This window comes from Terrabacter sp. R4-6, from assembly GCF_057529065.1.
The window spans coordinates 57,672-115,224 of sequence record NZ_CP197224.1 but is presented as its reverse complement, the minus strand read 5'-3'; the positions used below and the strand labels follow the sequence as shown (position 1 = coordinate 115,224).

General features: G+C 71.8%; 48 protein-coding genes and 2 tRNA genes (1 of these 50 running past the window's edge). 33 read left to right on the top strand and 17 right to left on the bottom strand.

The window, feature by feature from the left end; all coding sequences use genetic code 11:
• Positions 1-776 carry the 5' portion of a M1 family metallopeptidase gene (locus ACSSS0_RS00525; protein WP_487229648.1) on the bottom strand. Its footprint begins 586 nt before the window's first position, so only the first 776 of its 1,362 coding nucleotides appear in the window; it begins with the start codon at positions 774-776; its stop codon lies off the left edge, out of view.
• The gene (locus ACSSS0_RS00520) at positions 773-4,774 is read right to left on the bottom strand and encodes a Pls/PosA family non-ribosomal peptide synthetase (protein ID WP_487229647.1); all 4,002 of its coding nucleotides are present in this window, start codon (positions 4,772-4,774) and stop codon (positions 773-775) included. Before ACSSS0_RS00520 ends, ACSSS0_RS00525 begins: the two co-directional genes overlap by 4 nt.
• A 200-nt stretch (positions 4,775-4,974) precedes the next feature.
• On the opposite strand from ACSSS0_RS00520, the gene ACSSS0_RS00515 reads away from it, so the two are divergent.
• The 4 genes from ACSSS0_RS00515 (at position 4,975) to ACSSS0_RS00500 (ending at position 9,559) form a co-directional block, all read left to right on the top strand.
• On the top strand, positions 4,975-6,111 hold the full coding sequence (locus ACSSS0_RS00515) for an aminopeptidase P family protein (protein WP_487229646.1): 1,137 nt from the start codon (positions 4,975-4,977) through the stop codon (positions 6,109-6,111).
• Positions 6,112-6,311: 200 nt separating this feature from the next.
• A complete protein-coding gene (gadC, locus tag ACSSS0_RS00510; RefSeq protein WP_487229645.1) occupies positions 6,312-7,775 on the top strand; it encodes a glutamate/gamma-aminobutyrate antiporter GadC in 1,464 nt (487 codons plus the stop codon).
• Entirely contained in the window at positions 7,772-8,215 is a 444-nt protein-coding gene (locus ACSSS0_RS00505; protein ID WP_487229644.1) for a hypothetical protein, read from the top strand. Before gadC ends, ACSSS0_RS00505 begins: the two co-directional genes overlap by 4 nt.
• Before the next feature lie 6 nt (positions 8,216-8,221).
• Positions 8,222-9,559: a M20/M25/M40 family metallo-hydrolase gene (locus tag ACSSS0_RS00500; RefSeq protein ID WP_487229643.1), complete on the top strand. Its 1,338-nt coding sequence runs from the start codon at positions 8,222-8,224 to the stop codon at positions 9,557-9,559.
• A 21-nt stretch (positions 9,560-9,580) separates the two neighbouring features.
• Here ACSSS0_RS00500 and ACSSS0_RS00495 read toward each other — a convergent pair whose 3' ends face one another.
• Entirely contained in the window at positions 9,581-11,134 is a 1,554-nt protein-coding gene (locus ACSSS0_RS00495; protein ID WP_487229642.1) for an MFS transporter, read from the bottom strand.
• A 124-nt stretch (positions 11,135-11,258) separates the two neighbouring features.
• Here ACSSS0_RS00495 and ACSSS0_RS00490 point away from each other — a divergent pair, with 124 nt between their 5' ends.
• Positions 11,259-12,647, top strand: a complete 1,389-nt coding sequence (locus tag ACSSS0_RS00490; protein ID WP_487229641.1) for a threonine/serine exporter family protein — start codon at positions 11,259-11,261, stop codon at positions 12,645-12,647.
• A gap of 26 nt (positions 12,648-12,673) precedes the next feature.
• On the opposite strand, the gene ACSSS0_RS00485 is transcribed toward ACSSS0_RS00490, so the two are convergent.
• The 8 genes from ACSSS0_RS00485 to ACSSS0_RS00450 all read right to left on the bottom strand — a co-directional run bounded on the left by ACSSS0_RS00485 (position 12,674) and on the right by ACSSS0_RS00450 (position 21,788).
• Positions 12,674-13,975 (bottom strand): cation:proton antiporter, encoded by a 1,302-nt coding sequence (locus ACSSS0_RS00485; RefSeq protein WP_487229640.1) that lies wholly within the window; start codon positions 13,973-13,975, stop codon positions 12,674-12,676.
• Positions 13,976-13,991: 16 nt separating this feature from the next.
• Positions 13,992-15,353: a M20/M25/M40 family metallo-hydrolase gene (locus tag ACSSS0_RS00480; RefSeq protein WP_487229639.1), complete on the bottom strand. Its 1,362-nt coding sequence runs from the start codon at positions 15,351-15,353 to the stop codon at positions 13,992-13,994.
• A gap of 42 nt (positions 15,354-15,395) precedes the next feature.
• Entirely contained in the window at positions 15,396-16,751 is a 1,356-nt protein-coding gene (locus tag ACSSS0_RS00475; protein ID WP_487229638.1) for an anaerobic C4-dicarboxylate transporter family protein, read from the bottom strand.
• Between the two features lie 32 nt (positions 16,752-16,783).
• Positions 16,784-17,206 carry a hypothetical protein gene (locus ACSSS0_RS00470; protein ID WP_487229637.1) on the bottom strand — a complete coding sequence of 141 codons (423 nt, stop codon included), beginning with the start codon at positions 17,204-17,206 and terminating at the stop codon, positions 16,784-16,786.
• A gap of 5 nt (positions 17,207-17,211) precedes the next feature.
• Positions 17,212-18,348: a M20/M25/M40 family metallo-hydrolase gene (locus ACSSS0_RS00465; RefSeq protein ID WP_487229636.1), complete on the bottom strand. Its 1,137-nt coding sequence runs from the start codon at positions 18,346-18,348 to the stop codon at positions 17,212-17,214.
• A complete protein-coding gene (locus ACSSS0_RS00460) occupies positions 18,345-18,776 on the bottom strand; it encodes an SHOCT domain-containing protein (protein ID WP_487229635.1) in 432 nt (143 codons plus the stop codon). The genes ACSSS0_RS00465 and ACSSS0_RS00460 overlap by 4 nt, the downstream gene beginning before the upstream one ends.
• A 77-nt stretch (positions 18,777-18,853) precedes the next feature.
• On the bottom strand, positions 18,854-19,081 hold the full coding sequence (locus ACSSS0_RS00455; RefSeq protein WP_487229634.1) for a hypothetical protein: 228 nt from the start codon (positions 19,079-19,081) through the stop codon (positions 18,854-18,856).
• Positions 19,082-19,202: 121 nt separating this feature from the next.
• Positions 19,203-21,788: a winged helix-turn-helix domain-containing protein gene (locus ACSSS0_RS00450; protein WP_487229633.1), complete on the bottom strand. Its 2,586-nt coding sequence runs from the start codon at positions 21,786-21,788 to the stop codon at positions 19,203-19,205.
• Between the two features lie 160 nt (positions 21,789-21,948).
• On the opposite strand from ACSSS0_RS00450, the gene ACSSS0_RS00445 reads away from it, so the two are divergent.
• The 3 genes from ACSSS0_RS00445 to ACSSS0_RS00435 all read left to right on the top strand — a co-directional run bounded on the left by ACSSS0_RS00445 (position 21,949) and on the right by ACSSS0_RS00435 (position 23,143).
• Positions 21,949-22,179 (top strand): hypothetical protein, encoded by a 231-nt coding sequence (locus ACSSS0_RS00445; protein ID WP_487229632.1) that lies wholly within the window; start codon positions 21,949-21,951, stop codon positions 22,177-22,179.
• Positions 22,180-22,288: 109 nt separating this feature from the next.
• On the top strand, positions 22,289-22,750 hold the full coding sequence (locus ACSSS0_RS00440) for a DUF6325 family protein (RefSeq protein WP_487229631.1): 462 nt from the start codon (positions 22,289-22,291) through the stop codon (positions 22,748-22,750).
• Positions 22,751-22,828: 78 nt separating this feature from the next.
• Positions 22,829-23,143, top strand: a complete 315-nt coding sequence (locus ACSSS0_RS00435; protein ID WP_487229630.1) for an SHOCT domain-containing protein — start codon at positions 22,829-22,831, stop codon at positions 23,141-23,143.
• 121 nt (positions 23,144-23,264) lie between these two features.
• On the opposite strand, the gene ACSSS0_RS00430 is transcribed toward ACSSS0_RS00435, so the two are convergent.
• Positions 23,265-24,095, bottom strand: coding sequence for a class II glutamine amidotransferase (locus ACSSS0_RS00430; RefSeq protein WP_487229629.1), 831 nt, complete (start codon positions 24,093-24,095; stop codon positions 23,265-23,267).
• A 171-nt stretch (positions 24,096-24,266) separates the two neighbouring features.
• Between ACSSS0_RS00430 and ACSSS0_RS00425 the strand changes: the two genes are divergently transcribed.
• From ACSSS0_RS00425 to ligD, 3 genes are all read left to right on the top strand, one after another.
• Complete coding sequence (locus ACSSS0_RS00425; protein ID WP_487229628.1) at positions 24,267-24,593, top strand: putative quinol monooxygenase; 327 nt, start codon at positions 24,267-24,269, stop codon at positions 24,591-24,593.
• Positions 24,594-24,700: 107 nt separating this feature from the next.
• Positions 24,701-24,773, top strand: a tRNA-Gly gene (locus ACSSS0_RS00420).
• A 192-nt stretch (positions 24,774-24,965) separates the two neighbouring features.
• Positions 24,966-25,946 (top strand): non-homologous end-joining DNA ligase, encoded by a 981-nt coding sequence (ligD, locus tag ACSSS0_RS00415; protein WP_487229627.1) that lies wholly within the window; start codon positions 24,966-24,968, stop codon positions 25,944-25,946.
• A gap of 13 nt (positions 25,947-25,959) precedes the next feature.
• On the opposite strand, the gene ACSSS0_RS00410 is transcribed toward ligD, so the two are convergent.
• On the bottom strand, positions 25,960-28,557 hold the full coding sequence (locus ACSSS0_RS00410; RefSeq protein WP_487229626.1) for a CHAT domain-containing protein: 2,598 nt from the start codon (positions 28,555-28,557) through the stop codon (positions 25,960-25,962).
• 261 nt (positions 28,558-28,818) lie between these two features.
• Here ACSSS0_RS00410 and ACSSS0_RS00405 point away from each other — a divergent pair, with 261 nt between their 5' ends.
• From ACSSS0_RS00405 to ACSSS0_RS00370, 8 genes are all read left to right on the top strand, one after another.
• Positions 28,819-29,301, top strand: coding sequence for a glutathione peroxidase (locus ACSSS0_RS00405; protein WP_487229625.1), 483 nt, complete (start codon positions 28,819-28,821; stop codon positions 29,299-29,301).
• A 16-nt stretch (positions 29,302-29,317) separates the two neighbouring features.
• Positions 29,318-30,382: a chorismate-binding protein gene (locus ACSSS0_RS00400; RefSeq protein WP_487229624.1), complete on the top strand. Its 1,065-nt coding sequence runs from the start codon at positions 29,318-29,320 to the stop codon at positions 30,380-30,382.
• A gap of 52 nt (positions 30,383-30,434) precedes the next feature.
• The gene (locus ACSSS0_RS00395; protein ID WP_487229623.1) at positions 30,435-31,280 is read left to right on the top strand and encodes an aminotransferase class IV; all 846 of its coding nucleotides are present in this window, start codon (positions 30,435-30,437) and stop codon (positions 31,278-31,280) included.
• Positions 31,277-31,756: a TIGR02611 family protein gene (locus ACSSS0_RS00390; protein WP_487229622.1), complete on the top strand. Its 480-nt coding sequence runs from the start codon at positions 31,277-31,279 to the stop codon at positions 31,754-31,756. The genes ACSSS0_RS00395 and ACSSS0_RS00390 overlap by 4 nt, the downstream gene beginning before the upstream one ends.
• Before the next feature lie 124 nt (positions 31,757-31,880).
• Positions 31,881-31,954: transfer RNA gene (locus ACSSS0_RS00385), tRNA-Val, on the top strand.
• Between the two features lie 74 nt (positions 31,955-32,028).
• Positions 32,029-33,654, top strand: coding sequence for a SulP family inorganic anion transporter (locus ACSSS0_RS00380; protein WP_487229621.1), 1,626 nt, complete (start codon positions 32,029-32,031; stop codon positions 33,652-33,654).
• A gap of 84 nt (positions 33,655-33,738) precedes the next feature.
• A complete protein-coding gene (locus tag ACSSS0_RS00375) occupies positions 33,739-34,089 on the top strand; it encodes a hypothetical protein (protein WP_435985919.1) in 351 nt (116 codons plus the stop codon).
• A 49-nt stretch (positions 34,090-34,138) separates the two neighbouring features.
• Positions 34,139-34,660 (top strand): flavin reductase family protein, encoded by a 522-nt coding sequence (locus ACSSS0_RS00370; RefSeq protein WP_487229620.1) that lies wholly within the window; start codon positions 34,139-34,141, stop codon positions 34,658-34,660.
• 43 nt (positions 34,661-34,703) lie between these two features.
• Here ACSSS0_RS00370 and ACSSS0_RS00365 read toward each other — a convergent pair whose 3' ends face one another.
• Positions 34,704-36,695, bottom strand: a complete 1,992-nt coding sequence (locus tag ACSSS0_RS00365) for an acyl-CoA dehydrogenase family protein (protein ID WP_487229619.1) — start codon at positions 36,693-36,695, stop codon at positions 34,704-34,706.
• A 23-nt stretch (positions 36,696-36,718) separates the two neighbouring features.
• Positions 36,719-37,453, bottom strand: a complete 735-nt coding sequence (locus ACSSS0_RS00360) for a TetR/AcrR family transcriptional regulator (RefSeq protein ID WP_487229618.1) — start codon at positions 37,451-37,453, stop codon at positions 36,719-36,721.
• Between the two features lie 98 nt (positions 37,454-37,551).
• Between ACSSS0_RS00360 and ACSSS0_RS00355 the strand changes: the two genes are divergently transcribed.
• Genes ACSSS0_RS00355 through ACSSS0_RS00345 form a run of 3 tightly spaced genes read left to right on the top strand, consistent with a single transcriptional unit; the run spans position 37,552 to position 41,034 of the window.
• Positions 37,552-38,847 (top strand): acetyl-CoA C-acetyltransferase, encoded by a 1,296-nt coding sequence (locus ACSSS0_RS00355; RefSeq protein WP_435985923.1) that lies wholly within the window; start codon positions 37,552-37,554, stop codon positions 38,845-38,847.
• A gap of 2 nt (positions 38,848-38,849) precedes the next feature.
• Positions 38,850-40,169 carry a 3-oxoacyl-ACP reductase gene (locus tag ACSSS0_RS00350; protein ID WP_487231169.1) on the top strand — a complete coding sequence of 440 codons (1,320 nt, stop codon included), beginning with the start codon at positions 38,850-38,852 and terminating at the stop codon, positions 40,167-40,169.
• Between the two features lie 7 nt (positions 40,170-40,176).
• On the top strand, positions 40,177-41,034 hold the full coding sequence (locus ACSSS0_RS00345; RefSeq protein ID WP_487229617.1) for a MaoC/PaaZ C-terminal domain-containing protein: 858 nt from the start codon (positions 40,177-40,179) through the stop codon (positions 41,032-41,034).
• Positions 41,035-41,079: 45 nt separating this feature from the next.
• Here the strand turns inward: ACSSS0_RS00345 and ACSSS0_RS00340 are convergent, their stop codons facing one another.
• The gene (locus tag ACSSS0_RS00340) at positions 41,080-42,045 is read right to left on the bottom strand and encodes a hypothetical protein (protein WP_487229616.1); all 966 of its coding nucleotides are present in this window, start codon (positions 42,043-42,045) and stop codon (positions 41,080-41,082) included.
• Positions 42,046-42,285: 240 nt separating this feature from the next.
• Between ACSSS0_RS00340 and thrS the strand changes: the two genes are divergently transcribed.
• The 9 genes from thrS (at position 42,286) to ACSSS0_RS00295 (ending at position 54,492) form a co-directional block, all read left to right on the top strand.
• On the top strand, positions 42,286-44,271 hold the full coding sequence (gene thrS / locus ACSSS0_RS00335) for a threonine--tRNA ligase (protein ID WP_487229615.1): 1,986 nt from the start codon (positions 42,286-42,288) through the stop codon (positions 44,269-44,271).
• 213 nt (positions 44,272-44,484) lie between these two features.
• Positions 44,485-47,769, top strand: a complete 3,285-nt coding sequence (locus ACSSS0_RS00330) for a GH92 family glycosyl hydrolase (protein WP_487229614.1) — start codon at positions 44,485-44,487, stop codon at positions 47,767-47,769.
• Positions 47,770-48,249: 480 nt separating this feature from the next.
• Positions 48,250-48,891 (top strand): HIT family protein, encoded by a 642-nt coding sequence (locus tag ACSSS0_RS00325; RefSeq protein ID WP_487229613.1) that lies wholly within the window; start codon positions 48,250-48,252, stop codon positions 48,889-48,891.
• Positions 48,892-48,985: 94 nt separating this feature from the next.
• Positions 48,986-49,609: a phosphatidylinositol phosphate synthase gene (gene pgsA / locus ACSSS0_RS00320; protein WP_487229612.1), complete on the top strand. Its 624-nt coding sequence runs from the start codon at positions 48,986-48,988 to the stop codon at positions 49,607-49,609.
• Positions 49,606-50,616 (top strand): phosphatidylinositol mannoside acyltransferase, encoded by a 1,011-nt coding sequence (locus ACSSS0_RS00315; RefSeq protein WP_487229611.1) that lies wholly within the window; start codon positions 49,606-49,608, stop codon positions 50,614-50,616. The genes pgsA and ACSSS0_RS00315 overlap by 4 nt, the downstream gene beginning before the upstream one ends.
• A complete protein-coding gene (locus ACSSS0_RS00310) occupies positions 50,613-51,785 on the top strand; it encodes a glycosyltransferase family 4 protein (RefSeq protein ID WP_487229610.1) in 1,173 nt (390 codons plus the stop codon). The genes ACSSS0_RS00315 and ACSSS0_RS00310 overlap by 4 nt, the downstream gene beginning before the upstream one ends.
• Positions 51,782-52,333: a LemA family protein gene (locus ACSSS0_RS00305; protein WP_435985932.1), complete on the top strand. Its 552-nt coding sequence runs from the start codon at positions 51,782-51,784 to the stop codon at positions 52,331-52,333. The genes ACSSS0_RS00310 and ACSSS0_RS00305 overlap by 4 nt, the downstream gene beginning before the upstream one ends.
• Before the next feature lie 101 nt (positions 52,334-52,434).
• The gene (gene pdxS / locus ACSSS0_RS00300; protein WP_435985933.1) at positions 52,435-53,373 is read left to right on the top strand and encodes a pyridoxal 5'-phosphate synthase lyase subunit PdxS; all 939 of its coding nucleotides are present in this window, start codon (positions 52,435-52,437) and stop codon (positions 53,371-53,373) included.
• 99 nt (positions 53,374-53,472) lie between these two features.
• Entirely contained in the window at positions 53,473-54,492 is a 1,020-nt protein-coding gene (locus tag ACSSS0_RS00295) for a DUF4037 domain-containing protein (protein ID WP_487229609.1), read from the top strand.
• 97 nt (positions 54,493-54,589) lie between these two features.
• On the opposite strand, the gene kynU is transcribed toward ACSSS0_RS00295, so the two are convergent.
• Positions 54,590-55,843, bottom strand: a complete 1,254-nt coding sequence (gene kynU, locus ACSSS0_RS00290) for a kynureninase (RefSeq protein WP_487229608.1) — start codon at positions 55,841-55,843, stop codon at positions 54,590-54,592.
• A gap of 127 nt (positions 55,844-55,970) precedes the next feature.
• On the opposite strand from kynU, the gene pdxT reads away from it, so the two are divergent.
• Together pdxT and ACSSS0_RS00280 are read left to right on the top strand one after the other, a co-directional pair.
• Positions 55,971-56,747, top strand: coding sequence for a pyridoxal 5'-phosphate synthase glutaminase subunit PdxT (pdxT, locus tag ACSSS0_RS00285; RefSeq protein WP_487229607.1), 777 nt, complete (start codon positions 55,971-55,973; stop codon positions 56,745-56,747).
• Positions 56,744-57,505, top strand: coding sequence for a YebC/PmpR family DNA-binding transcriptional regulator (locus ACSSS0_RS00280; protein ID WP_435985936.1), 762 nt, complete (start codon positions 56,744-56,746; stop codon positions 57,503-57,505). The genes pdxT and ACSSS0_RS00280 overlap by 4 nt, the downstream gene beginning before the upstream one ends.
• The last annotated feature ends 48 nt before the right edge of the window (positions 57,506-57,553 follow it).

The window sequence follows — 57,553 nt, the reverse complement described above, 5'->3', positions numbered from 1 at the left end:
ACGACGGTGTAGTCGTCGAAGGGGTAGGGCCCGAAGAGCGCCTCGTAGAGGCTGGTCATGGCGGGGAGCCGCTCGAGGTCGTGCATGACGTCGCGCTCGCGGGTCGCCGGCAGCACGACGACGATCGGCACGTCCGCCGGTGCCAGGGCGCGTCGCACGTAGCGGCCGACGTGGACCGAGGCGAGGTAGGTCGCCATCGGGACGTCCTGCTCGAAGACCCGACGCGTCCGGCTGCCACGCGCCCGGGCAGCCACGAGGGCACCGGTCGCCACGACGTCGTAGGGGGTGTCGCACTCGAACGCCAGGCGGTACGTCGCCTTCGACCGCGGATGGTCGTTGCACGGGAACCACGTCGCGGCTCCGTTGGGCTGCGCGGCCACGAGCACGCCCTCGGTGAGCTCCTCCCAGCCGACGTCGCCCCAGCGCGTCGCCACGGGACCGGGCGTGCCGGCATACGTGATCGCGACCTGCGTGCGTTCGCCGCGCGACAGCGGCACCGACGGGGTGACGACCACCCGGGGGCCACGGTGGACCCACTTGGCGGCGCGACCGCCCACCGACACCTTGAGGACGCGCAGGCCCACGAGGTCGACGACGAGCCGCCGCACGTCGTGGAGCGCGGTGACGTGGAGGACCGCGCGACCGGCGAGGCGGTTGGTCGACACCTTGTAGTCGAGGTCGAGGTCGTAGTGGGTGACCTCGTAGGCCGGGTCGCCGCGGTCGGGCGTGTAGGCGTCGGTGAGGGCAGGGACCTGGTGGGCGAGCCCGCCCGTCATCGGACGCCGCTCGCGACGTCTCCGGACGACTCGGCCGGCGCGTGCCCGGAGGCGTGGGCCACCGGGTCGGAGCCGCTCCACGGCGCGATGGGGTTGCCCGTCCACCGGGTCCCGCGGGGCACCGCCTCGCCCCGGAGCACGAGCGAGCCCGGGCCGACCGTCGCGGCGACGCCGATGCTCGCCGCGGGCAGGATCACGCCGTTGGGGCCGAGGGTGGCTCCGTCCTCGAGGGTCACCGTGTCCATGCTCATGATTCGATCATGGAACAGGTGGGTCTGGAGGACGCAGCCCCGGTTGACGGTCACGCCGTCGCCGAGGGTCACGAGGTCCGCCTCGGGCAGCCAGTAGGTCTCACACCACACCCCATGCCCGATCCGGGCCCCGAGGCTTCGCAGCCAGACGTTGATGGCAGGAGTTCCCGTCGCCGTCCACGCGAACCACGGCCCGGCGACCATCTCGACGAACGTGTCGACCACCTCGTTGCGCCAGACGAAGGAGCTCCACAGCGGGTGCTCGACCGCACCGATGCGCCCGACGACGACCCACTTCGCGAGGGTCGTCACGGCAGCGGCGACGGCCCCGGCAGCCGCGAGGACCACACCACCCAAAACGGCCGCCCCGGCGAGGCCGACGAGCTCGATGAGCCACTGGAGCGACACGAGGACGCTGACGCCGATCGCGACCGTCACCATGACAGGCACGATCCGGCACAGCTCGACGAGGCCTCTCACCACCTTGAGCCGCAACGGGGGAGCGAACGTCCGCTCGTCGTCGGACCCCTGCGGTGGCCGGCGCAGCCGCACCGGTGGGCTGCCGAGCCAGCTCGACCCGGCCTTCGACTTCTGCGGCGCGGCCGAGAGCACCGCGACGAGGCCGTGCTTGGGCACGCGTCGGCCCGGCGCCGTCATGCCGCTGTTGCCGAGGAAGGCGCGCTTGCCGATCTTGGCGGGGGCGATGTGCACCCACCCGTGGGCCAGCTCGTAACCGGCGACCATCGTGTCGTCGGCGAGGAAGGCCCCGTCGGCGACGGACGTCATCGACGGCAGCAGGAGCACCGTCGAGGCCTCGACGTCACGACCGACCCGGGCCCCCAGCGCGCGCAGCCAGATCGGGGTCACGAGACTCGCGTAGACGGGGAAGAGCAGGGTGCGTGCCTGGTCGAGCAGCCGCTCGGTCGCCCACACCTGCCAGCCGACCCTGCCGCGCACCGGGTGGTAGCCCTCGCGCAGCCCGATCGCCAGCAGGCGCACCAGCACGATCGTGATGGCGGCCAGCGAGGCGAGGCCCAGCACCGTCAGGACGGGCACCGCCGCGTATGCCGTCCCGACCGCCTCGCGCGACCCCGTGGCCCGGGCGACCGCGCCGCCGACGACGAGTGCGCCGGGGACGAGGGCGAGGAAGGGCAGGACCGACAGGAGGATGCCGGACAGCCCGTAGACCACGAGCCACGCCGGTGCGTTCGGGGGACGGGTCGAGGGCCAGCCGGAGCGGCTCGGGGCGGAGACCCGCTGGGCGGGGGAGCCGGCGACGACCCGTCCCGGCCGCACGGACCGGAGGACGGTCGAGCCGGCCTCGACGACAACGCCGCGACCTACGTGCACGTCGGGACCGATGGTGCTCCGGGCCCCGATGACGGCCTCCCGTCCGATGTGGACGAGGCCGACGTGGACGACGTCGCCGTCGATCCAGTAGCCCGAGAGGTCGACCTCGGGCTCGATGCTGGCACCGGAGCCGATCGTCAGCATGCCCGTGACCGGCGGCACGGAGTGCAGGTCGACGCCGACTCCGACGGAGGCGCCGAGCATCCGCGCGTAGTAGATGATCCACGGCGCCCCCGCCATCGTGATGGCACCCATGGCGTCGGCGAAGCGTTCGGCGGCCCAGAGCCGCATCTGCACGCTCCCGCCGCGGGGGTAGCTGCCGGGTCGCACGCCCGCGAGCAGGAGCCGGGCGGCCAACGCGGACAGGCCCATCCGGCCGAGCGGGCTGATGAAGAGGAGCCAGCCGACCCCGAGCGCCCACCACGACACGGGCTGGGACCAGTCGGCCAGACCAGCGAGGCGCAGCAGCTCGGTGAGGGTCACGAGGCCCACGAGCCACTGGAGCCCCTTGACCGTGAGCAGGACCATCGACACGGCCGTCTGCACGAGCTGGGTGCGCCGCGGGATGCGGCGCACCGTGCGCTCGGTCCGTGACCCGTCGGCGGTGTCCATCGTCTCGAGCAGGTCGGCCTGCGCGCCGAGGCGGGGATGGGCGTGGACGTCGGCCACGGTGACCGTGGGGTAGCGCTCACGCAGCAGCGACACGAGCCGGGCCGACGACAGGCTGCCGCCGCCGTGGTCGAAGAAGTCGGCCTCGACCGAGCGCACCTCGGTGCCGAGGACCGCGGTCCAGTGACCGGCGAGCCAGGCGGCCGTGCCGGAGAGGTCGGTCGGCTCGTCGTCGGTGGCGCCGGACAGCGGCCACGGCAGGGCCGCACGGTCGACCTTGCCCGACGTGCGGGTCGGCAGCGCCTCGACGACGGCAAGCACCGGCACGAGGGCAGCCGGCAGCTCCTCGTGCAGCCGCGCGAGGGCCGCGGTGCGGTCGAAGGCGGTGCCCGGCGCCGTCGGGTCGGCTGCGCCGTCGACCTCGGGCACGACGTAGCCGACGAGCACCTGGCTCCCCGCACGCGTCGTCTTGACCGCCGCGGCGGCGCCGGCGACCCCGGGGAGGGACTGCAGCGCGGCGTCGACCTCGCCGAGCTCGATCCGGCGACCGCCGAGCTTCACCTGCTCGTCGGCGCGGCCGACGAACACGAGGCCCTCCGGGTCGTTGACGACGAGGTCTCCCGAGCGGTATGCCCGGTCCCAGCCGAGGGTCGGCATGGGGGCGTACTTCTCGGCGTCCTTGGCGGGGTCGAGATAGCGGGCGAGCCCGACCCCGCCGATGATGAGCTGGCCCGTCTCGCCCCGGGGGACCGGTCGGTCGTCGGGGCCGACGACGGCGAGGTCCCAGCCGTCGAGGGGCAGGCCGATCCGGATCGGGGTCGTCCCGTCGAGCCGAGCGCCGCACGCGACGACCGTCGCCTCGGTCGGACCGTACGTGTTCCAGACCTCGCGGTCGGGAGCGACGAGCCGCTCGGCGAGCTCGGGCGGGCACGCCTCGCCCCCGAAGACGAGCAGTCGCACCGGCTCGAGGGCCTCAGCCGGCCACAGCGCGGCCAGCGTCGGGACCGTGGAGACGACCGTGACGTCCTGGGCCACGAGCCACGGTCCGAGATCCATGCCGGTGCGCACGAGGCTCCGGGGCGCCGGGACGAGGCAGGCTCCGTGTCCCCACGCGAGCCACATCTCCTCGCACGAGGCGTCGAACGCGACCGAGAGACCGGCGAGCACCCGGTCGCCCGGGCCGATCGGACTGTCCTGCAGGAACATCCGAGCCTCTGCGTCGACGAAGGCTGCCGCGGACCGGTGGGAGACGGCCACGCCCTTGGGCACGCCGGTCGACCCGGACGTGAAGATGACCCAGGCGTCGTCGTCCACACGAACGTCCGGCAGGGCAGCCCGCGCATGGCGACCCTCCCGGGCGGGGCGCGGGGTGGGACGTCGTGTGGGCCGCACGAAAGAGGAACCGGACGGCACCAAGACCTGGCGACGGGTCCCGACGACCGCAGCGACCGCGGCCTCGGAGAAGACGAGGTCGGCCCGCTCCTGCGGGTCGTCGACGTCCACGGGGACGTACGCCGCCCCGGCGTGGAGCACGCCGAGGACGGCGACGTAGAGGTCAGTGGTCCCCGAGGGCACGCGCACGCCCACCCGGTCGCCACGGCGTACGCCCACGGCGACGAGCTCTGCGGCGAGCCGTCTCGCCTGCTCGGTCAGCGCGGCGTACGTCAGGACGGTGACCGTGTCGTCGAGGGCCGGCGCATCGGGGTGGCGCGACGTGACGTCGGCAAGGACGTCGACGAGCGTCCGCGGCTCGGCGGCGCGCTCACCGGCCAGCAGGGGGTCCACCACGCGTACTCCTCGTCAGGACCGACGCGGACGCGTCGACCACCATGCCGAACCTAACGCTGCCGGGTGAACGAATGGTGCTGGTTCGACGACGTCGGCCGTGTCCTCCGGTGGCACGCATCGGCTCGGATGTCATCCCGATCGTGTGAGCAACCCCGGGGAGGGGCAGACCTAGCATGGGCGCGACCCCAAGGGAGACAGCCATGAGCCCCGTCGACGTGCAGCCACCATCGCCGTTCACCGTGGACGACTACCTCGCGCGCGGAAGACGCGTCGTCGCAGCCGCTTCCGAGGCCGGCCTCGCGGGAGTGCTCGTGACCCCCGGACCCGACCTCGTCTGGCTCACCGGTTACCAGCCCACGGCGATCACGGAGAGGCTGACGGTGCTCGTGCTCGCGCCCGACGAGGAGCCGACGCTGCTGGTGCCGGCCCTCGAGCGGCCCGACGCCGAGGCGGCAGTGGGGGTGCGCGGCATGAGGGTCCTCGACTGGGCCGACGCCACCGACCCCTACCGGGCTGCCGCTCCGCTGCTGCGACCCGAAGGCACGTACGGCATCTCCGACTCGGCGTGGGCCCTGCACCTGCTCGGCCTGCAGGCAGCGCTGCCCCGCACGGCCTACCGGTCACTCACCGAAGGCCTGCCGATGATGCGGGCGGTCAAGGGACCCGACGAGCTGGCGCGTCTGGCGGCCGCTGGCGCTGCGGCCGACGCCGCCTACGGCGAGATCGTCAAGGTCCGCTTCGCCGGACGCCGTGAGACCGAGGTGGCGGCGGACCTCGCCGGGCTGCTGCGTCACTTCGGGCACGAGCAGGTCGACTTCACGGTGGTGGGGTCCGGCCCGAACGGCGCCAACCCGCACCACGAGGCCGGTGAACGGGTGATCCAGGAGGGTGACGCGATCGTCCTGGACTTCGGCGGCCTGATGTTCGGCTACGGGTCCGACACCACCCGCACGGTATGCGTGGGGGAGCCCACCCAGCAGATCCGTGAGGTCCACGAGATCGTGCGGCTCGCGCAGGAGGCGGGTGTCGCCGCCGCCCGGACGGGTGCGACGTGCCAGGACGTCGACCGCGCGGCGCGAGCCGTCATCACGGACGCGGGCCACGGCGAGGAGTTCATCCACCGGACGGGTCACGGCATCGGCGTGACGACCCACGAGCCCCCGTACATGGTCGAGGGCGAGGAACGACCCCTGGTCCCCGGGATGTGCTTCTCGGTCGAGCCGGGCATCTACCTCGCCGGACGCTTCGGCGTGCGCATCGAGGACATCGTCACCGTGACCGACGACGGCCCGGTGCGGCTCAACACCACCGACCACGGGCTCGCCGTCGTCGAGTGAGTCCTGTCCGGTATCACCCCGAAGGGGTGACGCCCCTGGATGAGACGCGCAGGAATCTTGAGGAACGCGCAGGGATCTCAGGAGTGGACGGTGGTCGGCATGCAGGCAGGCGTGAGGGCATACGAGCAGCACAGGCGGTCGACGCGCGGGCGCGGTTCCACCGGGCGCCCGTTCACCACGACGGTGGCGGGGAGGCCGGCATGAGCGCCATGGACGCATCGGCCGACGAGCCGGTCGCGGCCACGCGGAGGCGCACCAGGGCGCCCGCCGCGGCCTACATCTCGTGGATCGCCCTGGCCATGATGACGACCAGCTCCGTGGCCAGCCTCCGGGCCGCCCCCACCATGGCGGTGTACGGCCTGGCCTGCGTCTTCCTCTACATCGTCCCGGCGATCGTCTTCCTCATCCCGACCTCCCTGGTCTCGGCGGAGCTCGCCTCCGGCTGGGACGGCGGCGTCTACAACTGGGTGTCCCGCGGCATCTCCAAGCCGATGGGCTTCCTCGCCGTGTGGTGCCAGTTCGCCATGACGATCTTCTACTACCCCAGCCTGCTGGGCTTCGTCGCGAGCACACTCGCCTACGTCATCAACCCGGCTCTCGCGTCCAACGGGGTGTGGACGGCCCTCGTCATCGTCGTCGTGTACTGGTCAGGCGTCTGGGTCTCCTCCCGAGGAGCGAAGGGCGTATCGGGGCTGGCGAGTGCGGGGCTCATCATCGGCACCCTGATCCCCGGCGTCGTCCTCGTCTTCCTGGGCGCCGTCTTCCTGGGTCAGGGCAACCCCTCGGCCGCCCCGATGACGGCGGACAACCTGCTGCCCGTGTGGGCGGGTCTGTCGAGCCTCGTGCTCATCGTCAACAACTTCCTGTCGTACTCCGGCATGGAGATGAACGCGGTGCACGTCGGCTCGTTGAAGAACCCCGCCAAGGAGTTCCCGAAGTCGATGTTCCTCGCGATGGGGCTGGTGCTGACGATCTTCATCCTCCCGGCCCTCGCGATCAGCTGGATCGTGCCGGCCGAGGAGCTGTCGCTCACGGCCGGGGTCATGCAGGCGTTCGACGCGGTCTTCGCCAACTTCGGCGCGCAGTGGCTGACCCCGATCGTCGGCATCATGCTGGTGACCGCGTCGCTCGGCGGCATGCTCACCTGGCTCGCCGGCCCGTCGAAGGGACTGCTGCTCATCTCGCGCCAGGAGGGCTACCTGCCACCGGTGCTGCAGAAGCTCAACAAGAACGGCGTCCAGCAGAACATCCTCGTCGCCCAGGGCGTCATCACGACGATCATCGGACTCGGCTACGCGCTGATCCCGAACGTATCCAGCGCCTACTGGATCTTCTCCGTCATCACGACGCAGGTCTACCTCATCATGTACCTGCTGATGTTCGTGGCGGCGGTGCGCCTGAGGCGCAACGACCCCGACCACGCCCGCGGATACCGGGCGCCGATGCTCGGGGCGCTCTGCGGCATCGGATTCGCAGCCTCGCTGGCCGCCCTGCTCATCGGTTTCGTTCCGCCGTCCCAGTTCGGATCGGGCAGTCCCGCAACGTATCTCGTGATCGTCGCGGCGGGCGCGCTCGGCCTCGGACTGCTCGTCCCGTTCCTCTTCTACAAGCTACGCAAGCCGTCGTGGAAGCAGCCTGAGGCGTCAGAGGTGGCCGCGTCATGAACATCACGGAGAACGAGACGTACCAGCGGAACCGGACGACGTACATCGTGGCGGGCATCGCGGTCGTGGCCCTGACGGTCATCGCGCTGCTCACCTTCCACTCGGGCAAGACGTCGCAGCAAGCAGACCAGAAGGCCACCGCGCTCATCGCGGCCATCACGGCCGCCGGCGCCCGCGCGCCGAGCAAGGAGCAGGTCGTGCGGCTCCTCGGGGACGACGGTGGCCCGGTCTGCGACGACCCGAACGGGTCCTTGCGCAAGGGCATCCTCCTCGGCCAGCTCATGAACGGCGCGGCCGGGCCGGGTATGCGCCCGGTCATCGCGGACAACCGAGTGGTCAAGGGACAGCTCCTCGTCCTCAAGATCTACTGCCCCGACGAGGTGCCGAGCTTCCAGGAGCTCGTCGACGAGCTCAACCTCTCCGACACGGCGAGGGGCTGACGACTCGTGGAGCTGCGTGAGCGTGTCGCCGACCTGATGGGTCAGGCCCGATCCGACCTCGCCGAGCTGGTGGCGATCCCGTCGGTCGCCGACCCGCGACAGTACCCACCGGAGGAGTGCGCCCGTGCCGCCCGGTGGGTCCTCGACGCCTTCGTGGCGGTCGGCTTCGCCGATGCTCATCTGGCCGAGACCGCGGACGGGAGCCAGGCGGTCGTGGGGTCACGACCCTGCGGCGACCCCGACGCCGTCACGGTCCTGCTGTACGCCCACTACGACGTGCAGCCGCCGCTGGACGACGACGCGTGGCGCACCCCGCCGTTCGAGCTGACCGAAGTGGACGGCCGGTGGTACGGCCGCGGTACGGCCGACTGCAAGGGCAACATCGTCATGCACCTCACCGCCCTCCGGGCGCTCGGTGACGATGTGCCGGTGAACCTCAAGCTCGTCGTCGAGGGCTCGGAGGAGCAGGGGACCGGCGGCCTCGAGGACTTCGTGCCGAAGCACGCCGACCTGCTGCGCGCGGACGCCGTCCTCGTCTGTGACACGGGCAACGCAGCCGTCGGACGACCTGCTGCCACCGTGAGCCTGCGCGGCATGGTCAACGTGGTCGTCACCGTCGACGCGCTTGTCTCGGAGATCCACTCGGGCATGTTCGGTGGGGCTGCTCCGGACGCCCTCGCGGCGCTCGTCGCGATGCTCGCCGGACTGCGTGACGCCGAGGGCAACACGACGGTCTCCGGTCTCGAGAACAGCCAGGAGTGGTCTGGGGCCGTCTACCCCGAGGACCAGTTCCGCAGCGACGCCGGCGTCGTCGAGGGCGCGTCGCTCCTGGGCAACGGCAGCGTGTCCGACATGCTCTGGGCGCGGCCGTCGCTGACGGTCCTGGGCATCGACTGCCCGCCCGTCGTCGGGTCTGCAGCGGCCATCGTGCCCCGGGCCCGGGCCCGACTCAACCTGCGCATCCCTCCGGGAACGGACCCTGCCGTGGCCGAGAGGGCGTTGACGGACCACCTCGTCGCCGCTGCTCCCTGGGGCGTGCACGTGTCCGTCGAGACGGAGGCGACGGGCTCGCCCTTCTCGGCCCGGACCGACGGGCCCGCCTACCGCGCCATCGCCTCGGCCATGGAGGAGGCCTTCGGTACCCCGATGGTGAGCCTGGGCCAGGGCGGCTCGATCCCGCTGTGCAACGTCTTCGCCGAGACCTACCCCGAGGCCGAGCTCATCCTCATGGGGGTCGAAGAGCCACTCGCGCTCATCCACGCTCCGAACGAGAGCGTGCACCCGCAGGAGATCGCGGACATGGCCCTGGCCGAGGCCCTCTTCCTCCAACGCCTGACGCGCTGAACCGCGCGCGACGACGTCGCCTCAGGCGCTCTTCGTGGCTGCATCCACCGCCACGGCTCCGGTCGCCGTGGTGCGCAGTGTCATCGCGGTGGAGGCAGCAGCGGCCGCCGAGTCGTGGATTGTGCCCGTGGCGGCTTGGTGGCGTCCCATGAGGACAGCCATGAGCACCCCGGCGAGGCTGAAACCGGCCATCACCCAGGAGGTGGTCGCCAGACCCGAGGCCAGGGCATCGGCTGGAGGACGTCCCTCGGTGGTGCGGTCCGCGATGACGGCTCCGTAGATCGTCGCCGCCAGCGCGGTGGCAACCGCCGCCCCGACGTAGCGCGCCATGTTGGAGACACCGGATGCCGATCCGACCTGCTTCTCCGGGACGCACGCCGTCGATGCCGACGACGCGGGCCCGTTGGACAGGCCCATCCCCACGGCGACGGCGATGAGGGGGAGCAGGAAGGCGCGGTAGGCCCAGTCCGCGTCCACGAACCCGATCGCCGCGAACCCGATGGCCGTGAGGAGGAAGCCCACGGCGACCACCTGGCGGCCGCCGAGGCGTGCCGTGAGCTTCGGCACGGCAGCGGCGATGGCGACGAGCCCGATGGTCGCCGGCAGGGTCGCGAGACCCGCCTGCAAGGTGCTGAATCCCAACGCGTGCGGGTCCTGGAAATAGAGGCTGAGGAGGTACATCAGGGCATTGATCGTGCCGGCACCGATCAGGATGGCGATCGTGGACCCGACGAGGACGCGGTTGCGGAGCAGGCCGAGGTCGAGCATCGGGACGGACACGCGCCGCTCGACAGCGACGAACGCGAAGCCGGCCACCACGCCGACGGCGACGCAGGCCAGCGTCGCCACGGACCCCCAACCCCAGTCGCCGCCCTTGCTCAGCGCGAGGATCAGCGGGGCGAGGGTCAGTGCGATGAGCAGCGACCCGGCGTAGTCGATCGACCGCGACCGGGTCGTGTCACGCGACTCCGAGACCTTGCGCGCCGTGATGAGGATGCAGACGACGGCGATCACGGCGTCGACCCAGAAGAGTCCCTGCCAGCCCATGACCGAGACGAGCACCCCACCCATGAGCGGGCCGGCCGCGGCGCCCACGGCCGCGGCGGCGCCCCAGAGGGAGACGGCACGCAGCTGGGCCTGTCCGTCGTTCGCCACGGACAGGAGGCTGAGACCGCAGGCGAGGATGGTGGCACCGGCGGCACCCTGGACGACGCGGCCGGCGATGACGGCGCCTCCGGACGACGAGAGGGCGATGAGGATGCAGGAGACCACGAAGAGCATCAGGCCCAGCTGGAAGACGCGCTTGCGGCCGAAGACGTCGCCGAGCGAGCCGGACGTCACGATGACGGCGGCACCGACGAGCGAGTAGCCGGTGACAGCCCACTGCAGTGTCGTCACGTCCATGCCGGTGTCGGCGCTGATGGCCGGCAGGAGGATGCTGACGGCCGAGGTGTTGGCGTTCACCACGAAGGTCGACAGGCAGGTGGCGGCCAGCACCCCACCCGCGCGCGCCGCGGTCTGTGCTGCCGCCTGCCCCGAACTCCCGGACCCAGCCGGCGAACTCGCTCCGGTCATGGTTGCGCTCCCTCCGCCACGCACACGCGCCTCTCGCGCCCCTCGAATCTAGGACGCGAACCGCGTGGGAGAGTCACCCGTAGAGGATGACTCTGACGACCGTCGCCGCTGCCACGCTGGTGACGTGACCAGCGATGCGGACCCCGCGGCCGCGGGCCCAGCCACACCCGCTGCGCGCGTGCGGTCGGTGCGCCGCCGCTGGTGGTCGCGCGTCGCGGAGATCGCCCAGAGCCACCTCGCGCCGCTCGGTCCCGCGGTGGACCCCGAGCCCGAGGACTTCGACGCGCCACCCCCCGAGGCCGTCCTCGACCTGCTCCGCCATCTCGGCGTCGTCATGTCCCGTGCCGGCGACGCGACGGAGCGTGTGACCCAGATCCTCGAGGAGGTGGCGGAGGTGTACGCCGCCACGGGTGTGACGTTCTTCGTCGTGCCCACAGGTGTGTTCGTGCGCATCGACACGGGTGACTCCAGCCGGATGGACTTCGAGGCCGGCAGCAGCGTGCCGCTCCGGCTCGACCAGGTCGACGCGCTGTACCGGCTCATCGACGACATCCGCCACGGCTCCGTGGACGCCGGGGTCGCGCGCGATCGCCTCGACGCGCTGGTGGCCTCGCGGCCACGCTTCGGCGGGGGTGTGTCGATCCTCGCCAGCGGCGTCCTCACGGTCGGCCTCGGTCTCATGCTCAACCCCACGGCCAGCGCCCTGCCGGCGTTCCTGGTCATCGGCTTCCTCGTCGGTGGCCTTCGCTGGTGGGCCGACCGCGAGCCGATGCTCTCGCTCGTCCTTCCCGTCGTGACGGCGACGGTGGTCACGGCCATCGTGTTCCAGTGGGTGGCTCCGGCCCTCGACTCGCCGCCCCTCGAGATCGTCATCCCCGCACTCGTGACCTTCCTCCCCGGTGCGGCCCTCACGATGGCGACCGTCGAGCTGTCGACGGGAGACATGCTGGCCGGCTCCGCCCGCCTGGTCTACGGGCTCGAGCGGCTGCTCGTGCTGACTTTCGGTATCGCGATGGGGGCCGAGCTCGCCGGCCTCCCGCCCACCGTGGGCCACGCGCCGGAGTCCCTCGGGGCATGGGCGCCCTGGGTGGGTGTGCTCGTCTTCGGGGCCGGACAGTTCGTCGCCTCGTCCGCGCCGCGCCGCACCCTCGGATGGCTGCTCGTGGTGCTCTACGTCGCCTACGGGGTCCAGGCGCTGTCGGGGCGTGCCCTCGGGACCCTCGGCGCGAGCTTCCTGGCCGCGGCCGTCGTGCTGCCCGTGTGCTATGCCATCCAGAGCCGGCGAAGCGGTCCTCCGGTGCCGGTGACCTTCCTGCCCACGTTCTGGATGCTCGTGCCCGGGGCGCTCGGCCTCCAGGGGGTGGCGCGCATCGTCGGGGTCGACCAGGCCGCCGGGCTCGGCGACTTCGTCAACGCCCTGCTGAGCATCGTGGCCATCGCCGTCGGGGTGGTCGTCGGCTCCGGCCTCTCGGAGCGGATCGGTCGCGCCACGTCCACCTGGCGCGGGATCTAGGCCGACACGTCCCGTGACACGGAGCGTCACCGGCGAGGCGCCGGTGCCCCGCCCGGAGACCCGTACGTGGTCTGCCCGCCGACCGACCGGCGCACCGCCAGGGGCTCGGCCGCGGGCTGGGTCTCGACCGTCGGACCAGTGCGCTGTGCCCAGTCCCCGTACCGCTGCGCCCAGGGACCCGCGGTCAGGCCGTGCAGCACGACGCTGAGGAGCACGGTCGTGGCGACGGCGCCGATGACGGTCTGGACCCCGGGGTCGGCTGCGCCCAGGGTCTCGTAGGTGATGAGCGCGAAGACGACGGAAGCGAGCCCACGCGGACCGAACCAGCCCAGGAAGAGCACGGTGCGTCCTCGCAGCCCCGTGCCCACGAGGCACAAGGCGACGGGAAGCATCCGCAGGGCGGTCAGTGAGAGCGCCGCGTAGAGCAGGCTCTGCCACCGCACCATCCAGTCGAGGTGCTGGGCGACCGTGATCCCGAAGAGCAGCCACACGGCGAACCCGAGGAGCGCGGAGAGCCGGTCGGTCATCTCGAGGCCGGCGTGCGTGTGCCTCGAGTCCGTCTGGGCGGCCGCGTATGCCGTCCCGGCCACGAAAGCTGCGACGAACCCGTTGCCGCCGACCTCGACGGCGCTGTAGTACGCGAGCACGGGCACCGAGAGCGTCGCGACGGGCAGCAGCGCCGACTCCGCCCACCCGGCCCTGCGCGAGCGCTCGATGAGCCGTCCGGACGCATACCCCGCCGCGATGCCGAGCAGAGCCCCGACCGCGAGCTCGCGCAGGGCATCGACGAGGGCGTCCTCGGGTGTCGCTCCGGCGGCGGCCGCGACGGCGAAGAGGACCACCGGAGTGGCCATCCCGTCGTTGAGCCCGCTCTCCACGTTGAGGATGCGGCGCACCCGCACCGGCACGACCGGGTTGAGCACGGTGGCGGCGCCGAGTCCGGCGTCCGTGGGTGCGAGCGTCGCCGCCAGCAGCAGCGCCAGCCAGGCGCTGGACCCGGGGAAGACTCCCCGGGCCAGCAGGTAGCCGACCCCGATCGTGAGCGGGAGTCCGATGAGGAGCAGCCGGCCGGTGAAGACCGAGTCACCACGCACCTCGCGCGGCTGAAGCTGAGCGGCGTCGTGGAAGAGGGTGAGCGCCAGCGTCACCTCGGCAATCGTGCGACTCGTCTCGGCTTCCGCCTCGGTCGCGCCCGTCAGGAGGAGGCCGACGCCGATGCCGGACGCGACGAAGACGATGGGACCCGTCAGGTGCGCCCGGCCGACGCGGGCCGACTGGGTCACGAAGACGACGACCAGCAGGGCGAAGACCGCGACGACCCCCGTCATTGCCGGCCGCCGTGGCCTACCCGGACCCGGCCCCGGCGCCCTCGGCGAGGCGCTCGAGCAGCAGGGCCTGGGCCACGATCATCTTCTCGATCTCGCCCGGGTCGACGCTCTCGTCCGAGGCGTGGATCCGCGCGGCCGCCACGTCCTCCGGTCCCCACAGCACGAACTCCGCGCCGGGAGCGGCCCCCTCGAGCGTGCGGAGAAGTGGGATGGACCCGCCGCACCCCGCTTCTCCGGCAGGCCGGCCGAACGCCTCGGCCAAGGCGTCGCGCGCCGCGGCATACCCCGGCCCGTCCGTCTTGCAGAGGAAGGGGGGCGCCGCCTTGGTGCGCTGCACCTCGACCTTGGCGCCCCAGGGGGCGTGCGTCTCGAGGTGAGCCACGAGGGCGTCGAGCTCGGCCTCCGGCTCGGACCCCGGCACGATGCGCATCGAGATCTTGGCCCGGGCCTCTGGGATCAGCACGTTGGACGAGGTCGCGATGTTCGTCATGTCGACACCGATGGCGTTGACGGACGGGCGAGCCCACAGCCGCCCACCGATGGGGCCGCTGCCCGTCAGCTCGACTCCCTCGAGCACGTCGGCGCTCGACCGCAGGTCGTCCTCGGTGAGGTCGGCCCCGTCCCAGACCGTCTCCGAGACGCCGTCGATCGCGACGTTCCCCTCGTCGTCGTGCAGCGTCGAGAGGAGCCGGGCGAGCGCCATCATGGCGTCGGGGGCCGGCCCACCGAACACCCCGGAGTGCAGAGGGTGTTCGAGGGTGCGCACCGTGACGACGCAGGCGACGTCTCCGCGCAGCGCCGTGGTCAGGGCCGGTTCGCCGACACGGAGGTTGCCCATGTCGCAGATGACGAAGAGGTCGCAGGCGAAGAGCTCCGGGTGGGCCTCGACGAAGGCCTCGAGGTTGCTCTCCGTCTCCTCCATGCCCTCGAGGATCAGCTTGACCGTGCACGGTGGCTTCCCGTCGAAGACCCGAAGCGTGCCGAGGTGGCTGACGAGCCCGCTGATGTCGTCGGCGGCACCCCGGCCGTAGATGCGGCCGTCGTCCTTGTGGGTCGCGGTCCACGGGTCGCTCGTCCACCCCTGCTCGGGCGGGGCGGGCTGGACGTCGTAGTGGGCGTAGAGCACCACGACCGGCGAGCCCTCCGGCCCCTCGATCTCGGCATAGATCGGCGGGTACCCGGATGGCACCTCCATGAGCTCGGCGTTGGTGAAGCCGACGTCACGGAACATCTGCAACGTGGTGGCCCCCATCTGCTCCATGGGCTCCGAGGGGTACCCGGGGAAGGCGATCGACGGGATCGCCACCAGCTTCTCGAGGTCCTCGATGACCCCGGGCATGAGCGCCCGGGCCTTGTCGGCAATCTCGTTGGCCTGCATGGTCTCTCCTTCGTGGTGGTCAGTGGGCGCCGTCAGGCCGGGTCAGAAGAAGACCCCGCCGATCAGCGCGCCGACGGCGATCGTGACCACGGACATGACGAGCATCGGGACGAAGAAGCTGTGGTCGAGCAGCTTCGTGCCGAGCTTGGTCGTGCCCGTGAGGTCGAAGTTGGCGGCGGCGATCTGCGTGCCGTTCGCGGGCAGCGTGTAGACGCCGCTCAGGGCGCCGGCCCACATGCCCGTGACGACACCCGCCGGAAGACCCGCGGCGAGGCCGATGGGGACGATGGTCCGCGTCGCCGTCGACTGGCTCGTCGTCAGTGCAGCGACGAGGAAGACGGCGAGGGCGAAGATGAACTGCCAGCTCGTGACCCAGCCGCCGATGGTGCTGACGATGTAGTCCTCGTGGGCCGAGATGAAGGTGGCGGTGAGCCAGGCGATCCCGAACAGGGCGATCGCCGAGATCATGCCGGCCTTGAACACCGACTGGTCGGGGACGGTCTTCACCTCGGGGCGGCCGAGGAAGAGGATCGCGACCCCCACCACGAACATCACCATGACGATGGTCGTCGTCATGTCGATGGGGACGGCTGCCTCGCCCTCGGCGGCGAACGCCGGCCGCAGCTGCGGGAAGAGGCCGAAGACGACGATGAGGATGACGCCGGCGAGGAACGCGAGTGCGGAGTTGCGACCCTCCTTGGTGTAGGTCAACCTCGAGGAGGCCGACTCGCCCTCGACGGCCTGCTGGGGCGCGGCGAGCTCGCCGGAGGCGATCTTGGCCTGGACCTCGGGGTCGTCGTCGAGGTTCTTCCACATGCGGTTCACGACGAGCGAGGTGACGACGATCCCGATGACGCACGACGGGATGGTGATCGCGAGGATCTGGGTCAGCCCGAGGTTGTAGGGCGCCACCTCCGTGAGCGTCAGCATCGCGGCCATCGCCGCAGAGACGGGTGACGCGGCCAGGGCCATGCCCGACTGGACCACGGTCACCGTCAGTGGTCGCGCGGGTCGGATGTGGTTCTTGTAGGACACGTCGTAGATGACGGGCAGCAGCGGGTAGATGATGTTGCTCGTGCCGGCGCCGATGGAGAAGAGGAAGGCCGTGAGCGGGGCGATGAGGGTGATCTGCTTGGGTCGCTTCTCGATGACGCCGGCCGCGACGTAGACCATCCAGTCGATGCCGCCGGCGGCCTGCATCATCGCGGCTGAGGTGACCACGGCGAGGATGATCGCGAGGGCCGCTGCTGGCGGCTCGCCGGGCGGCTCGCGGAAGACGAAGACGAGCACGAAGGTGCCGAGGCCGCCCCAGAGGCCGACCCCCACGCCGCCTGCACGGGTTCCCATGACGATCGCCCCGAGCACCACGAGTGCCTCGAGCACGAAGCTGACGCTCATGTCGTTTCCTTCCTAGCGAGCGGCCCGGCCGGTCAACCGGTCGGGCACTGGGTGGCGAGGGACTCGTTGAGCTCCGCGTAGGCCGAGCTCACGTCCTTGAGCGACGACGTGAGCTGCGGTGCGGCGGCGGTGAACGCATCGTTGCCGGCAGCGGCGAGTGCCTGCCGGAAGGACTCCAGGTTCGCGCGCAGGGTGGAGACGGCGGAGTCGAACCGTCCCTCGGTCACGGCCTGGAACTGGGCGAGCCTCGCCAGAGCGGCATCGACCTTCGCGGAGAGGGCGTCGAGCTTCGCACCGTCGGGCTTGAGGCCGCGCATCTCCTCGACCGCCGACGTGAGGTTCTTGGCGTTGCTGCACAGGTCCTGCGTCGCCGGGGCGGTGGCGCACCCTCCCAGGACGAGGGTCGCCGACACGGCCACGGTTGCTGCCGTCCGGCCGAGGGTTCGGTGTCTCATGGCGCTCACTCCTTCGCTGGTCGGGTGACGATCGCAACGAGGATCTGGCACGCGAGCACCATGTCGTCGATGGCGATGTGCTCGGTCGTGGCGTGCTCGTCGACCATTCCGGTCGGCAGCGCCACACAGGGAATCCCCTTGGCGTTGAAGTAGTTTCCGTCGGTGCCGCCGCCGGACTTGCGGGGGGATACCTCGAGCCCGAGGGACCTGATCGCGGCGGCGGCCTCCCGGTAGGGGACGGCGTCCTCGGCGATCCGGTAGGTCTTGTAGATCTCCTCGGCGTCGAAGTCCACGGTGGCGCCGGCTGCCTCGGCCGCCCGCTCGCACGCGGTGCGCATCGCCGCCAGCTGTTCGTCGAGCTTGGCCTGGTCGTGGCTGCGCGCCATCCCCTCGAGCACGACGGTGTCGGGGATGATGTTGCGGGCTTCCCCGCCCTTGATGGTGCCGATGTTGGCGACGGTCTCCTCGTCGATGCGACCGAGCGGCATCGACGCGATGGCCTCCGCGGCCACGCGCACGGCACTGATCCCCTTCTCGGGCTCGACGCCGGCGTGCGCCTTGCGTCCGTGGAAGCTGATCGTCAGGTAGACCGAGGTGGGCGACCAGTACGTGATCGACCCCATGACCCCGGCGGTGTCGAGGACGAAGCCGTGCGTCGCGTCGAGTCGGCTCACGTCGAGGTGACGTGAGCCGACCAGACCGCGCTCCTCACCGACGGTCGACACGAACTCGATCGTCGGGAAGGACCAGTCGCGGTTGGCCTGCAGCAGCCTCAGCAGCTCGAGGCAACCGGCGATGCCGGACTTGTCGTCCGCCCCGAGGATCGTCGAGCCGTCGGTCCGGATCACCCCGTCCTCACCGATGACGGGGATGATCCCGCGGTCGGTGCCGGCCGTGTCCATGTGCGTCGACACGAGAATGGTGCCGGGCCGGGTGCCCGGGTAGACGGCGACGACGTTGCCGATGTCGTCTTTCGAGGTCGTGCAGCCCAGCTCCCGGTACCGGGCTTCGAGGATGGTGCCGATGGACTCCTCGTGACCGGTCGGGCTGTCCACCGCCACCAGCCCGAGGAACGTGGCGAGCAGGCGGTCGCGGTCGACGGACCCGGTGGGACGCAACGCCCCCGGGGCCGTCGGGGTCATGACAAGGCCCGCGTCTTGATCGCCGCGAACTCCTCCGCCGTGATCGCGCCGGAGTCGAGCAGGGACTTGGCCTGCGTCAGCTCCTCGACGGACGAGGACCGGGGCGCGGCGACGCTGCGGATGTAGTCCTCCTGCGCCGCCATCTGCTCGGCGTTGCGCTTCATGGTGCGTTCCGCCATTCCGCGACCGCGGACGATGACGTAGACCAGAGCCGAGATCAGCGGGAAGAGGATGAGCACGACGATCCACAGCGCCTTCGCGACGCCGCCCAGGGACTCGTCCCTGAAGAGGTCCCCGAAGATCTGGAACAGCATCATGAGGTACGCGACGAAGAAGAAGGACCAGACGAGCAGCCAGAAGAAGCTCCAGAAGTCCATGGTGATGACCGCCCTTTCCGTGCCGCCGGCTGCGGCGGCGTAGGTGTGCATTGACCTGCTGTCGAGCCCTACGTTCATCCTCCGGACCGGGAGCAGCATCGCTCTCCGAGAGCGAGATGGGAGATAGGTCAGCGGATGGGGCCGGGGGGGTCGGGGGCGCCCGGTTCGGCGACGAGCCGAGTGGAGGTCACCTCGAGCCCGAGCGCGGTGAGCGCGGAGAGCACGCCGACGAGCTCCTGGCTGTCGTGGACGTGGATGCTCAGCGTGGTGGACGTCCCGTCGCTGTCTGCCCAGACGGCATACGGCCACACGTCGCGCTCGTCGACGTCACCGGCAACGACAACGACAGCGCGCATGTCGGCCACCTCTCCAGTCGGGGGTCCCGTCACCTCTCCGTCGAAGCCTGTCGCGGCGAGGGGCGACGCGCGTCATCCGATGAGGTGGAGATGACGATCGGCGGCCGCGTCTCGAGCCGATCTAGTAGAGGTCGAGGTCGGCGGCGCGACGGATGGCTGCGCGTCGGCTGCCGACGCCGAGCTTCTGGTAGATGTGCGCGATGTGCGTCTTCGTCGTGTGCAGCGAGATGAACTCGGCCTCGGCGATCTCGGCATTGGTGAGGTTGGTGGCGAGGTACTGCAGGATGACCCGCTCCCGGTCCGTGAGGCGCTCGCCCCAGCCGGGGACGCCGTGTTCGTGCTCCCTCGCCAGGCGCGCCAGCACCTGCGTCAGCGCCGCCGGATGACTCGTCCCGTGGCGCAGGTGGGCCTTGAGCAGGTCGGCCATCCGTTTGCCGCCGGCGAGGAAGGGTCCGTAGAGCTGGTCGGGCTCGGCCGCCGCGAGCGCGAGCTCGAGCGACGCGTGGGCATCGGTCCTGCCCAGGATCGAGCGAGCCTCCGCCTCGATACAGCGCGAGAGGCACCTGACCTGCACGAACGTGCTGTTGGTCGGCACCCTTCCGAGCTCGACGAGCGCGGCGGCGGCTTCTCCGGCACGCAACAGCACCCTCGCACGGTGAGCGGAAGCGAGGCGGTACTCCGGCTCGGGTGCGGGCGACGACGCCAGCGCGACGGCCTCACGCGTCCGGCCTTCGGCGATGAGGGCGAGCCCCTCCAGCCCGGCCAGCATCGAGGGCCACCACGGCGGGACCGGTGCCGACGCGCTCATGGCGGCGATCTCCGACATGCTGGCTCGAGCGGCCTTGACGTCGCCGAGTGACAGGCACGTCTTCGCGTGGAAGTTCAGGGTGAGGCCGCGCAGCTCCGCGTCGAAGGGCACCATCATCGACAGGCTGCGCTCCAGCTGGGCCCGCGCCTGGGCCAGGTTGCCCCTCCAGTAGTCCAGCCAGCCGAGGTAGGAGACGGCAGGAGCGAGCGTCACGAGCCCGACCCAGCCACGCTCGGCTGCCCGGGCCAGCACGTCGACCGCGAGATCGTGCACCTCGGTCAGCCGACCCTCGGCGATCGCGGGGATGCAGGACTCGGCCAGCGTCGTCAGCTCGAGGGCCACCAGACCGGTGTCGTGCGCGGTGGCGGCCGACGCCCGCAGCATCTCCAGCGGCAGCTCGAGATCGCTCTGGAGGCGCGCCTCGCCCATGCCGACGAAGGCCTGCACCGATGCCTGGATCGCTGCGTCAGGCACCCGGAGATCGTGGGCCAGCCGCTCCAGGAGAGCCTCACCGGTGTCCACGGCTTTCCGCAGCCCCTGGTCGTGGCCGGTGAGGAAGAGGTCGACGAGAGCGGTGCGCTGCTCGAAGCGCTCCTTCGTCGGCGCAGGCAACGATGCCGTCGTCGTCCGGGCCGCGGCGACCTCGGCGCGCGCGGCGTCGAGCCTGCCGCCGCGCACGAGGACCAGCGCCTTGACGAGGTGCACGTCGGGGTGGTCGGCAAGGTCATGCGGCAGGTGCTCGATCGCGTGCATGACCGCATCGACGCGGCCCTCGAGGAAGAGGGCCAGCCAGTGCTCCGAGAAGATCTGGGCGGCTTTCTCACTGTCGCCGGCAGCCATGGCGTGCCGCATCGCGGTCGGTGGCTCGAGGTGGACCCACCAGGCGGCGGCGGCGGCGTGCAGCTCGGCGGCGCGTTCGGGCTGATCCGTCGACAGGCGGCGCATGACGTGGGTGGCGAAGAGTGGGTGCCAGCTGAACCAGGGCTCGTCGGTGGACGCGGTACTGCGCGAGAGGAAGATGCCCTCGGACACGCACTGTTCGAGCAGCATCTCCGCGGTGGTCGTCCCCCGGATGCTGTCGATGAGTGACGGGCAGACGTGCTCGTCGAGACAGCTGTCGAGGACGAAGTCCCTCAGCTCGTCGGACAGGGACGCGAGCACCTCCGTCGCGAGGTAGTCGGCCAGTGCCTGGTCGCGGCGCAGCTCCGAGGGCAGGTTGCGGGGTCGGTCGACCTGGCGGGCCGCCAGCATCGCCATCCGCACCCCGGCCGGCCAGCCACCGGTCGCCTCGTGGATCGACGCGACGATCTCCGCATCGAGGTCCAGTCCGGACGACTTCACCGCCAGTGCGGTCTCGTCGGGGGTGAAGGCCAGATGGTCGTGGGCGAGGTACGACAGCCGGTCGTCGAGCCGGAGGCGCTGCAGGCGCAGGGGCGGCACGACGCGCGCGCCGATGAGGACGCGCATGTTGGCGGGCGCCCATCGGAGCAGGTGGTCGACCACGGCAGCCGAGGCCTTGGACCCCGTGAGGTGCTGCGCGTCGTCGAGGGCCAGGATCAGTGGCTCGGCCGTGTCGTAGAGGGCCTCGAGCAGCGAGTCGACGAGCGTGAGCGGCTCGGCCCGCATCGACGAGGTGCGCAGCGGGGCGATCGCCTCGGTGAGCTCGTCGATGCCGGTGAGGCTGGCCGCGGACAGGAGGTCTGACACGAGGCGGACCGGGTCACGGTCCGAGTCGTCGACGGTCAGCCAGAGTCCCGCGCCGCGGATCCGTTGTCGACCGACCGCCGACGCAAGGAGGGTCGACTTGCCGAACCCGGCCATCCCGGCCAGGACGGCGACGGGTCTGTGGTCCAGCAGAGGGACGAGTCGAGGGCGGTCGATGACCCCTGCCGAGGGCATGGGTGGGGTCATCCGAGCCTGGCGTGGACCGGGCATGAGGGGTTCCCTGTCTCCGAGAGGTCATCCCCGCTGGTGGATGCGGGGAATCACTGACTCTTCGAGAGTAGCCACGAGAGGACCCCATGAGCGACATTTGGCGTTTCTCGGAGGTGAGGTCACCATGCAGGTCTACGAGGTCGTCGTCGACGGAGAGCTGTCCGCGGACGTCGTCGACTCACTCGGTCCCATCCCGCGGCGGGACGTCAGCGGTGCCACCGTGCTCAGCGTCTCCATGGACGAGCCCGACGCCCTGGCGCGCGTGCTGGCCCTCCTCGAGACCCTGGGCATCGGGGTTACCGCCGTGCACCAGGTGGGGCGCTCAGGGGCGGGTCGCGACAGCCCTTCCCAGTGACGGCAGCTCGGGGTGGAGCAGCGGGCAAGTCATCCTCGCGGAGCGATGCAGCGACATGGTCGCACGACGAGTCTCGGTGTGTCAGTGGACAGTCGCCAAGGAGGAAGACATGAGTGTCAACGTCGACGTCGGACCGATCGACTACCTCGCGCTGGAGTTTCCCGGTGCCCGGCTCACGGGTGAGGGGATGGCGGAGCTGATCAGGCTCGTCGACGCCGGCGTCATCCGGGTCCTCGACATGAGAGGCCTCGTGCGCGATGCCGACGGGACCGTGACCGCGGTCGCCATCACGGACCTCGACGGGGACGGCACGCTCGACCTCGCGATCTTCGAGGGCATCGAGTCCGACCTGCTCGACGAGGAGGACCTCGCAGCAGCAGCAGACCTCGTGCAGCCCGGCAACGCGGTGGCGGTCCTCGTCTACGAGAACACGTGGGCCGGTCCCTTCGTCTCGGCCATGCGACGTGCCGGGGCCGAGGTGGTCGCCAGCGTCCGTCTCCCCGCCGACGCCGTCATCGCCCGGCTCGAGGCGCTCGAGGCCGCCGACAGCGACAGCGAGCAGGCCGAGTAGCGCAACCGCAGCCGTACCCGTCGGGCGACCCGACGCGCGCTGCCAGGACGAACCACAGACGAGAAGGAGGAGAACACGATGGGACTACTACGTGGGATGGCCCGCACGGCCGTCGTTGCCGGCACGGCGACGGCAGTGTCCAACCGGGTGTCACGACGTCAGGCCGGACGATGGGCGGCCCAGGAGGAGCAGCAGCAGCAGGCGCAGTATGACGCTCCGCCGCAGTATGCCGCTCCGCCACCCCCGCCACCCCCGCCACCCCCGCCTCCGCCGTCGGCGCCCGACCCGGACGCCGACCTCGCCCGACTGCAGCAGCTCGGGGAGCTGCGTGCGTCGGGAGTGCTCACCGAGCAGGAGTTCCAGGCCCAGAAGTCCCGGATCCTCGGTCTGTGACCACGCCCTGACGGGCCGAACCGTCCAATGGCCGACCGCGCACTCCCTCAGGGGTGCGCGGTCCGGCTGTTCGCGATGGTCGACGCCGTGGCGGCGAACGAGGTGGCGTGAACGATGCCCGTCAGGCCACGTGTGACGGCCGGACCGGTTCGAAGGGCCGGATCTCGTCGTCGCCGGGCTGGATGACGCCGCAGGACGACTCCGGCACCTCACGCCAGGCGCCCGGCAGGTCGCGGAGCGGCTCGGACACCACGAACCGTGTCTCGTCCCCGAACGACCTCAGCCTCTCCAGCTCCGGGTAGAGCTCCCGCAGCTGGGCGACGTTCGTGGAGTGGAAGAGGGTCCGGCTCTGGTGCTGCGAGGAGTAGCGGAAGGCCCAGACGCGCTCACCGTCGCTCGTGGCCATCGTGGCCTGGACGGGGTTGCTCATGCCGCGGCGCTCGGCAAGGTCCTCGACGAAGCCGACGGCTCGGGCGACCGCACCGATCGGGTCGTCCTGCAGGCCGAAGGTCAGGGCGAGGAAGAAGAGCGCCTCGGAGTCGGTCGAGCCCTCGACGTCGGGGTAGAGCGAGGGGTCGATCGCGAACATCAGGTCGCGCTTGAGCTCGTGGAAGCCGAAGACGGCGCCGTTGTGCATCCACAGCCACGTGTCGTGGCGGAAGGGGTGGCAGTTGCTCCGTTGCACCGGGGTCCCGGTGGAGGCCCGCACGTGCGCGAACATCAGCCGCGTGCGCACCTGCGCGGTGAGCTCACGGAGGTTCTCGTCGTTCCACGCAGGGTCGACGCTCTTGAAGACCGCGGGTCTGGGGCCGTCGCCGTACCAGCCGATCCCGAACCCGTCCCCGTTCGTCGTCGTGGCGCCCATCCGCGAGTGGAGGCTCTGCTCGATGAGCGAGTGCTCCGGCTTGAAGAGCAGGTCCTCGGCGAGGATCGGGTCACCTGAGTACACCATCCAGCGGCACATACCTCCATGGAACGCGCGCACCCCCGCCACAGGCATCACTCCCCGGGGATGACGGCCTCCGAGAGGGGACGATGGTGGCATCGCCCGCGGGGGTACGCACTCGTCGGACCGTCGCAGCGCCACCTCTCCAGCACCCGCGAGAACCAGGAGTGACCAGCCTTGATCTTCATCACCGCGAAGTTCCCCGTGAAGCCCGAGCACGCCGACGACTGGCCCGAGATCTCCCGGGCCTTCACCGAGGCCACCCGCGCCGAGGACGGGTGCCTGTGGTTCGACTGGTCGCGCAGCCTCGACGAGCCGACGGAGTACGTCCTCGTCGAGGCCTTCCGTGACGACGCCGCCGGCGGCGCCCACGTGCAGAGCGACCACTTCCGCGAGGCCACCTCGAGCCTGCCCGCCTACCTCTCCGCCACACCGAGGATCGTCAACGCGACCGTCGACGGGACGCAGTGGTCAGAGCTCGGCGAGATGGCTGTCGACAAGTAGCCGAACGGCCACTCCGAGAGCGGGTTTCGGCGCATTTCGCCAACCGGCCGACCGTCCGCTATTGTCTACCTCGCACCCACGGAGCCCCGGCTCCGAGGGCCTGGCAGGCGGACGTAGCTCAGTTGGTAGAGCGCAACCTTGCCAAGGTTGAGGTCGCCGGTTCGAGCCCGGTCGTCCGCTCCGCTGGAAGGGCCCGTCGACTCGCGTCGACGGGCCCCCTCCGCACGTCCGGGGGCGTATGCCGTCCGGCCGGCTCATGCGCGGCCTCGCCGGTCCGCGCCCCGACCGAACCCCCGAGCGGGCCCCTGACCGAGCCCCCGACAGAGCCCCGACAGAGCCCGTCCGGACCTCCCGGTCCGTAGGCTGTCGCCCATGGCTGCGTCGAGCAAGGCCCCCGCCGTGGAGATCGAGGTCGGCGACCACACCGTGCGCCTGTCGAGCCCCGACCGCGTCTACTTCTCCGAGCGCGGCGAGACCAAGCGCGACCTCGTCGACTACTACCTCTCCGTCGGGCCGGGCATCGTCAACGCGCTGCGTGAGCGGCCGTGCATGCTGCACCGCTTCCCCAAGGGCGTCGACGGGCCCAAGGTGCACCAGAAGCGGCTGCCGGCCGGTGCCCCGCCGTGGGTCGAGACCGTCCGGCTGCACTTCCCGCGCTACGGCCTGCACGCCGACGAGCTCTGCGTCATCCGCCTGGCCGACGTCATCTGGGCGGTCCAGATGTCGACGGTCGAGTTCCACCCGTGGAACAGCCGTCGCGCCGACACCGAGAGCCCCGACGAGTGGCGCATCGACCTCGACCCGATGCCCGAGTGCGGGTTCGAGAAGGTGCGGCGCGCCGCGGCCACGACCCACGAGATCCTCGACGAGCTCGGCGCCGTCGGCTGGCCCAAGACCTCGGGCGGGTCCGGTCTGCACGTCTACGTCCGGATCGCGCCCGACTGGGGCTTCAAGGACGTGCGCCGCGGCGCGCTGGCCTTCGCCCGCGAGGTCGAGCGGCGGCTGCCCGACGACGTGACGACGACGTGGTGGCGCAAGGACCGCTCGCCGAAGGACCTCTTCGTCGACTACAACCAGAACGCGCGTGACCACACCATCGCCGCTGCCTACAGCGTCCGCGGCAACCCGCGGGGCACCGTCTCCGCACCTCTGGCGTGGGACGAGATCGCCGACGCCGAGCCGCAGGACTTCACCATCGCCACGATGCCCGAGCGCTTCGCCCGACTCGGTGACCTGCACGCCGGCATCGACGACGCCGTCTTCGACTTCAGCACGCTCGTCGAGTGGGCCGACCGCGACGAGCGCGACGGCAAGGACGTGCCGCCCGAGCCCGACGACGAGGCCTCCTCGTGACGGCGGCCGCGCCTCAGTCGCGGGAGATGACGTAGGGCGGGGGAGCGAGCGGGTCGCCCGCGGTGGGCCTCGGCTCGGTGAGGACGGAGCACGTGCCGTCCGTCGGACAGCCGACGAGACGGTTGCTGCCGTCTGCGGTCACCGTGCTGAGCTCGAGGGTGCGCGGCACGGGACTCGTGCGGTAGCCGGCCTGCACGACGATCGACCCCGCGGGGACGCGCACGGCGAAGGTCGGCCGGCCCGTCGACGTGTCGACGAGGAGCACCTCGCTCGCCTCGGGTCCGGTCGGGGTGCTCCAGGCGATCGCGTAGCGCCCGTCGCCGGTCAGGCCCTGGACGTCCAGGCCACGGCAGTCGAGGTTCCGGGTCGCCTGCGACGGCGTGCCGACCTTGAGCACGGCGAAGCACCCCCCGGCCGAGCGGCCCACGGCAGTGCGGGTCGTGTCGTTGAACACGACCATCTCCGCCTGCCGCCACTCAGCAGCGCGCCGGGTGGTCGTGTCCCACCGGAAGGTCGAGCCGTCGTCCGTGAAGAAGACGGCCGACCCGGCGAAGCCGACGACCTCGGCCTCGGGCCCCACGTCCGGCAGGGCCGCCACCTCGGTGCCCTCGACGTCACGGACGCTGAGGTGGCCGTCGCCCCGGTCGACGTAGGCGAAACGCGTGCCGCGGTTGGCCTCGACCCGACTGCGAAAGCCCCCGAGGTCCACGAGCGACTCGCCACCCGTGTCGGTCAGTGACATGCGGACGTTGCCTGCCTGCGACACCGTCACGACCCGGTTGCCGTTCGGCAGCCGCAGGACGTCGATGAGGTCACCCCAGGGGCCGATCTGGCTGCTCCCGGCCGCGCTGATGTAGTCGCCGCCGACGGCATACGGCAGGACGAGCTGTCCTGAGGGCGTGCCCGAGACGGGCAGGTCCACCGTGCGCATCGCGGCCGGGGTCGGGCCCGGTCCCGCTGTGGTCGCGGACGACGCCGTGGCGGATGGCGATGGGCTCGCCGAGGTCCTGGGGGTGTCGGTGATGCGCGTGCCGAGTCCCACCGCCACGGCCGTGACCACGGCGAAGCCGATCCCGGCGCCGATGACGAGGCGTCGGGCCCGCTGTCGTCCTGCGGCGTCGGCCGTCACGAGCAGGTCGACGACGTCCCGCGCGTTCGCCGGTGGGGCAAGGGGACTGGTCGCCGGTGCGTACGTCGCCGTGGGCGCCGCCCCCGGCGGCGCCGCCTCCCCATCTGTCGCAGACTCGTTCGCCGGCTCGTGCACCGACGTCCCCGCCTCGACGCCACCTCCGCCGACGGCTCCGACGGCCGCCGCCCCACCGGGCCGGACGCGCTCCAGCAAGGCGGTGACGTCGGCGTAGTCCGGGCGCTCGGCGGCGAGCTGCTCGAGCATCGGCACGGCGGTCTGGGGAGCGTCGGAGGCGAGGGCGCCCTGCGCGACGTCGTAGAGCGACTGCCACCGGGTCTCGGGCGAGGTCGCCTGCACGGCCTCGGGGGCGAACGAGAAGGGCTGCCCCCCTCCCGACCGGAGCAGGACCGCCGTGCCCCACTCCGAGGCCTCGTCGGAGACGGCCATCGCCTTGCGCACCTCGCAGATCGCGGCGTCGATGGGCAGCCCACGGGTGAGGAAGGAGTAGAACTCGTGGCTGAAGACGAGCGCGGCGCGGTCGGAGATCTCGGTCTGCATCGCGACGACCGCGGGCAGCCCCTGGCGCACGAGGGCCTGGCCGACCCCCGAGAACGCGTCCCGTCCGGACGACCGGGCACCTTCGCACGCGTTGAGCACGGCCAGCTGCAGCTCGCGGGCGTCGTGGAGCAGGGTGCCGAGCCGGGCGCCGCTCACCCGGTGCGAGGTCCGGCCCTCGCGCTCGAGGACGAGCACCCCCTGCTCGGTCTCACGGTCCCAGCCCCCGTGCCCGATGAAGTGGAAGACGTGGAACGGCTCGAGCAGGGCGCGTTGGAGGGCCGGCAGCGTCGCCCGGTCGAGCACGACGAGCTCGAGCCGGCCGGCCGCGACGAGGTCGCTGGTCGTGGCCCGGAGCAGCTGCTCCTCGCGCTCGACGGCGAGCTCGGGCATGTCGCTCGGGCTGGAGATCATGACGAGGACGCGCAGCGGCGCCTGCACCGTCACGGGCGGGGGCGGGTCCAGCGCGTCGAGGAGCCGGACGACAGGGGTCCTGGTCGAGAGCGTGAGGAACCGGCCGAGCCCGCCGGAGTACAGGTACTCCCACGGCACCGCCTCGAGCTCGGGGACCGTCTCGAGCCGTAGGCGCACCCGCACGTCGCGGCCGTGCGCCCGGGCCTCGTCGAGTCGCCGGCGGAACGCCGCGCCGACGCTGCCGCTGAAGAGCGCGTCGCCGAGGCGTCCTCCGTAGTCCTTGACGTCGGTGACCCTGGCCGCGGCCGGCACGAGACGGCGCGTGGCCGCGCGGGGAGGTCCGACGGCGACCATGAAGGCAGCGAGCTCAGTCGGCGCGAACGGCAGGACGAACGGGGCCGTGACCGGGGCGTCCGCCGAGCCGTCGGAGGGGCCCGGGGTGTCCACGCGGACGGCATACCCCTGCTCGGCGTGCTCGATGGTGACGTCGAAGTCGACGTAGTCCTCGGACATCGGGCACCTCCTCACCACGAGGGACGCACGGCGACCGGAGAGGTTGCCCCCGTCACCAAGAGGGTCCCACCGTCAGGGCTGATACGGCAGCCCCGCGCTGCACGTGGCACCCATCCGTCGACGTCACGGCACCGAACCACCGACACGACCCACCGCGACGACGCGCCGCCCTGCCTTGCACGCCCCGGTCGACCGCCGATTCGTGGTTCGGGGGCTCCACGGGTGAGGATCGGGTGACGCGAGACCACCAGAGGAGACACCGTGACCGTCCTGCACGACTTCAAGGCCACCTCCATCGACGGCGGGGAGGTGTCGCTGGGTGAGTACGCCGGTGACGTCGTCCTCGTCGTCAACACCGCCAGCCAGTGCGGCTACACCCCGCAGCTCGGCGGGCTGGAGCAGCTCTACGAGACCTACCGTGCCCAGGGCCTGACGGTCCTCGGCTTCCCGTGCAACCAGTTCGGCGGCCAGGACCCCGGGAGCGACGAGGAGATCGGCGCCTTCTGCCAGAAGAACTACGGCGTCACCTTCCCGATGTTCTCGAAGGTCGACGTCAACGGTGCCGACGAGCACCCGGTCTACACGTGGCTCAAGTCCGAGAAGGGCGGCCTGCTCGGCAAGAAGATCAAGTGGAACTTCACGAAGTTCCTCGTCGCCCGCGACGGCACCGTCATCGGCCGCTACTCGCCGACGACCGACCCCGCCGAGCTCGCCGGTGACATCGAGAAGGCCCTCTCGGCCTAGGCCCTACGATCTGCGGGTGGACCACGCCCGCTTCGCCGACCGGGACGCGCACGGAGTCGTCGACGTCCGCCACGGCCACGAAGCCCTCGACGCGATGACGCGCGGGGGCTTCTGGGCCGTCGTGGCCACCTTCGAGGGTGCCGTGACCGCCGTGCGCTTCGCCGAGGTCACGCCGAGGGCGTATGCCGCCGGGCCGGGTCGCGACCCGGCGCCCGATCCGGCCCCCGGTTCGTCGACCGCGTGGCAGCCGCTCGACCGCCGCTGGCACACGTCGCTGGACCGGACGGCATACGTGGGCGCCGTGCGCGAGGTGCGCGAGCGCATCGCGGCCGGGACCGTCTACCAGGTCAACGTCTGCCGCGTGCTCAGCCACGCGTTACCGGCGGAGGCAGACCTGAACGGCCTCGATACGCTTCTGCGGCAAGGCAACCCGGCACCGCACGCCGCGCGCATCCGGTGCGATGCCGCCGGGCTCGACGTCGTCAGCGCCTCGCCGGAGCTCTTCCTCGGGCGGCGTGGCCGGCACCTCGTGACGCGCCCGATCAAGGGCACCGCCACGACAGCCGAGCAGATGCTGCCCAAGGACTACGCCGAGAACGTCATGATCGTGGACCTCATGCGCAACGACGTGTCGGGCGTGTGCGAGCCGGGCACCGTCTCGGTGGACGAGCTGTGCGCGATCGAGGCGCACCCCGGCCTCGTGCACCTCGTCTCCACGGTCAGCGGTCACCTGCGCGAGGGAGTCGGCTGGGCCGACGTCTTCGCGGTCGCCTACCCCCCGGGGTCGGTCTCCGGTGCGCCGAAGTCCAGCGCCCTGACGGCCATCCGCGACCTCGAGACGGTGCCCCGCGGACCGTACTGCGGAGCGGTCGGCTGGGTCGACGCCGACGCCGAGGAGGCGGACCTCGCCGTCGGCATCCGCACCTTCTGGGCCGAGCGGGACGACGCCGGCCGGCGGTGGTTGCGGTTCGGCACGGGCGCCGGCATCACCTGGCACTCGGACCCCGAGGGGGAGTGGGCCGAGACCGAGCTCAAGGCGGCCCGCCTCATCGGGCTCGCCGCCGGCACTGTGACACCATGAGGGCTCCCGTCGGGCGCCTTCCGGGCGGCCGCCGAGCCACCAGGAAGGGACCATGAGCACGACCACGCGCGTCTGGGTCAACGGCGACCTCGTCGACCCGACCGGGCCCTCCGTCTCCGCCCTCGACCACTCGGTCACGGTCGGTGACGGCGTCTTCGAGACCGCCAAGATCGCCGCGGGGCAGCCCTTCGCCCTGACGCGGCACCACCGGCGCCTCGAGCGCTCTGCGGCCGGGCTCGGCCTGCCGCCCCTCGACCTCGCCTTCGTCGACAAGGGTGTTGCCGCGGTGCTCGACGGGCCCGCGATCGACTTCGGGCGCCTGCGCTACAGCGTCACCGGCGGGGTCGGCCCCCTCGGGTCCGACCGTGACGACTCCTCCCTGACCTACATCGTGCTCGCGGCGCCGCAGCCGCTCCCGCCCGAGAGCGGCAAGCTCACGGTCGTGCCGTGGACCCGCAACGAGCGCTCGGCGGTCGTCGGACTCAAGACGACGTCGTACGCCGAGAACGTCGTCGCCCTGGCGCGCGCCAAGCAGGAGGGCGCGGTCGAGGCCGTCTTCGGCAACACCCGCGGCGAGCTGTGCGAGTGCACCGGCAGCAACGTCTTCGTCGTCGTCGACGGCGTCGTGCTGACGCCTCCCGCCGGGTCCGGGCTGCTGCTCGGCATCACGCGCGAGCTGACGATCGAGTGGGGTCGGGCCGCCGGCATCGAGATCCGCGAGGAAGCACTGCCGCTCGACGTGCTCCAGAGCGCCGACGAGGTCTTCATCACGAGCTCGACCAAGGACGTGCTGCCCGTCCACGCCGTCGACGACCGGGCGCTGTCCAGCGACCGGCCCGTCACGAGCGAGCTCCAGCGGGTCTTCCGCAGCAACGCCGAGCGGGACTGCGACCCGTGACGGGCCAGGACCGCACACGCGACGAGGCCCGTCCGCCCGTCGACTACTCCGACCCCAACACCACGATCGATGCCGACGAGGACCGCTGGGCCTGGCGGGCACGCCTTCGCCGCAACCGTGTCACCCACGTCATCTGGCGCACCGCCGTCGGCGTCGTCGGCGCCGTGGTGACCGTGGGCGGCCTCATCATGGTCCCGGCGCCCGGTCCGGGCTGGCTCGTCGTCTTCGCGGGGCTGCTCATCCTGGCCAGCGAGTTCGAGTTCGCGCAGCGCTGGCTCGACTTCGCCCGGCGCCACGTCAGTCGCTGGAACGACTGGATCATGGCCCAGGCGATCTGGGTGCGTGGCGTCGTCGCCCTCGGCACCCTGCTCGTCGTGTGGGGAGTCGTCTGGGGCTACCTCGCCTGGGCGGGCATCCCGCAGTTCGTGCCCCAGTGGGCCGAGCAGCTCCTGACGCAGGTGCCCGGGGTCGACTGAGCGGCGGGCGACGTGTCGCCGTGACGGGACCCGAGGGGCGATTACCGCCCCCGCCTCCGCACCGGCTATTGTTTCCCTCCGTCACCCCGACGTCAGCCGGACACCATGTCGGCACAGGGTGCCCGGACGTGTAGCTCAGCTGGTTAGAGCGCTCGCTTCACACGCGAGAGGTCAGGGGTTCGAGTCCCTTCACGTCCACCGATCGACGACGACCGGCTTTCGAGCCGGATCTGGCCGCTGACGCCGCGAGCCATCTGTGCGATGGTGGCGGCATGTCCCTGCTGACGGGGTACCGCCGCGAGTGGCTGCGTGGTGACCTCGTCGCAGGCGTGACGGTCACCGCGATCGCGATCCCCGAGTCGCTGGGCTACGCCAGCATCGCGGGGCTGCCGGTGCAGACCGGCCTCTACTGTGCCCTGCTCCCCGCGATTCTCTTCGCGCTCATGGCCTCGACGAGGCAGCTCGTCGTCGGTGCGGACTCCGCGACCGCGGCGCTCGTGGCCGCCGGCGCCGGGGCCGTCGTCGCGGCAGGCTCGGCCGGCTACGCCGGCACCGTGGCGGTGCTCGGGCTGCTCACCGCCTGCATCCTGCTCCTCATGGGCGTCGCGCGCCTCGGCTTCCTGGCGGACCTGATCTCGCAGCCCGTGCTGGCGGGTTTCCTGAGTGGGATCGGCGTCTCGCTCGTCATCGGCAAGCTCCCCGGGATGCTCGGCATCGAGGCGTCCGGCACGACGTGGGACAAGCTCGTCGCCACCGTGACGGACCTCGGTCACGTGAACGCGACCTCCGCCATGCTCTCCCTGGGCGTCGTCGTCTCGATGCTGGTCATGGAGCGGGTCCTGCCCAGGCTCCCCGCGGCGCTCCTGGCCGTCGTCGTCTTCAGCGTGCTCGGCGCCCTCGTCGGTGCCGGGGGCCGCGGGGTGTCGATGGTCGGCCAGGTCCCGGCGGGCCTGCCGAGCCTGACGCTCCCGAGCGTCTCGGTGGGGGAGGTCACCCGGCTCGCGGGCAGCGCGGCAGCCATTGCCGTGGTCATCCTGGCGCAGAGTGCTGCGGTGGCCCGCAGCTTCGCGACCAAGAACGGCTACCGGGACGACACCAACCAGGACCTCTACGCGCTCGCTGCGGCCAACACCGGCAGCGCCCTCACGGGCGGCTTCGCCATCAACGGCAGCCCGCCGCGGACGGCGGCGGGTGACGACGCGGGAAGTCGTAGCCAGCTCGTCAACGTCGTCATGGCCGTGGTCATCGGCCTTGTGCTGCTCTTCGCGACCGGCCTCTTCGAGTACCTGCCGTCCCCCGTGCTGGACGGAGTCGTGTTCTCCATCGGGATCGGCCTGGTCAAGGTCGCGCGGCTCCGGGCCATCAAGCGCACGAGGCTGTTCGAGTTCGGCGCCGCGATGCTGGCTCTGGTCGTCGTCGCCTTCGTCGGGGTGGAGCAGGGCATCCTGCTCGCGGTCCTCGTCTCCCTCGTCGACCGGCTTCGCCGCCAGTACCAGCCGCACGACCAGGTGCTGGTGTCGGACGGTGAGGTCGCGCCGCGCCTGCTCGGTCGCGTCCGGCCGCGGACGCCGGTGGACGGCCTCCTGGTCTACCGGTTCGGGACCGGCCTCTTCTTCGAGAACGCGGCCCACTTCGACCAGCGGGTCCGCGACCTCGTGTCCACGGCGACCGTCCCGGTCCGGTCCGTCGTCCTGGACATGGCGGCGATGGACGACATCGACTTCACCGGGACGGAGGTCCTGCGTCGTCAGGCCGAGGACTTCGCGGCCCGCGACATCCGCGTGTTCGTCGCCGAGCTCTCGTCGGACGCCGAGGCGTGCGTGCGCCGGGCCGGACTGGACCAGGTGCTGACGATCGTCCCGCGTCTCGAGGAGGCGATCACCGCCGCCACCTCGTGACGGTCGACGACCACTTCCACTTCCACTTCCACTTCCACGGCACGGTGACGGCGGCGGGGGCCTGCACGCACTAGCGTGGCGACCATGATCGCCGCTGTCTCGAGCCTGTTCATCTATCCCGACTCCGACGCCCCCGGGCAGGAGCTCGCGTCGTTCGAGGTCACCGAGACCGGTCCCGAGGGCAACCGCTCGAAGAAGCACGCCGTGCACCTCGTCTCCGTCGACGACTACGTCGCGACCCACCCCAAGGCCAACATCGTCCTCGACATGGACTCGTCGGTCCTCGAGAAGCTCGTGGGCCGGGTCGTGCGCCTCGGCGAGTGCACCCTCGAGGTGACCCAGACGCCTTCACAGTGCGCCGGCGTGTACGCCCGCGTCGTCGTGCCGGGCGAGGTGTCGGTCGACGACGCCCTGCTCGTCGCCGAGGACGAGTGAGCGTCGACCCGGGCCGGCGGCCCGGACCGCCGGCGGGTGCGTGCGCGACGTGACGATCCACACCGAGCACCCGTTCGACACACCCGACGAGGACCGTGATCCGGTCCGGCGACTGCGGGGCCGCATCGGTGGCACGGTGTCGCTCTGGACGTCGGGCGAGGGCGTCGAGCGGGTCGGCCTGACCGTCTCGTCCTACCTCATCGCCACCGGTGACCCCGGCCGGGTCGTCGGGCTCCTGCACCCCGACGCCGACCTGCTCGACGCCCTCGACGAGACCGGCACGGCCGTCGTGACGCTCCTCGGCGCGCGCGACGAGCGCCTCGCCGACGTCTTCGCCGGCGTGATGCCCGCGCCGGGCGGGGCCTTCCGGCTCATCGAGTGGGAGCAGACCGAGTGGGGTCCCCGTCCCAGCCATGCCACGACGTGGATGGGCGTGCGCCTCGACCCTGGCAGCCGCCGCGACGTCGGCTGGTCGGTGCTCGTCGAGGCGACGATCGAGCACGCCGAGGTCGGGGCCGAGGACGCCCCGCTCGTGCACCGGCGCGGTCGCTACCAGCGCGCCACCGAGTGACGCGCGGCTGACCGCGCCGGACGGCATACGACCCCAGGTGGGGTCAGGCGGTGCCTGACATCTCCGTCGTGAGCAGGCCGTCGGGGATGCCGAAGGCATCGACGAGCGTCCGGGCGTGCGGGCGCAGCTCGGCGCACACCTCGTTGACGAGGGCGGTGAGGGCCTTCGTGCGTGCCGGGCTGAGGCGGTCGTGCTCGAGGTACCACGCCTTGTGGCGCTCGATGGTCGACAGGACGTAGAGGTCGCAGACCCTGGCCAGCACGGCGCGGGCCTCGCCGTCGGCACAGGACTCCACCGACGCGGCGAAGGTCTCGGCGACCAGGCGCTCCACGTGGGCCGTCGCCGCGTCGACGAGGTGGTCCTGCGTCGCGTTGAAGATCGCGAACGCGTCGGCGCCCGGCGCGGTGGCCCGTCGCAGCCGTCGGGCCAGGCCCTCGACGAGGTGGTCCTCGCGCTCGCGCAGCAGGCGCAGCTGGGTGCCGCGGATGCCGAAGGTGACGTCCTCCTCCCGGCCCGGGGCCGCGTCGACGAGCCGCTGGATGATGCCGCGCGCCGACGACCGCTCGATCACCGTGCCCCCGACGAGCCGGGCACCGAAGCGCACGATCCCGGCGGTGTCGAGGTCGCCGAACGTCGCCTGGTAGTCGGTGAGGAGCGACTTGGCGACGAGCTGGAGCAGCACGGTGTTGTCGCCCTCGAACGTCGTGAAGATGTCGGTGTCCGCCTTGAGCGCGGCGAGCCGGTTGGCCCAGAGGTAGCCGGCGCCGCCGCACAGCTCACGGCACTCCTGGATGGTGTCGGTGGCGTGCCGGGTCGTCAGCACCTTGATACCGGCGGCCCGCGTCTCGAGCCGGCGCTGGTCCTGCTCCGAGGTCGCGCGCCCGGCGAGCACGTCGTCCATCGCCGCGACGAGCTCGTGCTGGGCGAGCTGGAGGGCGTATGCCGTCGCGATCCTCGGCAACAGCCGTCGCTGGTAGGTGCGGTAGTCGAGGACGGTCGTCTCCACCTCGCTGCCCGGGGCCGCGAACTGGCGCCGCCCCGCGGCATACGTCGTCGTGACGGCGAGGGCCGACCGGGCGGCGGCGCCCGCCCCGCCGGCCACGGAGATGCGGCCGCGGACGAGGGTGCCGAGCATGGTGAAGAAGCGACGACCGGGGTTGTCGACGGGGCTCGAGTAGGTGCCGTCGTCGCCGATGTCGCCGTAGCGCCCGAGCAGGTTCGTGCGCGGCACCCGGACGTGGTCGAAGAGGAGGCGTCCGTTGTCGACGCCGCCGAGGCCGAGCTTGGGCCCGCAGTCCTCGATGGTGACGCCGGGGGCCGGGGTGCCGTCCTCGTCGCGGATCGGGACGAGGACACAGTGCACGCCGCGGGACTCGCCGTCGACGACGAGCTGGGCGAAGACGGCCGCGAGCCGCCCGTCCCGGGCCGCGTTGCCGATGTAGTCCTTGCGCGCGGCGGGCTCGGGCGAGTGGACGACGATCTCGTCGGACGCCGGGTCGAAGGTCGCGGTCGTCAGCAGGCTCTGCACGTCGCTGCCGTGACCCGTCTCGGTCATGGCGAAGCACCCCTGCAGCTCACCGGACGTGATGCGGGGCAGGAGGTGGTCGTGGCGGCTCGTGCCGAGGAGCGAGACGGCGCCGCCGAAGAGGCCCCACTGGACGCCGGCCTTGACGAAGAGCGAGAGGTCCGTGTGCCCGAGCATCTCGAAGGCGGCGACGGCCTCGCCGTAGCGGGCGGTGCCGCCCTGGCGCTCGGGGAAACCGTGGGCGGCGTAGGGCTCGGTCGCCAGGGCCGATAGCTGGGCCGTGACCCGGGAGCGGTGCTCGTCCATCGGCAGCGGGGTCGGCGGCGGTCCGAACGTCGCCGGGTCGAGGGCGCGGCAGTGATCACGCACCTCACCGAACGGGCCGTCGAGGTGAGCGCGGAGCGCCGCGGTGAGCGCGGGACCGGCCGGGTCAGCGGCCCCCGGGATCGGGTCGAGCTGCTCGGGTGCGGGTGCGGGTGACTCGGTGGGGGAGCCTGTGGCCGTGGACATCTCGGTGCCTTCCGGTCTGGACCTCAGGAGGTCGCGGTGGTCGAGGTGGTCGAGGTGGTCGAGGGGGTGGATGCGGTGCTGGCGTGGGGCGTGAGGACGGGGGAGAGCCCGTGCCACGCGAGGTCGGTCAGGGCCTCGACGACGGCGGCCCGAGGTGCGCGGTCCCCCTCGGGGGTGGCGAGCCAGTCGTCGGCGACGGCGCGGACCGAGCCGACGAGGGCGATGGCCCACGTGCGGGCCCGGGACGGGTCGGTCGCGGGGGACCGGAGGGCCTCGAGGAGCAGGCCGGTCAGCTGGTCGGTCACCTGGCTCACCGTGCCGCCCACGGGGTCGTCGGCGAGCGGGAGGTCGACGAGCGGCCGGTTGACGACGAAGCGGTAGACCTCGGTGTCGGACTCGACGAGCGCGAGGTAGGCCTCGACGGTGGACGCGACGAGCTCGCGGGTGCCGGCGAGCGGTGTGCTCGACCGGCCGAGTGCCGACCCGACGTTGCCGACGACGCGACCGTCGATGCGGGCGGCCACGGCGCGGTAGAGACCCGCCTTGTCGTCGAAGTGGCGGTAGATGACGGTCTTGGAGGTGCCCGCCTCGGCCGCGATGTCATCCATCCCGACGCCCGCCCCGTGGGTCCGGATCGCGCGGATCGTCGCGTCGACGAGGGCGGCTCGGCGCTCCTCGCGGTGGCGCTCCCAGCGCGAGTCCCGCCCGTCCCGAGGGGCGGCGGGAGGCTGTCCCGGACGATCGACGTCGTTGTCCATCTCACGAAAGTAACAGGTACTTGCTGTATCGACTACTGCTGGTTTCGGTTATCTTGGTCGAGAACGACAGGTCACACATCCGACAGCAGGAGAGACCCATGGCTTCCCAGTCCACCCCGCGCGCACCGCGTCGAGTCGCGGTCCTCGGGGGCAACCGCATCCCGTTCGCCCGGTCCAACGGCCCCTACGCGAAGGCGTCCAACCAGGACATGCTGACCGCGACCGTCGACGGCCTCGTGGCCCGCTACGGCCTCGCGGGAGAGCGGCTCGGCGAGGTCGTGGCCGGCGCGGTCCTCAAGCACAGCCGCGACTTCAACCTCACCCGCGAGACCGTCCTCGGCACGCGTCTCGACCCGGCGACGCCGGCCTACGACATCCAGCAGGCCTGCGGCACCGGCCTCGAGGCCGCCGTCCTCGTCGCCAACAAGATCGCGCTCGGTCAGGTCGACGCCGGCATCGCCGGGGGGGTCGACAGCGCCAGCGACGCCCCGATCGCCGTCAGCGAGGGCCTGCGCCAGACCCTGCTCGCCGCCAACCGGGCCAGGTCCGCGGGGGAGCGGGCCAAGGCGCTCGCCGGCCTGCGTCCCGGTCACCTCGTGCCGGCCATCCCCGAGAACGTCGAGCCGCGCACCGGCCTGTCGATGGGCGAGCACATGGCCCTCACCGCGGCGCAGTGGGGCATCACCCGGGAGGCCCAGGACGAGCTCGCCGCCGCGAGCCACCAGCACCTCGCGGCCGCCTACGAGCGCGGCTTCTTCGACGACCTCGTCACGCCCTACCTCGGGGTCTCGCGCGACACGAACCTCCGTGCGGACTCGACCGTCGAGAAGCTGTCGACGCTCAAGCCCGTCTTCGGCAAGGGTGACGGTGCGACGATGACGGCCGGCAACTCGACCCCGCTCACCGACGGCGCGTCGGCGGTGCTCCTCGCGAGCGAGGAGTGGGCAGCCGAGCACCGGCTGACGCCTCTCGCCTGGTTCGTCGACGCCGAGACCGCAGCCGTCGACTACGTCCACGGCGACGAGGGCCTGCTCATGGCCCCGGCGTACGCCGTCCCGCGCCTTCTCGCGCGAAACGGCCTGACCCTGCAGGACTTCGACTTCTACGAGATCCACGAGGCCTTCGCCGCGACCGTGCTCACGACGCTCAAGGCCTGGGAGGACCCCGACTTCTGCCGCGAGCGCCTCGGCCTCGATGCCCCGCTCGGCTCGATCGACCGCAGCAGGCTCAACGTCAACGGCTCGTCGCTCGCCGCGGGCCACCCCTTCGCGGCGACGGGCGGGCGCATCGTCGCCTCGCTCGCCAAGCAGCTCAAGGAGGCCGGCGGGGGCCGTGGCCTCATCTCCATCTGCGCTGCCGGTGGGCAGGGCGTCGTCGCGATCCTGGAGGCGTGAGCATGACCGATCTCTTCTCGACCATCGTCCGCTCGCCCGTGGCCCGCAAGGTCGGGGTCCCGCAGCCGACCCGCCTGCGGCGCTACGAGCCGGGCATGCCGCTCTGCGAGGGTCCCGTGCTCGTCGCGGGGGGCGGTCGCTTCGCCGACGGCGTCGCCGCCTGGCTCGGGGGTGCGGGGGTCGCCGCGGTGTCCACCCTGCCGGACGCGGGCGAGAAGGTCGGCGCCGTGGTCCTCGACCTCAGCGCGGCCGTCGACCCGGCCGAGCTCGACCAGCTGCGCCTGCTCGGCGCCCCGGCCGTCAAGGCACTGAGACGCAACGGTCGCGTCGTCGTCATCGGCACCGACCCCGAGACGCTGACCGACGTGGCCGCGGTGGCGACCCAGCGTGCGCTCGAGGGTGCCGTGCGGTCCGTCGGCAAGGAGCTGCGCGGCGGTGCCACGGCGAACCTCGTTCTCGCGCAGGGGGATGCGCAGGACGGCGTTCGTTCGGCCGTCGAGTTCTTCCTCTCCGGGCGGTCGGCCTACGTCGACGGCCAGGTCGTTCGCGTCGACGCGTCCACGAGCGGTGACGTGGACTCGCTGCGCCCGCTCGACGGCACGGTGGCCGTGGTCACGGGAGCCGCCCGGGGCATCGGCGCCGAGATCGCCCGGGTCCTGTCGCGCGACGGTGCGACGGTCGTGGCGGTCGACGTGCCTTCGGCCGGCGACGCGCTCGCCGTGGTCGCCAACGAGGTCAAGGGCACGGCCCTCCAGCTCGACGTCACGGCCGACGACGCGGGCCGGCGCATCGTCGAGCACGCGACCTCGCGCCACGGCGGTCTCGACATCGTCGTGCACAACGCCGGCATCACCCGCGACAAGCTCTTCGTCAACATGGACGACGACCGCTGGCGCAGCGTCATCGACGTCAACCTCCGCTCGGTCCTGCGGATGAACGACGCGATCCTCGGCGAGGGAGGCCTCTCCGACGGCGGGCGCATCGTCTGCGTCGCCTCGATCGCCGGCATCGCGGGCAACCGCGGCCAGACCAACTACGGCGCGAGCAAGGCCGGTGTCATCGGGCTCGTCTCCGCCCTGTCGCGTCAGGTCGCCGATCGCGGGATCACGGTCAACGCCGTCGCGCCCGGTTTCATCGAGACCGAGATGACGGCACGGATCCCCTTCGCCACGAGGGAGATCGGCCGGCGCATGAACTCTCTCCAGCAGGGCGGTCACCCGAAGGACGTCGCCGAGACCATCGCCTGGTTCGCCCAGCCCGGCGCCGCTGCGGTCACGGGACAGGTGGTCCGCGTCTGCGGCCAGAGCCTGCTCGGGGCGTGAGCGTCCGATGACGAAGGAGATCACCCTCGAAGCGGCACCGGACCTGCGCCGCATCTACGCCACGGCCGCCCTGCGGCGCGGCAACGCGAGCGACACCCTGCCCGACGTGCGCTGGTCACGAGCCGGCATACGCGTCGACGTCGACGACCTCGTCGCCTACGCGCACGTGTGCCGCTTCCCCGTGTCGGGCAGGCTGCCGCCCACCTACCCGCACCTCGTCGCGTTCCCGCTCCAGATGGCGGTCATGAGCGGCGACCGCTTCCCGCTGCCGCTGCTCGGAGCCGTCCACGTCGAGAACCGCATCGAGTCGCTGCGGCCCATCCAGCTCGACGAGCCCCTCGACGTCTCGGTGTGGGCGCAGGACCTCCGGCCGCACCGCCGCGGGCGCCAGGTCGACCTCGTGTCCGAGGTGGGCGTGCGTGGCGAGGTGGTGTGGCGCGGGGTGAGCACGTACCTCTCGCGGGGAGCCGAGCACCCGGACGCCGAGCCGTCCGAGCCGCCGTCGACCGAGTCGCTCGCAGCCGTGGCGGCCGGGCCGACGTGGCGGCTCGGAGAGGGCACCGGACGGGCGTATGCCGCCGTGTCGGGCGATTGGAACCCCATCCACGTGCACGCCCTGACCGCCCGACCGCTCGGCTTCTCGAGCGCCATCGCCCACGGGATGTACTCCTACGCCAGGGTGCTCGCCTCACTCGGGCCACGGCTCCCTGATGCGGGGCTCACGAGCCGCGTCTGGTTCCGCAAGCCGGTGCGGCTCCCGTCGACCGTGCGCCTGCGCACGGCGTTCGAGCCCTCCCGCACGCTCTCGGTCCTCGAGCACGCGAAGGGCGAGATCGAGCACGCCGTCGTCGAGAACGCCTGGTGACCCGTCGCCTGCCCGAGGGCTGTGAGCGTCAGCACCTCGGGCAGGTCAGGGACCAGCCGGGTGGATCGGCTGTGTCAGCCGGAACACGCCGCTGCGCACCACGTAGCCGAGCTCCCGGTTGATGCGACGGATCCCGTGGTTGTGCTCCTCGTTGTTCGTCCGGCTCGAGGTCGCGCCCGCGGCGCGGGCGGACAGGTGCGCCTGCTGCTTGACCAGCGACATGAGTCCCCGGCCGCGGTGGGCCGGGTCGACGCCGCTGTAGGCGATCGAGAGGCTGCCGTCCTCGACGCCCCCGAACGTGATCGCGACGGGCACCCCGTCGACCCGGGCCACGACACCGATCGGCGTCTCGCCGGACGCCACGAGACCGCGCAGCCTGGCCAGGTCGAAGAGCCAGCCCTGCGCGGCCTCGGGGTTCGTCTGGCTGGCGAGGAGCATGCTTTCGACGGCGTCCTCGTCGTCGAAGACGAGGTCGGGGGCGTCGTGGAGGGAGACCCCGTCCGGAGGATCGGGCTCGGGCAGCTCCGTGAGGTCGAGCACGGACTCGATCGAGTGCTCTGCCACCGAGAAGCCCCAGTGGCGCGCGACCTCGAGCGAGCGCGGGTCGTCGTCGAAGGTGCCGCCGATGAGGTGGGTCGTGCCGGCGGGCAGGTGCTCGAGCAGGCTCGAGCGCACCGCACGGCCGACGCCCCGCCCCTCGTGCTCCCGGGCGACGACGACGCGGAGGAAGGACCGCCCCGTCGGGGCGAACCGCGGGTGCGCGGTGAACCCCACCCCGAGCATGACCCCGTGTCGGTCCACGGCCTCGACGGCGCAGAGCCCCTCGAACATCTCGGGGGAGGTGAACACCCATCCCGCGTCGCTCCGCGTGACGTGCACCTGCCGGGCGCACACGAGGTCGAGGGCCTCCGTGTGGCGGCCGGTGGGAAGGGCGGCCACGCGTACCTCGGACGGGTCTGGGGGAGCCGTCGACCGGCGGCCCTCGAAGCCGACCACCTCGGCAGGTTCCATCAGGACGTCCCCCTTCGCCAGACCTCCGTCGGGCCGCCCTCCGAGGCGGCCTTCCGGCTCACCAGTATCCGCTCGGCCGGGGTCTCACGGGGGTCTTTCGAGTCAGGCCGGCAGGGCCACGACCAAACCGTGTCGCCCGGCTCGCCGGGGCCTCGATACGCTTGCACGAGCCGCTTCGAGCGGCACCACCCACGACCCGCCGCCCGCCGGCGGGTCCCTGTCGAACGAGGAGCACCAACCGTGTCTGCACAGATCACCGTCGCCGTCGCCGGAAGCGAGCGATCGGTGGCGGAGCAGACGACGGCGGGTGACCTCTTCGAGGGTGACCGCGCCGTCGTCGTCGCGCGCGTCAACGGTCAGCTGCGCGACCTCTTCCACGTCCTCGCCGAGGGCGACGTCGTCGAGCCCGTCACCGTCGACAGCGAGGACGGCCTCGCCGTCCTGCGCCACTCGACCGCCCACGTGCTCGCCCAGGCCGTCCAGTCGCTCCACGCGGACGCCAAGCTCGGCATCGGCCCGCCGATCCGTGACGGCTTCTACTACGACTTCGACGTCGAGACCCCGTTCAACCCCGATGACCTCAAGGCCCTCGAGAAGGCCATGCAGAAGATCATCAACGAGGGCCAGACCTTCGCACGCCGGGTCGTCACCGACGCCGACGCCCTCGAGGAGCTGAAGGACGAGCCGTACAAGTGCGAGCTCGTCGGGCTCAAGGGCGGCAACGCCGACGACGCGGCCGAGGGCGCGGGCGTCGAGGTCGGCGCCGGCGAGCTGACGATCTACGACAACATCCGTCGCGACGGCACGCGCGCCTGGGGCGACCTCTGCCGCGGCCCGCACATCCCGAGCACCAAGCTCATCGGCAACGCCTTCAAGCTGATGCGCTCGGCCGCCGCGTACTGGCGCGGGTCCGAGAAGAACCCGCAGCTCCAGCGTGTCTACGGCACCGCGTGGCCGACCAAGGACGAGCTCAAGGCCTACCTCGACCGCCTCGCCGAGGCCGAGCGCCGCGACCACCGTCGCATCGGTGCCGATATGGACCTCTTCAGCTTCCCCGACGAGCTCGGATCCGGCCTCGTGGTGTTCCACCCCAAGGGTGGTGTCATCAAGCGGGAGATGGAGGACTACGTCCGCCGCCGGCACATCGAGGAGGGCTTCTCCTACGTCGGCACGCCGCACATCAGCAAGGAGGGCCTCTTCCACACCTCGGGCCACCTGCCGTACTACGCCGACACGATGTTCCCGCCCATGGAGCTCGAGGGCGTCAAGTACCAGCTCAAGGCGATGAGCTGCCCCATGCACAACCTCATCTACCAGTCGCGTGGCCGCTCCTACCGCGAGCTGCCCCTGCGCCTCTTCGAGTTCGGCGGGGTCTACCGCTACGAGAAGTCCGGCGTCGTGCACGGCCTGACCCGCGTGCGCGGCCTGACCCAGGACGACTCGCACAGCTACGTCACCAAGGAGCAGGCGCCGAGCGAGATCAAGCACCTGCTCGACTTCTGCCTCGGGCTCTTCCGCGACTTCGGCCTCGACGACTTCTACCTCGAGCTGTCGACCCGCGAGACCGAGGGCGAGAAGGCGGCCAAGTTCATCGGCTCCAACGCGCAGTGGGAGGAGGCCACCGCCGTCCTCGAGCAGGTGGCCACCGCGTCGGGTCTCGACCTCGTGCCGGACCCGGGTGGTGCCGCGTTCTACGGCCCGAAGATCTCGGTCCAGGCACGAGACGCCATCGGCCGCACCTGGCAGATGTCGACGATCCAGTACGACTTCAGCCAGCCCGAGCGCTTCGGCCTCGAGTACCAGGCGGCCGACGGCTCGCGCCAGCAGCCGGTCATGATCCACTCGGCGAAGTTCGGGTCGATCGAGCGCTTCCTCGGCGTCCTCGTCGAGCACTACGCGGGCGCCTTCCCGGTGTGGCTGGCCCCGGTCCAGGCCCTCGGCGTACCGGTCGCCGAGGACTACGCCGACTACCTCGGTGAGGTGCTCGACCGCCTCAAGCGCAAGGGAGTCCGCGTCGAGCTGGACGCGAGCGACGACCGCTTCCCGAAGAAGATCCGCAACGCGAGCAAGTCCAAGGTGCCCTTCACGCTCATCGCCGGCGAGGAGGACCGCGCCGCCGGCGCCGTCTCCTTCCGCTACCGCGACGGGTCGCAGAAGAACGGTGTGCCGGTCGACGACGCCATCGCCGAGATCCTCGCCGCGATCGAGAGCCGCGCGCAGGTCTGAGCGCAGGTCCGACCGCGTCCAGGGGCCGCAGAGCCACCGACGACGTATGCCGTCGGGCCGGGTGCCCGTCCACGGGACCCCGCCCGGCGGCATACGTCCGCTTCTGTCCGATGTCGCGCGTCCATCGGACAGGACACCGGTCACCGGTTGACCGTCGCGCCGGTCGTCACGAGTCTCGGGCAGGACATCGTCGTCGCCCGTGAAGGAACTCCCATGCGCCCCGTGCTCCGCTCGCTCGGCACCGCCGTCCTCGCCGCCGCCGTCCTCGGCCCCGTCCTGCCGTCCGGGGCGCCACCTGCCGAGGCCGCCGCGGCCGAGAGGCTCGTCGACGCGGTCAACCCCTTCATCGGCACGCAGGACAACGGGAACACCTTCCCGGGGGCCAGTGCGCCGTTCGGCATGGTCCAGGTGAGCCCGGACACCGGGGGCGAGGGTGGCTACGACCACTCCCAGGGCTCGATCTACGGCTTCAGCCAGACCCACCTGTCAGGGGTGGGCTGCCCCGTCGTCGGTGAGCTGCCGGTCATGCCGACGACCGGCACCGTGACGACCGTCGACCCGGGCCGCTACCGGTCGAGCTACAGCCACGCGGACGAGGAGGCCGAGCCGGGCTACTACCGCGTCGGGCTGCCGACGTACGACGTCCAGGCCGAGCTGACGGCGAGCGACCGCACGGGCTGGCAGCGCTTCACCTTCCCCGCCGACAAGCAGCCGAACGTCCTGCTCAACACCGGCAAGGCCAACATGCGCGTCTTCGACTCCGAGGTGCACGTCGTCGGTGACCGGGTCGTCGAGGGGCGCATCCACGACGGCAACTTCTGTGCGGGCAAGGACGAGCACACCGTGTGGTTCCGGGCCGAGTTCGACCGCCCCTTCAGCTCGTTCGGCACGTGGAGCGGGTCGACGCTGACGTCGGGAGCGCGCGACGCCTCGACGAAGGACGGCGGCAACGGTGCCGCGGTCACGTTCCCGACCGGCACGACGTCCGTGACGATGAAGGTCGCCCTCAGCTACACCGGCCCCGACGGCGCCCGCGCCAACCTGACCGGAGAGACCGGCGACTCCTTCGACTTCGACGCCACCCGCGCCGCACTCGCGCAGCGGTGGGAGTCCGAGCTCGGCAAGGCACGCGTCACGGGCGGCACGACCGAGCGCCGCACCGCCTACTACACGGCGCTCTACCACTCGCTCATGCACCCGAACCTCGCCTCCGACGTCGATGGCCGCTACCACGGCTGGGACGGGAAGAACCACGTGGCACAGGGCTACACGCCGCGCCAGAACTTCTCGCTGTGGGACACCTACCGACCTCAGAACCAGCTCCTCGAGATCCTCGCCCCCGACGTCGCGCGGGACTCCTACCTGTCCGTGCTCGCGATCGGTCGGGAGGGTGGCTGGCTGCCGCGGTGGGCCCTCGTCAACAGCGAGACGAACATCATGACCGGCGACCCGGTGACGCCGTTCCTCGTCGAGGGCTGGAGCAAGGGCTTCCTCGCCGGCCACGAGGCCGAGGCGTATGCGCTCCTCAGGCAGAACGCGACCGAGCGCCCGCCGGCCGACAGCCAGTACAACGGCCGCGCCGGGCAGCACTGGTACGAGAAGCTCGGCTACATCCCGTTCGGCCTCGACGTCGGCACCGACTGCGTCTCCCACGGCGGCGACAACGACTGCGCCCACCCGGCGTCCGCGACGATGGAGTACGCGGCCGCGGACGCGTCCCTCGCCCTCATGGCCAAGGGCCTGGGGCACACGGCGGACGCGGCGATGCTGACGGAGCGCAGCGGCTGGTACCGCAACCTCTGGGACGCCGGCACGCAGACGTTCCGCCCGCGACTGGCCGACGGCACGTGGCTCGACCCGTACGACCCCGTCGAGGCGTCGCACGCCTTCCACGAGGGTGGCTCCTACCAGTACCAGTGGCTCGTCCCGCAGGACCCGGCCGGGCTGACCGAGCTCTTGGGTGGCCGGGCGGCGACCGAGAAGCGCCTCGACGACTTCTTCGCCTACCCGAAGCTGCTCACCGACCCGGCGGGCACCGCGCGCACCGACTGGATCGAGGCGACGTACGCCTACTACAGCAAGCCGACCTACAACCCGAACAACGAGCCCGACCTGCTCGCGCCGTACGTCTACGCGTGGGTCCAGCAGCCCGCCAAGATCGCGACGGTGGCGCGGGCCGCCTTCACGCTCTTCACGTCCGGCCCCGACGGGATGACCGGCAACGACGACCTCGGGACGATGTCCGCGTGGTACGTCTTCTCGTCGTGGGGGCTCTACCCGACCATGAGCGGGTCGAACGTCTTCGTCGTCAGCTCGCCCCAGTTCGAGCGCGTCGACGTCGCCGTGGCCGCGCCGTCGTCGGTGCGGACCGGCCAGGGCGGTCGCCTCACGATCACCGCGCCCGGCGTCTCGGACGACCGGCGCTACGTCCAGACCCTCACCGTCGACGGCTCGCGCAGCACGAAGAGCTGGGTCGGCTGGGACGCCCTCCGGCAGGGCGGGTCGATCGCGCACACCGTGGGCACGACCCCGAGCCGGTGGGGCACGACGCCGGCCGACGTGCCGCCGTCGGCCGTCCAGGCCGGACGCGACCCGCGTCTGTCGCTCTCCATGGCCGTCCGGCCGAGTCCCGTCGTCGTGCCGACCGGTGCCCGTGAGGCCCGCCTCACCGTGGACCTCGTGGGCCAGGCACCCAAGAGCCTCCCCGTCGACGTGTCCGTGACGGCCCCGGCCGGGTGGACGGCCGTGGTGGGCTCCGGCGACGACGGCGCCGCCGTGCTGCACAGCAACGGTGTCCCGGCGAGCGCGTCGGTGCCCGTGACCCTGCGCCTGCCCGCGGGTCTGGGGGTGGGGGACCACGAGGTGGTCGTCACCGCCACGGCGCCCGGTGTCGATCCCGTGACGCGCACCGTCCCCGTCCAGGTCCGGGAGGCGCTCGACTGCGTCGCCGGTGCACCGGGCTGCGCGCTGGACCTGACCCCGGCCCGCAACCACGACGGCACGGCGACCGTCGCCGCGCCGAGCGAGGGCAACTTCGACGGCAGCGGCTGGAGCTACGACGCCGCTCTGCTGCCCGCCCCCGGCCCGTGGGTCCACGACGGCATCACGTATGCCGCACCGGTCACGTCGGGCACGACGCCCAACCTCGTCGAGGGACGAGGCCAGACGCTGCTCGTGCAGGCCGGAAGCCGCTCCACGATCCACCTCGTCGGGTCGACGCACAACGGCGACGTGTCGACGGCCCTGCGTCTGACGTACACGGACGGCAGCGTCCAGTCCGTCCCGGTGGCACTGACCGACTGGGCCGCGGGCAGCGGGCACAACGGCAACACCGTGGCGATCGCCATGGACCACCGGATCAAGGGCGGCTCCGGCGTCGACGGGCCCCCGGTCCAGATCTTCGGCACCACCGTCGCCGTCGACCCGGCCCGGCAGCTCCAGGCCGTCACGCTGCCCGCTGACGACCGCTTCGAGGTCTACGCCCTGACGCTCCGCTGACGGGCGCCCGTGCGGGCTGAGGGTATCGGTGCGGCGTGTCCCAACGACACGCCGCACCGTCCGGGTCACCGTGAAGAAAGTGCCGACAAGGCCTTGCGCGCCGGCGTCCGCGGGGTTACAAATGAGGGACCGAACCGCTTCGGCGGATCGGTTTCAGAATCGCTTCGGCGAGGACGAACAGAAGGCCCGGGAACTCATACTTCCCGGGCCTTCACCTTCCTTCACGCGCGGTCGACCGGCGAGTCCGTCGACGCCGTGCGTGACCGAGGATCCCGGCCCTGCGGCTCTCACACCCGCAGGGCTGTTCCATGCCGCAGGGCAGTCCCGCGTCCGTCGACCGCGCCGGGAGACGACGAAGGCCCTGCGGTCTCACACACCGCAGGGCCGACTCCATTGAACCGAAGGTCGGCCCGATGGGGAAATCGACACGCGGCCGGTGGGTCGTCGCGGCTTGCGGACCTCGTCCTAGGATCAGTCACCATGACGACGCAGGGGAGTGGCCCGACGCCCACGGGTGGGAGCCCCGCCCCCGGGCACGAGCACGGGCGCCACCAGGGGCCCGACCACGGGCCTGACCACCAGCCCGTCCTCGAGCCGGCAGCCGACTTCGCCCGCGTCGAGGACGGCTTCGAGCGGCTCTGGACCCCGCACCGGATGGCCTACATCCTCGGTGACAAGCCGACGGAGGAGGCCGGGCACGGGTGCCCGTTCTGCGCCGCTCCGGGCAAGACCGACGCGGAGGGCCTCATCGTCCACCGCGGCGAGCACTGCTACGTCGTCATGAACCTCTTCCCCTACAACCCGGGCCACGTCCTCGTCTGCCCCTACCGCCACGTCTCCCTCTACGTCGACCTCACGGACGACGAGACGGCCGAGTTCACGGCACTGACGAAGCAGGCCGTGCGTGCGCTCCAGGCGGCCTCGGAGCCGCACGGCTTCAACCTCGGCATGAACCAGGGGGCCGTCGCCGGCGCCGGCGTCGCGGCTCACCTGCACCAGCACGTCGTGCCGCGCTGGAGCGGCGACTCGAACTTCCTGCCGATCGTCGGCCAGACCAAGGCGCTGCCCGTCCTCCTCGAGGACACCCGCGCACGGCTCGTCCAGACCTGGCCCGCCGGCTGAGGACCGCTCGGCTCGGTGTCCGCAGGTCACGGACGCGCCACGGTGCGTGCGCCCGGCCCGACCACGCCCGAGCGGTCAGTACGCTGTCACCACCATGCTCAACAGACTCCTGCGCGCGTCGCTGACCAAGATCCTCGGTCCGATCGCCCACCTCTTCCTCCGCCTCGGGATCAGCCCCGACGTCGTGACGGTCGTCGGCACCCTCGGGGTCTGCGCCGGGGCGCTCGCCTTCTTCCCCCGCGGTGAGATCTGGGTCGGCGTGCTCGTCATCACCGCCTTCGTCTTCTCCGACAACGTCGACGGCATCATGGCCCGCGAGTCCGGCCGCTCCAGCAAGTGGGGCGCCTACCTCGACTCCACCCTCGACCGCATCGGTGACGCCGCGATCTTCGGCGGCCTCGTCCTCTACTACGCCGGCAAGGGCAACAACCAGCTCATGGCCGGTCTCGCGCTCAGCTGTCTCATCCTCGGCAGCGTCGTGTCCTACGCCAAGGCCCGGGCCGAGGGCCTCGGATACACGGCGAACGTCGGCATCGCCGAGCGCGCCGACCGGCTCGTCGCCGTGCTCGTCGCGGCGTTCTTCGCCGACCTCCTCAACTCGACGATCCTGCTCGGCGTCGTCCTGGGGCTGCTCGCGGTCGCGAGCCTCGTCACGGTGCTCCAGCGGATGCTCACGGTCCGTCGCCAGGCCCTCGCCTCCGGCGAGGTGGGCGCGTGACCGACCTCGCGCGCCGGGCCACCGACACCGTCAGCGTGCTCGGCTTCAGGCTCGGGTGGTCCGTCGTCCGCGCCCTCCCGGAGCGGGCGGCATACGCCCTCTTCGACCGGGTGGCCGCCATCGCCGTCCGGCGCGGCGGCAAGGGCATCGTGCGCCTCCGCTCGAACTACCGCCGGGTGCGTCCCGAGCTGTCCGACGCCGACCTCGACGCCCTCGTGCGCCAGGGGATGCGCTCGTACATGCGCTACTACTGCGAGGCGTTCCGGCTCCCGTCGCTGACCCGGGCCCAGGTTGACGGTGCGGTCGTCGTGCGCGGCGACGCCGAGATCCGCGAGCTGTGCGCGCGCGGCGAGGCAGGCGTCGTCTTCGTCGGCCACCTCGGCAACTTCGACCTCGCCGCGGCCTGGTCCGCCGGCAACCTCATGCCGGTGACGACCGTCGCCGAGCGGCTCAAGCCCGAAGAGGTCTTCCAGGAGTTCGTGGCGTTCCGGCGCAGCATCGACATGGACATCATCCCGCTCACCGGCGGGGGCGACCCCTTCCACGGGCTGCTCGACGCGACGCGGGCAGGAGGTCGGCTCATCGCGCTGGCCGCCGACCGCGACCTCACCAACGGCGGCGTCGAGGTCGACCTCCTCGGCCACCGCGCCCGGATGGCCAAGGGCCCGGCCGTCCTCTCGCTCATGACGGGCGCACCGCTCTACGCGGCCCGGATCTGGTACGAACCCGCGCCCGCCGGTACGGGACTCGGCGGCCACCGCACGGTCATCGAGTTCAGCGACCCCCTGGTGCCTCGCGTCGAGGGCACGACCGCGGCCAAGGCGGCCGACCTCATCCAGCAGTGTGCCGACCACCTCGCCGTCGCGATCCGCGAGCACACGTCGAGCTGGCACATGCTCCAGCGGGTCTTCGTCGACGACCTCGCGGCGCCCGCGCGGCCGTCCGCCGGTGCGGCGTCGCCCGCGTCCGTGGAGGCGTCCACCCCGACGACGGGACGCGCGACGTGAGGATCGGGATCGTCTGCCCGTACTCGTTCGACGTCCCGGGCGGGGTGCAGTTCCACGTGCGCGACCTCGCCGAGCACCTCATCAGCCAGGGCCACGACGTGTCGGTGCTCGCCCCGGCCGACAGCGAGACCGAGCTGCCCGACTACGTCACGTCGGCCGGACGGGCCACGGCCGTGCGCTACAACGGCTCCGTCGCCCGCCTCAACTTCGGCCCCGTCACGGCGTCCAAGGTCGGCAAGTGGCTCGACGCCGGCCAGTTCGACGTGCTCCACCTGCACGAGCCCGTGACGCCCAGCGTCAGCGTGCTCGCCCTCATGGCGGCCGAGGGGCCCATCGTCGCGACCTTCCACACCTCGATGCTGCGGTCGCGGACGATGCAGACGGCCTACCCCATCATCCGACCGAGCCTCGAGAAGATCGCCGGCCGCATCGCGGTGAGCGAGGACGCCCGACGGACCGTCACGACCCACGTCGGCGGCGACGCGGTCGTCATCCCCAACGGGGTCTACGTCGACCGGTTCGCCCAGGCGCCACGTCGCTCGGCGTGGATGGGCACTCCCGCCTCGCCGACGATCGCCTTCCTCGGCCGGATGGGCGAGCCCCGCAAGGGGCTTCCCGTGCTCGCGGCCGCGCTCCCCGAGATCCTGCGCTCGGTCCCGGGACTGCGCGTCCTCGTGGCCGGGCCCGGCGACCCCGAGGAGGTCACCGAGGGCTGGCCGCCGGAGGTCGTCGCCGCGTGCGAGTTCCTCGGCTCGGTCTCCGACGACGACAAGGCGTCGCTGCTCGCGTCCGTCGACGTCTACGTGGCGCCCAACACCGGTGGAGAGAGCTTCGGCATCATCCTCATCGAGGCGATGAGTGCCGGCGCCTGCGTCCTCGCCAGCGACCTCCCGGCGTTCTCGCGGGTCCTCGACGGCGGCACCGCCGGTGCGATGTTCGCCAACGAGCAGCCCGACGACCTCGCGCGCACGCTCGTCGACCTCCTGCGTCGACCCGAGCGCCGGGCCGAGCTCGCCGCCGCCGGTCAGCACCGCGCCCGACTCTTCGACTGGTCGGTCGTCGCCGACGAGATCCTCGCCGTCTACGAGACGGTCATCGAGGGTGCCGCGGCCGCGCACCTCGAGCCGCACGGACGCTGGAACCGCTTCCTGCGCGGAGGTGCCCGGTGAGCGAGGTCCTCTCGTGGGTCTTCGCGATCCTCTTCGTCCTCGTCGTCATCGCCTGGTACCTCTCCTACACGGCGGCCCGCCTCGACCGGCTCCACGTGCGCCTCAGCGGCACGCTCGCAGCCCTCGACGCGCGGCTCGTGCGCCGGGCCGAGGCGGCGGTAGAGCTGGCCAACTGCGGGCTCCTCGACGGCGCGACGGCGCTCATCCTCGCCAACGCCGCGGCTGAGTCCCTCGAAGCGCCGTCGGAGCACGGCGAGGCCCGCGAGCTCGCCGAGAACGACCTCACCGAGGCCCTCGACCTCGCCCTGACGCCCCAGGCCGTCAGCACGCTGCGCTCGACGGCGCTGGGGCAGGACGTGCTCGCACGGCTCGCCTCGGCCTGCACCCGCGTGCAGCTCGCACGACGGTTCCACAACGACGCCGTCACCGACGTCCGCCGGGTGCGGCGCAAGTGGACCATCCGCATGTTCCACCTCGCGGGCTACACCCCGATGCCGCACACCGTCGAGTTCAACGACGACTCGCCGGAGCACCTCGCCCTCGTGTGACCGGGCCCACGCGCGGGACGGCGGACCCCGTCGTGCGCCCCGCGCGCGGGGGCCTACGCTTTGAGGCACACCGAACCCAGATCACGGGAAAGCAGGACATCGTGAGCACCACCCCGACCTCGGGCAGCACGCCCGCGGCTGACCAGCAGAGCGGCACGAGCCACACCGGCACGACGCGCGTGAAGCGCGGCATGGCCGAGATGCTCAAGGGCGGCGTCATCATGGACGTCGTCACGGCCGAGCAGGCCAAGATCGCCGAGGACGCCGGCGCCGTCGCCGTCATGGCCCTCGAGCGGGTCCCCGCCGACATCCGCGCCCAGGGCGGCGTGTCGCGCATGAGCGACCCCGACATGATCGACGGCATCATCGAGGCCGTCTCGATCCCCGTCATGGCCAAGGCCCGCATCGGCCACTTCGTCGAGGCGCAGGTGCTGCAGAGCCTCGGCGTCGACTACATCGACGAGTCCGAGGTCCTGACCCCGGCCGACTACGCCAACCACATCGACAAGTGGCAGTTCACCGTGCCCTTCGTCTGCGGCGCGACCAACCTCGGCGAGGCCCTGCGCCGCATCACCGAGGGCGCGGCCATGATCCGCTCCAAGGGTGAGGCCGGCACCGGCGACGTCTCCAACGCGACGACGCACATGCGCACCCTGCGCGCCGAGATCAACCGCCTGCACTCGATGAGCCCCGACGAGCTCTACGTCGCGGCCAAGGAGCTCCAGGCGCCCTACGAGCTCGTCAAGGAGGTCGCCGAGGCCGGCAAGCTCCCCGTCGTGCTCTTCACGGCCGGTGGCATCGCGACCCCCGCCGACGCGGCGATGATGATGCAGCTCGGTGCCGAGGGTGTCTTCGTCGGCTCGGGCATCTTCAAGTCCGGCAACCCGGCCCAGCGCGCCGAGGCCATCGTCAAGGCGACGACCTTCCACGACGACCCCGACGTCATCGCCAAGGTCTCGCGCGGCCTCGGCGAGGCGATGGTCGGCATCAACGTCGACGAGATCGCCCAGCCGCACCGCCTCTCCGAGCGCGGTTGGTGACCACCGCACCCCCAGCCACACGCTGACGTATGCCGCCGTGCCCCGCCGGGCGCGGCGGCATACGTCAGCGTGTGGCCTCGTGGCTGGCACGATCGTGGCGTGAGTCCCACCGGAGCCGAGCTGTCACGGTCCTACTCGGAGCAGGTCGTCGAACCGCTCGTGCGCGGGCGATGGCCGGGGATGCCCTGTGCCGCGGCGAGACTCGGGAGCGGTTCGGACGTCCTCGGTCTGGATGACGCGATGTCGCGCGACCACGACTGGGGCCTGAGGCTCAACCTCCTCGTCCCGCACGACCTCGTCCCCGCGGTCGACGACCACCTCGCCGAGCAGCTGCCCGAGTCGTTCGCCGGCCACCCGACGCGGTTCGCGACGACGTGGGACCCGACCGTGCGCCACCGGGTGCAGGTCGAGACGGCTGGAGACCTCGCCGTGTCGCGCCTCGGCGTCGACCCCACCCGCGACCTGACGGTGGACGACTGGCTTTGCCTGACGGGCCAGGCCGTCCTCGAGGTCACCGGGGGAGAGGTGTTCGTCGACGACGCGGGCGAGCTGGACGGCATACGCCGTCGGCTCCAGTGGTATCCCGACGACGTCTGGCGGCACGTCGTCGCGACGGACTGGGCCCGGCTCGCGCAGGAGCTGCCCTTCGTGGGCCGGACGGGGGAGCGCGGCGACGACCTCGGCTCGCGGGTGGTCGCGGCGCGGCTCGCCGGGACCGCGATGCACCTTGGCCACCTGCTCGAGCGGCGCTGGCCGCCCTACTCCAAGTGGCTCGGCACGAGCTTCACCCGGTTGCCGCGGGCAGGTGCCGCGGGGGAACCGCTGCACGCGGCGCTGGCGGCCGGCAGCTGGCGAGAGCGCGAGCAGGGCCTCGTCGCGGCGCTTCGTGTGCTGAACCGGGTGCAGGGTGAGGCTCGGCTGCCGACTCTCGCCGACCCCGTCGAGCCGTTCTGGGACCGGCCCTACCGCGGCGTGCGCGAGGCCGTGGTCGTCGTGCTGGAGGAGAGCGTCGAGGACTCGGCCGTCCGGGCGCTGCCGCGAGGCGTGGGCTCGGCCGAGCAGTGGAGCGACAACGTCGACGTCCTCACGAGGTCCGGTCGCCGCCGGTCGTCACCGTGACCCGCACACCCTGGCAACTCACCGAGCAGGTCACGGCTCACAGGCTCCCGATCACGGCGAGCTGGAACCCTCTCGGTGTGGTGCGGGAGGGGACGACTCAGGTGACGGCGCCGCGCTCGGCGAACTCCGGACGCTCGAACTCGCGACCGTCGAGGACCTCCTTGACGTGCACCGCGGCCCGCACCGCGTCGACGTGCGTGACGTAGAGGGGCGCGAAGCCGAGACGGATGATGTCGGGCTCACGGAAGTCGCCGATGACGCCGCGGGCGATGAGCGCCTGCACCACGGCGAAGGCCTGCGGATGGCGTAGCGACACCTGCGACCCGCGGCGCTCCGGCTCACGCGGCGTCGCCAGCGGGAGGTCGACCCCGAGCGCGTCGAGGGCGTCGATGAAGGTGCCGGTCACCGAGAGCGATGCCGCCCTGACGTCGGCGGGGGAGAGGCCGTCGTATGCCGTGAGCGCGGCCTCGAGGGCGAGGACCGACAGCAGGGGCGGGGTGCCGACGCGGGCCCGGGTGATGCCGGGCGCCGGCTCGTAGTCCGGCCGCATCTCGAACGGGTGCGCGTGCCCCTGCCAGCCGGTGAGGGGCTGCTCGAAGTCGTCCTGGTGGCGGCTCGCGACGTAGAGGAAGGCCGGCGCACCCGGCCCGCCGTTGAGGTACTTGTAGCCGCACCCGACGGCGAGGTCCGCGCCGCCCTCGTCGAGGTCGACCTCGATGACGCCGGCCGAGTGGCACAGGTCCCAGCAGGCGAGCCCGCCGACGGCGTGGGCCGCCTCGGTGATCGCGCGCAGGTCCCACAGCTCGCCCGTGCGGTAGTCGACGCTCGAGTAGGAGCCCAGGGCGAGGGCGTCCCCGACCTCCGCGATCGCGGCGACGGCGTCACGAGGGTGGACCCGGCGCACCTCGAGGCCGGCCAGAGCGGCCGCCGACTCGGTCATGTAGAGGTCGGTCGGAAAGGAGTCGGGGTCGGTGAGCACGACCGTGCGTCCGGGCCGCAGGCGTCCGGCGCCGATGACCGCCTTGAAGAGGTTCACCGACGTCGAGTCGGTCACGACCACCTGTCCGGGTGCGGCTCCGACGAGACGGCCGACGAGGTCGCCGACGCGGGTCTGCGCACCCCACCAGTCGGCCTCGTTCCACGAACGGATGAGCCGCTCGCCCCACTGCCGGTGCATGACGTCGTCGACGACTCCGGGCACCGCCCTGGGCAGCGCCCCGAGCGAGTTGCCGTCGAGGTAGATGACGTCGTCGGGGAGGGCGAAGCGGTCCCGGGTGCCGTGCAGCGGCGAGGCGGCGTCGGCCTCCGCGGCGCGGGCGGTCAGGTCGTCGTGGGTGTGCACCGTCGTCATGGCCGCAACGTATCCGGTGGCGTCGTGCCGATGTCAGGGCCGCCTCCACGGACGTCTGGCATCCGAGACGGTTCTCGGCGCTCGACCCCTGGCGCGACCGTCACGACGGGCGCTCTACGCTGACCGGGTGAGCACCACCAGCACCGTCTCCGGCACGACCGCCGGCACGACCGCCGGCACGACCGCCGGCACGACCGGCAGCACGACCGCAGGCACGACGGCCGCCCCTGCGGACGTCTCCCTCGGCGTGCCGCGCATCGGCGTCCTCGCCGTCCAGGGCGACGTCCGCGAGCACCTCGCCGCCCTCACGGCGCTCGGCGCCGAGGGCGTCACCGTTCGCCGACCGTCCGAGGTCGAGGCCGTCGACGGGCTCGTCATCCCCGGCGGGGAGTCGACCGTCATGGACAAGCTCGTCCGCGCCTTCGACCTGCGAGAGCCCCTGCTCCGGCGCATCGCCGAGGGCATGCCGGCCTACGGATCCTGTGCCGGGATGATCATGCTCGCCGACCGCATCGCCGACGCCCGACCCGACCAGCAGACCCTGGGCGGCCTCGACATCACGGTGCGGCGCAACGCCTTCGGCCGCCAGGTCGACTCCTTCGAGCAGGACCTCGAGTACACCTGGAGCGACCCGTCCACGACCGGCACGGTGCACGCCGTCTTCATCCGCGCGCCGTGGGTCGAGCAGGCCGGCCCGGGCGTCGAGGTCCTCGCCCGCGTGAGCGAGGGCCCGGCCGCCGGTAGGATCGTCGCGGTCCGGCAGGGCAACCTCATGGCCACGTCCTTCCACCCCGAGGTGGGGGCCGACCGCCGGATCCACGCCGAGTTCGTCTCGATCGTCAGAGAGCACCGACTCCAGCAGTCGGGTGCACGCCAGTCACCGGAACGCGAGGACACTGCATGAGCGGCCACTCCAAATGGGCCACCACGAAGCACCAGAAGGCGGCCAAGGACGCCAAGCGCGGCAAGCTCTTCGCCAAGCTCATCAAGAACATCGAGGTCGCGGCCCGCCAGGGCGGCGCCGACCCCGCCGGCAACCCGACCCTCTACGACGCCATCCAGAAGGCGAAGAAGACGTCGGTGCCCAACGACAACATCGACCGCGCCGTCAAGCGCGCCTCGGGTGCCGAGGCGGGCGCGGCCGACTGGCAGACGATCATGTACGAGGGCTACGCCCCCAACGGTGTCGCCGTGCTCATCGAGTGCCTCACCGACAACCGCAACCGGGCCGCCGCCGAGGTGCGGACGGCGCTGACCCGCAACGGTGGTCAGCTCGCCGACCCGGGCTCGGTGTCCTACGTCTTCAACCGCAAGGGCGTCGTGACCGTCCTCAAGGACGCCGGCTCCGAGGACGACATCCTCGAGGTCGTGCTCGAGGCGGGCGCCGAGGAGGTCAACGACAACGGTGACACGTGGGAGATCATCTCCGAGGCCACCGACTTCGTCGCGGTCCGCAAGGCGATCCAGGACGCCGGCATCGACTACGAGTCGGCCGAGGCCTCGTTCGTCCCGAACCTCCAGGTCCCGCTCGACCTCGACGGTGCGAAGAAGATGATCCGCGTCATCGAGGCCCTCGAGGACAGCGACGACGTGCAGAACGTCTTCGCCAACGGCGACATCCCCGACGACGTGCTCGCGCAGCTCGACGACGACGAGGACTGACTGCACGGGCCCACCCGGCCCGGGGGTTCGACGAGGAGGCACGCCGGG

What these genes read in the sequence shown, in the direction of transcription:
- ACSSS0_RS00515 (WP_487229646.1), top strand. Translation starts at nt 4,975, where the DNA reads ATGAGCCCCGTCGACGTGCAGCCACCATCGCCGTTCACCGTGGACGAC.
- gadC (WP_487229645.1), top strand. Translation starts at nt 6,312, where the DNA reads ATGAGCGCCATGGACGCATCGGCCGACGAGCCGGTCGCGGCCACGCGG.
- ACSSS0_RS00505 (WP_487229644.1), top strand. Translation starts at nt 7,772, where the DNA reads ATGAACATCACGGAGAACGAGACGTACCAGCGGAACCGGACGACGTAC.
- ACSSS0_RS00495 (WP_487229642.1), bottom strand. Translation starts at nt 11,134, where the DNA reads ATGACCGGAGCGAGTTCGCCGGCTGGGTCCGGGAGTTCGGGGCAGGCG.
- ACSSS0_RS00485 (WP_487229640.1), bottom strand. Translation starts at nt 13,975, where the DNA reads ATGACGGGGGTCGTCGCGGTCTTCGCCCTGCTGGTCGTCGTCTTCGTG.
- ACSSS0_RS00480 (WP_487229639.1), bottom strand. Translation starts at nt 15,353, where the DNA reads ATGCAGGCCAACGAGATTGCCGACAAGGCCCGGGCGCTCATGCCCGGG.
- ACSSS0_RS00475 (WP_487229638.1), bottom strand. Translation starts at nt 16,751, where the DNA reads ATGAGCGTCAGCTTCGTGCTCGAGGCACTCGTGGTGCTCGGGGCGATC.
- ACSSS0_RS00470 (WP_487229637.1), bottom strand. Translation starts at nt 17,206, where the DNA reads ATGAGACACCGAACCCTCGGCCGGACGGCAGCAACCGTGGCCGTGTCG.
- ACSSS0_RS00465 (WP_487229636.1), bottom strand. Translation starts at nt 18,348, where the DNA reads ATGACCCCGACGGCCCCGGGGGCGTTGCGTCCCACCGGGTCCGTCGAC.
- ACSSS0_RS00460 (WP_487229635.1), bottom strand. Translation starts at nt 18,776, where the DNA reads ATGCACACCTACGCCGCCGCAGCCGGCGGCACGGAAAGGGCGGTCATC.
- ACSSS0_RS00455 (WP_487229634.1), bottom strand. Translation starts at nt 19,081, where the DNA reads ATGCGCGCTGTCGTTGTCGTTGCCGGTGACGTCGACGAGCGCGACGTG.
- ACSSS0_RS00450 (WP_487229633.1), bottom strand. Translation starts at nt 21,788, where the DNA reads ATGCCCTCGGCAGGGGTCATCGACCGCCCTCGACTCGTCCCTCTGCTG.
- ACSSS0_RS00445 (WP_487229632.1), top strand. Translation starts at nt 21,949, where the DNA reads ATGCAGGTCTACGAGGTCGTCGTCGACGGAGAGCTGTCCGCGGACGTC.
- ACSSS0_RS00440 (WP_487229631.1), top strand. Translation starts at nt 22,289, where the DNA reads ATGAGTGTCAACGTCGACGTCGGACCGATCGACTACCTCGCGCTGGAG.
- ACSSS0_RS00435 (WP_487229630.1), top strand. Translation starts at nt 22,829, where the DNA reads ATGGGACTACTACGTGGGATGGCCCGCACGGCCGTCGTTGCCGGCACG.
- ACSSS0_RS00430 (WP_487229629.1), bottom strand. Translation starts at nt 24,095, where the DNA reads ATGGTGTACTCAGGTGACCCGATCCTCGCCGAGGACCTGCTCTTCAAG.
- ligD (WP_487229627.1), top strand. Translation starts at nt 24,966, where the DNA reads ATGGCTGCGTCGAGCAAGGCCCCCGCCGTGGAGATCGAGGTCGGCGAC.
- ACSSS0_RS00410 (WP_487229626.1), bottom strand. Translation starts at nt 28,557, where the DNA reads ATGTCCGAGGACTACGTCGACTTCGACGTCACCATCGAGCACGCCGAG.
- ACSSS0_RS00395 (WP_487229623.1), top strand. Translation starts at nt 30,435, where the DNA reads ATGAGCACGACCACGCGCGTCTGGGTCAACGGCGACCTCGTCGACCCG.
- ACSSS0_RS00380 (WP_487229621.1), top strand. Translation starts at nt 32,029, where the DNA reads ATGTCCCTGCTGACGGGGTACCGCCGCGAGTGGCTGCGTGGTGACCTC.
- ACSSS0_RS00375 (WP_435985919.1), top strand. Translation starts at nt 33,739, where the DNA reads ATGATCGCCGCTGTCTCGAGCCTGTTCATCTATCCCGACTCCGACGCC.
- ACSSS0_RS00365 (WP_487229619.1), bottom strand. Translation starts at nt 36,695, where the DNA reads ATGTCCACGGCCACAGGCTCCCCCACCGAGTCACCCGCACCCGCACCC.
- ACSSS0_RS00360 (WP_487229618.1), bottom strand. Translation starts at nt 37,453, where the DNA reads ATGGACAACGACGTCGATCGTCCGGGACAGCCTCCCGCCGCCCCTCGG.
- ACSSS0_RS00355 (WP_435985923.1), top strand. Translation starts at nt 37,552, where the DNA reads ATGGCTTCCCAGTCCACCCCGCGCGCACCGCGTCGAGTCGCGGTCCTC.
- ACSSS0_RS00350 (WP_487231169.1), top strand. Translation starts at nt 38,850, where the DNA reads ATGACCGATCTCTTCTCGACCATCGTCCGCTCGCCCGTGGCCCGCAAG.
- ACSSS0_RS00345 (WP_487229617.1), top strand. Translation starts at nt 40,177, where the DNA reads ATGACGAAGGAGATCACCCTCGAAGCGGCACCGGACCTGCGCCGCATC.
- ACSSS0_RS00340 (WP_487229616.1), bottom strand. Translation starts at nt 42,045, where the DNA reads ATGGAACCTGCCGAGGTGGTCGGCTTCGAGGGCCGCCGGTCGACGGCT.
- ACSSS0_RS00330 (WP_487229614.1), top strand. Translation starts at nt 44,485, where the DNA reads ATGCGCCCCGTGCTCCGCTCGCTCGGCACCGCCGTCCTCGCCGCCGCC.
- ACSSS0_RS00325 (WP_487229613.1), top strand. Translation starts at nt 48,250, where the DNA reads ATGACGACGCAGGGGAGTGGCCCGACGCCCACGGGTGGGAGCCCCGCC.
- pgsA (WP_487229612.1), top strand. Translation starts at nt 48,986, where the DNA reads ATGCTCAACAGACTCCTGCGCGCGTCGCTGACCAAGATCCTCGGTCCG.
- kynU (WP_487229608.1), bottom strand. Translation starts at nt 55,843, where the DNA reads ATGACGACGGTGCACACCCACGACGACCTGACCGCCCGCGCCGCGGAG.
- ACSSS0_RS00280 (WP_435985936.1), top strand. Translation starts at nt 56,744, where the DNA reads ATGAGCGGCCACTCCAAATGGGCCACCACGAAGCACCAGAAGGCGGCC.